Origin of the sequence: Pseudomonas sp. PWP3-1b2, from assembly GCF_049896045.1 — a bacterium.
Taxonomy (GTDB): Bacteria; Pseudomonadota; Gammaproteobacteria; order Pseudomonadales; family Pseudomonadaceae; genus Aquipseudomonas; species Aquipseudomonas antarctica_B.
In genome coordinates, this window is sequence record NZ_JAFCTN010000010.1 from 102,687 (window position 1) to 144,726 (window position 42,040).

Sequence of the window (42,040 nt, forward strand, 5' to 3'; positions counted from 1 at the left end):
TGCCATTGTGGTCGACGCGGATGGTGTACTGAACGAAGACGGCCTTCGCTACGAAGACGAATTCGTGAAGCACAAGATCCTCGATGCAATCGGTGACCTCTACCTGCTGGGCAATAGCCTGATAGGCGAGTTCAAAGGCTTCAAGTCGGGCCACGCCCTTAACAACCAGCTGCTGCGCAAGTTAATTGCCCAGACAGATGCTTGGGAAGTCGTGACCTTCGAAGATGCCAGCACCGCACCGATCTCTTACATGCGTCCCGTCGCGGCGGTGTAAGTAACAACTCTCTTTTCGTTAGTTTTAAAAGGCTGCCCTCGGGTGGCCTTTTTTTATGTCATGTGTGGCGAGCTCGCTCGCCATAAAAGCCCACAGGCTCGGCTCACAATGTTCCCGCGTCGACGATACGATTGCGACCACTGTGCTTGGCCTCATACAGCGCCTGATCCGCACTGAGCAACAACGTCTCCAGCGACATACGGCTGCGCTTATCCCATGTGCTCATGCCAATACTCACCGTAATCGGCCGCTCGGCATTGGCCGTGCGCGGCAAGTGCTCGACGCTGCTGCGGATATGCTCGGCGATCACCCAGGCGCCGCTGGCATCGGTATGCGGCAACACGACCGCAAACTCCTCGCCGCCGTAACGTGCCGCAAGGTCGGCCGGGCGGCGGATGTTGCCACTGATGACCTGCGCAACCATGCGCAAGGCCTCGTCGCCGCCCTGATGGCCATGGAGGTCGTTAAACGCCTTGAAGTGGTCTACGTCGATCATCAGCAGGGTCAGCGACTCGCTCGATCGCTGTGCGCGGTCCCATTCCAGGCGCAGGCGCTGGTCCAGCGTGCGCCGGTTTGCCAAGCCGGTGAGGGCGTCGGTGGCTGCCAGTTCTGACAGCACCTGCTCGACGCGATGACGCCGGCGCAGTTCCCTGCGCAGCATCCAGGTCAGCCACAGCAGGCCAATGCAGAGCACGCCGGTGGCGCTGATGGTCAGCAGCGCGGCGCGTTTCCAGGGCGCGAGCACATCATCGCTGGACAACGCCACCACCACGATCAGCGGCAACGCACCCACATTGGTAAAGGTATACAGACGATCTTTGCCGGTAAGTGCCGAAACAGCCCGGAAGCTGCCACTGCCTTCGATCAGCATACGTTTGAAGTTAGGGCGGTCGCTCAAGTCCTTGTCAATCATGTCCCGCTCCAGCAGTGGCTGCTGGGCCAAAAGAATGCCGTGGTTGTTGAGCAGATTGACCGAGCTGCCGTTACCAATCGTCAAGCGGCTAAACAGTTGGTCGAAGTACGCCAGGCGCATGGTCGCCACCGCAACGCCGGCAAATTCGCCGCTGGGGCCTGACACCCGCCGACTGAATGCGATGCGCCAGACCTGATCGCAATTACAGTGGATCCGGAATGGGCGGCTGATAAACAAACCTGATTGCTCAGCGGTTTTGTGTGCCAGGAAATAGTCACGATTGTCGAAATTACGCGGTGTTGGCTTGAGTGTTGAAGAGTCGGCAACCACTGAGCCCTGAGCGTCCAGGAGCAGGACCTCACCCTTGAATGGCGCGGCGATGGACTGCTCAAACTGCACCAGATGCTGTATGTCCGCCGACACCCCGGCCAGGTCCTGACGCTGTCTGGCAGCGATCAGTCCTTGCAGGGCAAGGTCATAGAGTTCGACGTTACGCAACACATCCGCGTTGATCAATTGGGTGATATTGCTCGTCGAGCGTTGAGCCGCCTGCAAGGTGCTGGCGTGCTCGCGGATCAACAGCGCCGCCACGATGACCACGATCAGGGTGACGGTGAAACCGCTGCCCAGAATCAATAACAGCTCCGGGCGAGCAGGCAGGATTTGATGACGGCGTTGACTCATCGCGCAGACTTCAGCAAGGAAGGTACTGGCAGTTTAGTTCTACTCGATAAAAATTAAATCATCGCCGTAAAAGAAATCAGGGCGTTAGAACCAGCCCTTCAAGGTCTTTGGAAATCTGTCTGATAGGGCGAACACCATCCCTGTGGCGAGCGGGCTTGTCCCGCGTTGGGCCGCGAAGCGGCCCCAAAACCAGCGGCCGAGGAGTATCTGACTCACCGCATTCTTCCTTTTTAGGGTCGCTTCGCAACCCAACGCGGGCGGTGCGACGATTCGACAAGCCCGCTCGCCACGGGATACTTATCGCCTGTTCTGCTTAAAGACCTTAGAACACGTCTATCGGATAGTCGACGATCACCCGGTATTCATCCACGTCCCGGTCCACTGCCGAGTAGCCATTGCTGCCACGGTTGGTCGCCCATTGCAGGCGCACGGCCAGGTCCTTGGCCTTGCCGCCTTGCACCACGTATTTCAGGTCGATATCGCGTTCCCAGTGCTTGGCGTCTTTGCCGTCGGCGCTGTACCAGGCGCTGTAGCCCCGGCTGTTGGGGTCGACTTTGGTCAGATCGGTCTTACCGCTGATGTAGGACACGGCGGAGGTCAGGCCAGGCATGCCCAGCCCGGCGAAGTCATAGGCGTACTTGAGCTTCCACGAGCGCTCGTTGGGGCCGTTGAAGTCCGAATATTGTTGAGAGTTATCCAGGTACACGCTGTCGCCCTGGGTGATGTAGTCGAACGGCGTATTGCCGTTGACCCGCTGGTAGGCGGCGGTGACGCTGTGATTGCCCACGCCCACGGTGAAATGCAGGCTGTAGGTGTTGTTGTCGATGTCTCCCAACAGCGATTGCCCGGTGTTTTGCGTGTGGTAGTAGTGCAAGCCGGGGTTGAGGCTGACCAAGTCATTGAGCGCGTAGGTGTAGTCCAGGTCGTAGTAGTACTGGTGCCATACGTCTTTCAATTCGGAGGCGTACAGGTTACTGGTCAAGCCCGGAACGCCGCTGAACGACACACCGGCCCAATTCAGGTGCTGGCTGTCGGTATTGTCCGGCAACGCGCCGTAGCTGGTGCCGATGCGGCGGTGACCGCTCTGGTTGTAAAGCTTGGTGAAACTGGCTTGACCGCCTTCGATCATCCAGCCGTCGAAGCTGTGGTTGACCAGGCTTACGCCACGGAACGTCTGCGGCAGCATGCGGGTCATGCCGCCGGCGATTACCGGGTTGTTGAGGAACATGTCGCCGGCTTTGAGCTCCGTGTCAAAAGCACGCATTTTCAAGGTGCCGCCAGCCGTGGAAAACGAACCTGGCGCTTTGCCGTTGCCGCTGCCGTAGGGAAGGATGCTGGAGCCATCAGTGCCGCCACCGCCATCAAGCTTGAGGCCGAGCATGGCATTGACGTCCAGACCGAAACCGACGGTGCCTTGGGTGTAGCCGGATTCAAACGTGCCGAGAAAGCCTTGGCCCCACTCCTTGCTGTCATCGGTGTGAATGTCGCGCCGGTCGCGGTTCATGTAGTAGTTGCGGGTGTTGATTTTGAAGCTGGAGCCTGCGACGAAACCGTCGGCCGGGGTGGTGTCTGCCGCGTGGGCGAGAGGTACGATCGTTGCTGCAATCGCGAGGAATAGCGGGGTGAACGTCAGCGAGTTCTTCACCGGTGGAGCTCCTTTGGTCTATCGGAAACGGCCAGTGTCGTGGGGGTGTGCCTGGCCTTTTTTACGGCAAAAAAAAGCCGCTGAAGTCAGCGGCTTTAAGACAGATTCCCAGTGTAGAGCCCTGGAAATAGTCGAGGGGAATTGGGGTGAGCGGGGTGACTGTCTTTGCCGTCGCGCTCATCGGTGCGTCAACGTAACGCAGGTGAGCGGTGCGGTATAGAGTGTAACAAGATAATGACTGTTGCCCAAATCGCAACAGTTGGGGTGGTTTGAAATTAGTGTGGGAGCTGGCTTGCCTGCGATGGCATCAACTCGGTGTGCCTGATGTACCTAGGTGCCTGCATCGCAGCGGTGCGACGATTCGACAAGCCAGCTCCCACAGAAGAGCAGACTTGTGCAGCTACTGAAGTTGTACTCGGTCAAAACTGTGGGAGCGGGCTTGCTCGCGAAGGCGGTGTGTCAGCCAATTCATCCATCAACTGATACACCGCATTCGCGAGCAAGCCCGCTCCCACAGGTGGATTTCCATTTTGTCTGGGAAAACGCAATCTGCTCTAGAAAAAAACAGCGCCTTTGATTCAACCGCTCAGGTCGGCTACCAGGTCGCCGTGCTTTAGATTTTGATCTGAGGCGCCCGTCAACCACGCTGGCCGCACACCGAGCCTAAGCGAAGTGCCGAGTGGTGGGGCGAAGACCTTTTGGTTACTTTTGGCTGGGCCGGCTTCCGGGCGTTTGCCAAAAGTGACCCGCTGTAAGAGCGGAACCATAAGCAGCCATCACCGCAGCAACGGATATACACCCAGCCCCTAGGTTTACATGCCCCACACCCCAGGTAGAATGGCGCCTCTGCCCCATCACCCGAGCACATTTCATGGCGTTGCCGACCCTGCGCATCATCGGTTTCATCATCGGCATCTTCCTGATCACCCTGGCGATCGCCATGGTCGTTCCCATGGCCACCCTGGTGATCTTCGAACGCACCAGCGATCTCCCCTCGTTCCTGTGGGCCAGCCTGATCACCTTCCTGGCAGGCCTGGCCCTGGTCATCCCCGGCCGCCCCGAGCACGTCCACCTGCGCCCGCGGGACATGTACCTTCTTACAGTGACCAGCTGGGTCGTCGTGTGCATCTTCGCCGCGCTGCCCTTTTTACTGACCCAACACATCAGCTACACCGACTCCTTCTTTGAAAGCATGTCCGGCATCACCGCCACCGGTTCAACCGTTTTGAGCGGCCTGGACAGCATGTCCCCGGGCATCCTGATGTGGCGCTCGCTGCTGCACTGGCTCGGCGGCATCGGCTTTATCGGCATGGCGGTCGCCATTTTGCCGCTGCTGCGCATCGGTGGCATGCGCCTGTTCCAGACCGAATCCTCGGACCGCTCGGAAAAAGTCATGCCCCGCTCGCATATGGTGGCGCGGCTGATCGTGGCGGCGTATGTGGGCATTACCATCCTCGGCAGCCTCGCATTCTGGTGGGCCGGGATGGGCTTGTTCGATGCGATCAACCACGCGATGTCGGCGATTTCCACCGGCGGGTTTTCCACCTCCGACGAATCCCTGGCTCACTGGAAACAACCCGCCGTGCACTGGGTTGCGGTGGTGGTGATGATCCTCGGCAGCCTGCCGTTTACCCTGTACGTGGCCACGTTACGCGGCAACCGTCGGGCGCTGATCAAGGACCAGCAGGTGCAAGGCTTGCTCGGCTTGCTGCTCGTGACCTGGCTGGTACTCGGCACCTGGTATTGGTGGACGACCAATCTGCATTGGCTGGATGCGTTGCGCCATGTGGCGGTAAACGTGACCTCGGTGGTCACCACCACCGGCTTTGCGCTTGGGGACTACAGCATCTGGGGCAATTTCTCGCTGATGCTGTTCTTCTACCTAGGCTTTGTCGGCGGCTGCTCAGGCTCTACCGCGGGCGGGATCAAGATTTTCCGGTTCCAGGTTGCCTATATCCTGCTCAAGGCCAACTTGAACCAGTTGATTCACCCGCGCGCGGTGATCAAGCAGAAGTACAACGGCCACCGTCTTGATGAAGAAATCGTCCGTTCGATTCTGACCTTCTCGTTTTTCTTCGCGATCACCATTTGCGCCATCGCCCTGGCCCTGTCGTTGCTTGGCCTGGACTGGATGACTGCATTGACCGGCGCCGCCAGCACGGTGTCCGGCGTAGGCCCCGGCCTGGGCGAAACCATCGGGCCGGCCGGTAACTTCGCCAGCCTGCCGGATGCAGCCAAGTGGATATTGTCGTTCGGCATGCTGCTGGGTCGGCTGGAAATCATTACAGTATTTGTGCTGTGCATCCCGGCGTTTTGGCGTCACTGACCGTCGGCGCTTGCAGCAACCGCGTCCGGTATTCGCCGGGCGTGGCATCGAACCAGCGGCGGAACGCGCGGAAGAAATTACTAGGGTCAGCAAAGCCCAACAGGTAGGCAATTTCCAGCAGGGTCATGCTTGGCTGCGCGAGGTATTGCTCGGCCAGTTCGCGGCGGGTGTCGTCGAGCAAGGTCTGAAAACTGGTGCCCTCCTCCTGCAACCGCCGCTGCAAGGTGCGCTGGGACAAATGCAGGGTCTGGGCCACCACTTCGCGCTTGGGCTCACCCTGGGGCAGCAAGCGACACAACACCTGGCGTGCCTTGTGGGTCACACGACTTTCAGAAAACCGTGCCAGGTACTCACCGGCAAATCGATCATGCAGCAGCGCCATGGCCTCGTTGGCGGTGGGCAGGGGCTCGTCCATGTCAGCCTGTTCGAAAATCAACGCGTCATAGGGCGCGTTGAATTCAAGCGGCGCATGAAACGCCTGTATATAGGGCGCCAGGTCGGCCGGCTGGTCGCCTTGCAGCACCACCTTGCGCGGATGCAACGTCCGCCCGGTCAGCCAGCAACAAAACGCCAGGGCACTGGCCAGCGAGGCTTCGGCGCTTTGTCGCGTGGGAGGCAAGTGGTCACCGTGCACGGTCAGCATCAGCGCATAACCTTCGGGGAAGAGCCTGAAACTCAGGTCGGCGCTTTCGGCGATGATTCGCTGGTAGCGCACCAAGCGCGTAAAGCCCTCGGCCAATGTGTTGCTGGACATCAGCGCGTAACCGGCCACGTGAAACGACGCCGGGCGCACCACTTTGCCCATGTTCAAGCCAATCGCCGGGTTGCCCGACAGTTCCACTGCCCGCTGCCACAGGCGCGTTATGGAGTCTTGCGCAAAGCGCGCGTCGGGATCACTGAGGGCGGTGTAGTCCAGGCCCAGCTGCTTGAACAGCGCACGACAATCCAGGCCGTCCATTTCCAACGCCTTGACGATGCCCATGGCCCAGCTTGCAGAAGTTGTTCGTTCGCTCATGGCGTCTTCTTAAAAAAGCAGGCTCAAATGCAGCCAGCAAGCCAAGGATACTAAAGTGGCATCTATTGTCACTGGCTGTTCCCACTGATCACTCTAGACTCAAATAAGCTCCCCGCCGAACATCTGTTGGGCGGCACACTTATCAAAGGGTTGGCCACTGTGGAAAACGTTAAACAATTCAACAGCTTTGCCGAATTCTATCCGTACTACCTGAGTGAACATGCGAATAGCACCTGCCGCCGTCTGCATTTTATCGGCACCACGCTGGTGATCGGCATCTTGGCCTACGCCATCGGCCGAGGCTCGTTGGGCCTGCTGATTGGCGTGCCACTCGCCGGCTACAGCTTTGCCTGGATCGGCCACTTCTTTTTCGAAAAGAACCGCCCCGCCACCTTTCAGCATCCGTTCTACAGCTTGTTAGGCGATTTCGTGATGTACCGCGACATGATTTTGGGCAAGGTGCCGTTCTGAGGTGTGACCTCATGTCACTTGCGTAACATCAATGAAAGTTCGTACATCCGTCCACATTAAAGTCTATTTGTCATTTGCAGTGCTGTATCCTGCCAAGGCTTTTAAGAGCGCGGAATCACCTGCGATTGAAAACAGACCTTGCGAGGAGCGACGACGATGCACGAGATACCTAATCTCCCCTTCCCAAGCCTGCACGAAGCTGAGCAGCCAACACCGCAGCAGGCGAGCCCACAGCAGCCTGAGGCCAAAGAAGCAAAACCAGTCGACGGCAACAGCCAGGACTGACGTTGTACCAGACCGTGTGGAAAGCGCAGCTGTGAAGCGCTTTCCACACTGCCTGAATCACGAGATCGCCGTTATGACCGATACCCTCCCCGATTCCCCCGACGCCGCCGTACTCGACGCTGCCTTGCAGATGGTCGACGTCTGGAACCGTCTCAGTGCCGAAAAACAAGCGCTGTTGCTCAAGCGTTTTGGCACCCAGGAAAACGCCCTGGCCGCGCTGGTGACGACCAAAATGCTGGCGCCCTCCAAGCATTGATGGCTGTTTGACCTGACGTTTTTGCGTTTTGCCGCCCTACAGAGGCCAAAGCACCGGTATCATTAGCAGCCTATCTTTACCTGCTGCGACAGTGGACCTTTCCCATGCCAGATACCCAGCGCCCCATGGCGGTCACGCTGCAAGTTGTTTCCATCGTGCTGTTTACGTTCATTGGCTACCTGAATATCGGCATTCCCCTCGCCGTATTGCCGGGCTACGTGCACAGTCAGTTGGGCTATGGCGCAGTGATCGCCGGGCTGGTGATCAGTGTGCAATACCTGGCTACATTACTGAGCCGCCCTTACGCCGGACGCATGATCGACACGTTGGGCAGCAAGCGCGCCGTGTTGATCGGCCTGGTGGGCTGCGGCCTGAGCGGCGTGTTCATGCTGCTCGCCGCGTGGTTCTCGAGCCTGCCGGCACTCAGCCTCGCCAGCCTGTTTATAGGTCGCCTGGTACTGGGCAGCGCGGAAAGCCTGGTCGGCTCCGGCGCTATCGGCTGGGGCATCGGCCGGGTCGGTGCGGCGAACACCGCCAAAGTCATCTCCTGGAACGGCATCGCCAGTTATGGCGCGCTGGCGGTCGGCGCGCCACTGGGCGTGGTGCTCGTCAGTCAGTTCGGGCTGTGGAGCATGGGGTTCAGCATCATTCTGCTGGCCGCGCTGGGCGTTGCCCTGGCCTGGCGCAAGGAAGCCACGCCCATCGTCGCCGGTGTGCGCTTACCCTTCATGAACGTGTTGGGCCGGGTGCTGCCTCACGGCTGTGCGCTGGCACTGGGCTCGATTGGTTTTGGCACCATCGCCACCTTCATCACCCTGTACTACACCACCCAGCATTGGGATAACGCGGTGTGGGCATTGAGCCTGTTCGGTGCCAGCTTTATTGGTGCGCGGTTGCTGTTCGGCAATTTGATCAACCGAATTGGTGGCTTTCGCGTGGCGATTGCCTGCCTGTCGGTAGAAATTCTTGGCCTGTTGCTGCTGTGGCTGGCGCCCGATGCCCATCTGGCATTGGCTGGCGCAGCGTTGAGCGGCTTTGGCTTTTCCCTGGTGTTTCCGGCGCTCGGCGTGGAGGCGGTCAACCTGGTGCCAGCGTCCAGCCGGGGCTCGGCGGTGGGGGCCTATTCGCTGTTTATCGACTTGTCGCTGGGCATCACCGGCCCGCTGGCCGGGGCCGTGGCGGCAGGCTTTGGCTTCGCGTCGATCTTCCTGTTCGCCGCCCTCGCGGCCTTCGGCGGCCTGTTGCTGAGTGTGTATTTGTACCGGCAAGCGCCCAAGGCTCGCGAGGCTCGCGGCGCCTAAAAGTCGACCTTGCCGCGCCCGGCCTTGATGCTGCCGCGCTTGGTCTTGGATTCGAGGCGACGCTTTTTCGAGCCCAATGTGGGCTTGGTCGGGCGGCGCTTCTTTTCGACTTTGGTGGCGCTGAGAATCAACTCCACCAAGCGCTCCAGCGCATCCGCGCGGTTCTGCTCCTGAGTCCGGTATTGCTGGGCCTTGAGCACCAGCACGCCTTCGCTGGTGATTCGGCTGTCGCGCAGCGCCAGCAGGCGCTCCTTGTAAAAGTCCGGCAGCGACGACCCCGGAATATCAAACCGCAGGTGCACCGCGCTCGACACCTTGTTGACGTTCTGACCGCCGGCGCCCTGGGCGCGAATGGCGGTCAGCTCGATCTCGGCATCGGGCAGTTGCACGTTGTTGGAAATAACCAGCATTACTCAGAAACCTTAGGCAACGGACAAGCCCAACTCGGACAACAACATCGACGCCTGGGCTTTGGAAATCACGGCGCCTTTGAACAGTTTGGCATCATTGAGACGAAACCCGCTCAAATCTGCACCGCGCAAATCGGCACCGGCGAAATTGGCGCCATTGAGCCGGGCGTGGGCGAGGCTGCAGTCGATCAGTTCCGCCTTGCGAAAGTCGGTGTCCGACAAGTCGCTGTCGGAGAAATCCAGGTTATTCAGCACGGTTCGGGCAAACGACAGGCCGGACAAAAACGCTCTGTTGAGCCGGGTTTCGCTGAAACTCAGGCCCAGGGATGCGCAATGGGTGAAGTTGGCGCCGGTGAGCTTGCAGTGCTCAAAGCTGGCCTGGGGCAGTTTGCTGCGCTGCCAGCGAGTGTTATTGAAGTCACAGCTGCTGAACTGCGCCTCCAGCAGGTTCGCCGCCTCGAAAATGGCGTGACCAGCCCGGCAGTTTTTCCACTGCGTGCCTTCCAGACGTGAACCCAGGAACGAGGTCTGGACCAGAATGCAGCGCTCGAATACCCAGTGGTCCAGCACCATCCGCGACAAATCGGCCCCGCTCAGGTCGACGCCCACCAGGCGCAACGGCCCGCTGTGCTGAGCGATCAGGTCTTCCAACGCCTCGCGCTGCAAGCTGCCGCCGTCAATATCGGTATGTTGCATGGGGCCTCCCGCCAGGTATCAGGTTAAAACGAGGCGCGAGTCTAACCCGTCAGCGCCCACAAAAAACCCGGCAAAACGCCGGGTTTTTGTTTACCGGAAGGGTCTTACTCCAAAACCGTCTGCGCTGAGTGAGCAGCAGCTTCAGCCCTGCGCTTGTTCTTGATCCAGTAGCACAGCCCCATAAACGCCACCCACACCGGGATCGCGTACACCGAGACCTGAATCCCCGGAATCATCAGCATGATCACCAGGATAAACACCACAAACGCCAGGCAGATGTAGTTGCCGTAGGGGTACCACAGCGCCTTGAACAGCGGCACCTGGCCGGTACGGTCCATGTGCTGGCGGAACTTGAAGTGGGAGAAACTGATCATCGCCCAATTGATCACCAGCGTGGCCACCACCAGCGACATCAGCAGTTCCAGTGCATGTTGCGGGATCAGGTAGTTCATCAGCACCGCCACCAGCGTGACCGCCGCCGAGGCGAGGATTGAACGCACCGGCACGCCGCGCTTGTCGATCTTCGCCAACGCCTTGGGCGCGTCACCCTGCTCGGCCATGCCCAGTAACATGCGGCTGTTGCAATAGGTGCCGCTGTTGTACACCGACAGCGCCGCGGTCAGCACCACGAAGTTGAGAATGTGCGCGGCGGTGTTGCTGCCCAGCATCGAGAAGACTTGCACGAACGGGCTGCCGCTGTAGGCATCGCCGGATGCATTAAGGGTCGCCAGCAGGCTGTCCCACGGCGTCAATGACAACAACACGACCAGTGCGCCGATGTAGAAAATCAGGATGCGGTAGATCACCTGGTTGATCGCTTTCGGGATCACGGTGCGTGGCTGGTCAGCCTCGGCCGCGGTAAAACCGAGCATTTCCAGGCCGCCGAAGGAGAACATGATGATTGCCATGGCCATCACCAACCCGCCGACGCCATGGGGGAAGAACCCGCCGTGCTCCCACAGGTTACTGACCGAGGCTTGCGGGCCGCCGCTGCCGCTGACCAGCATGTAGCTGCCCAGGGCGATCATGCCGACAATGGCCACCACCTTGATGATCGCGAACCAGAACTCGGCCTCACCGAAGACTTTGACGTTGGCCAGATTGATCAGGTTGATCAGCACGAAGAACGCCGCCGCCGAGACCCAGGTCGGGATCTGCGGCCACCAGTAGTGCACGTATTTGCCGACAGCCGTCAGCTCCGACATGCCCACCAGAATGTACAGAATCCAGCAGTTCCAGCCCGACAGGAAGCCGGCGAAACCGCCCCAGTACTTGTGGGCAAAGTGGCTGAAGGAACCGGCAACCGGCTCTTCGACGATCATTTCGCCCAGCTGGCGCATGATCATGAAGGCGATAAAGCCGCAAATGGCATAGCCCAGAATCATCGACGGGCCGGCAGATTTGAGCACCCCGGCCGAACCCAGGAACAGGCCGGTGCCGATGGCGCCCCCGAGGGCGATCAACTGGATATGCCGATTTTTCAGGCCGCGTTTCAGCTCGCCTGAAGAGGAATGGGGTCCACTCATGAAAAGGGTCTCACGCAAGATTTGAGGAGGTTGAATGCAGGTTGCTGCCGTGAATCTCGACTCAGGCAGCGCGGCTCAAACCCCAGCGCAGGCACCAGGAATACAGCGTCTTTCTAACGGTCATGCGTCACCTGTTTGTTTTTATCTGTGACGAAATCGAACCCGTCTGGCTCGTGGCCAGGCGGAATGATCAGGGCTTGGTACACCCCGGGTCTTGGCCTTTTGCGTGGGTACGCAAGGGGGGTCACAGTAAAACGCGGCGCATTGTACACCGCTCAACCGCTTCGGCACGCCCCGTGAAGGTGCACGCGACAATCTGTCAGGCATTCCTTACAGCGTAGGACCACCCAACAAGGTGAAGCCGTTATCGTCAATTAATCGTTACAACCTGGAAAACAAGCGTTACAGCCGAACTGAATTTGTAAGAAACCGGAAAAATGTCAGTAGGAAATTTCTGACAATTTGCCGTTTCCAGCCCTTTGTTTTCTTTGAATAAAAAAGCGTTACGAAAAAACAGAACAAAAAATCCAAATGAAACCGTGTCAATAAATATTTTGCATTCCGAAACACACTCTCCTAGGTTCTTCACTTGCCCAGCGAAGCCCGCTGGCAAGCCGTTCTCAAACAACGTCCTCTAGGAGATACACCATGCAAGTACTGGAAAACGACCTGGAAACTGAACTGCAACTCGACGATTGGTTTGAAGCGCCGACCCATGAGGCCGCCGTTGAAATGATGCAAGCCGACGCCGTTGTGCCGTTTGGCACCGCGATGTGGCCGTTCTAAAACCGGCAGGCATTTGGCAGGTGCCGTGCACGGCACCTGCTCCCTTACCCAAGGCACAGAAGGACACCCGTCATGGACAAGGCCCGCGCTGTCGAACACTTCCTCTACTACCTCGCTCATCACCCGGCCCTCAATGGCCTGAACCGCCCCACCGTGCTGCTGGGCCACACCGAGCGCTACGACGCCATCGCCCAGGCAATCACTCACAGCAGCGCCGCGCGCTTCAACTTCCAGGTGCAGCGCCTGGACCTGACACCCAGCGAAACCATGGCGCCTGCCATCGAGGCCTGCGACCTGTACCTGTTTCTCTACGATTCCTCGACATTGCCCAACCCACGCGCCGAAGGCCCGGACTTTATCCGCGCCCTGCAAGGCGTGATGGCGGAGCACTGGAAAAAATCCCTGCTGTTCAAGGATTACGGCGACTACTTCTACGACACCTTCAGCGTTGAGCCGCAGCGCATCGCCGACCTCAACGCCACGCTGATCCGACGCATGTCCCAGGCCAACGTGCTGAGCTTTACCGACAAGCACGGCTCACGCCTTGAAGCGCCGATGAGCAGCATCAAGAAGTGGACAAACATCAATGGCGTCGGCAACCACGACCTGGCGCCCGGCGAAATCGCCACTCACAGCGAGGCCATCAATGGCCAGGTGCGTTTTGTCGGCACCTTTCTCAGCACCATCCCGTTTGCGCGCAAATACGGCGTGCTGCAATCGCCGCTGGAATTGTGGATCGAGAACTCGACCATCTGCGGCGTGGCCAGTGACGTACCGGGGCTGGCGGATGATTTCAACAAGTACTTGAATGCCAACCCGTCCAACCGGCGTGTGGAGGAATTGGGCATTGGGACCAATGAAGGGGTCAAGGATTTGTATGCGCGCAATGCCGGCTTCGAAGAGCGCCATTGTGGCTTGCACCTGGGTTTGGGTGGCGGGCAGAAAGGCAGCCATCACCTGGATTTGATCTTTGCCAGCGGGGTGTTGGCGCTGGATGACAAGCCGGTGTTTGATGGTCGGTTTGCCTTTTAATCACAGATTTCATCAACTCTGCAGACCAATGTGGGAGCTGGCTTGCCTGCGATGCAGACACCCTGGTCTACCCGACAGACCGCACTGATGCCATCGCAGGCAAGCCAGCTCCCACACTAGCCAGTGTCTACAGTTGGATTGGGTTACCAAACTCCAGAGCAAAAAAAACGCCAACCCTGAGGTTGGCGTTTTTTTATGCAACCGCTAAATCACTGCGGCTTCTTGCGACCAAAACCAGGACGCTGGCCCGAACCGGCCGGGGCGCCACGGCGCTTGCCCGATGGCTCGTCCGCGACCAGTTTAGGGCCAGGGCGCTTATTCCCTGACGGCTTGGCTGGGCGCTTGGTGCTGGCGTTGTCGGCTGGGCGATCCGCTTCACCACGGTTGCTACGACCACCGGCCGGAGCAGGACGCGGCGTGCGCGGAGCACGGTCGCCCTCCTGACGCGATGGCGCCGTTGGGCGGCGCTCACCTTCGATCTGCGGCTCGCGGGAAATACGACCGCCGGTGGCCGGTGCATTCAGCGCCGGGCGCACGGTGCGCGCAACACGTTCAGTGCGGGCCACAGGGCGCGACGATTTACGCTGCATACGCTCAAGCTTGTCTTTGCTCTTGGCGTTCATCTGCGGCATCGCGACAGGCGTGAGGCCGACTTCGGCACTCAGGATGTCGACTTCGTACTGGCTCATTTCGCGCCAGCGGCCCATCGGCAGGTCGGAGTTCAGGAACACCGGGCCGAAACGCACGCGCTTCAGGCGGCTGACCACCAGGCCCTGGGATTCCCACAGGCGACGCACTTCACGGTTACGGCCTTCCATCACCACGCAGTGGTACCAGTGGTTGAAACCTTCGCCGCCTGGCGCCTGCTTGATGTCGGTGAACTTGGCCGGGCCGTCTTCCAGCACCACGCCCGCCTTCAGGCGCTCGATCATCTCGTCATCGACTTCACCTCGAACACGCACAGCGTATTCACGGTCCATCTCGTAGGACGGGTGCATCAGGCGGTTGGCCAGTTCACCGTCGGTGGTGAACATCAGCAAGCCGGTGGTGTTGATGTCCAGACGACCGATGTTGATCCAGCGGCCTTCTTTGGGCTTGGGCATCTTGTCGAACACGGTTGGACGACCTTCCGGGTCGTCACGGGTGCAGATCTCGCCGTCGGGCTTGTTGTACATGATCACGCGGCGCACCGATTCGGCGGCCTCTTCACGCTTGATGACCTTGCCATCAATGGTGATTGCGTCATGCAGGTCGACGCGCTGGCCAAGGGTGGCTTCTACGCCGTTGACCTTGATGCGCTTCTGGGTGATCCAGGCTTCGACGTCGCGGCGTGAGCCCACGCCGATACGCGCCAGCACCTTTTGCAGCTTTTCGCCTGCAGGGCCGATTTCCTGGCTATCGTTCTGGTCTTTGTCGTTCATCTTAAGCACCTCCCGGTGGGTCGATTCAGGCGTGGCCTGAATGGTGTTGAAAGCGGGGCTTGCGGCGAATACGTCGCCGAAGGGTCGCGAATCATACGCGTATGACGCGCATTGCGCATCAGAGACTAGCTCAATAGTGGGCAGTCACTTGCTTTTCCGCCGACCGGTGGCGCCCAGGGCCAGCAAGCGCAGCTCGGCTTCGGCCAATACGGTGCGCTTGTCGACCTTGTCGAGTTTCTTCCAGGCACGGATTTCGCGCTTGCTACGGCCGCAGCCCACGCAGATGTCGTCGGTGAACTTGCAGATGCTGATGCAGGGGTCTTTGGTGGAGCTCATGGGAATCCTCTGAAGTCAGCCCCGCGCGCAGCGGGGCCGATCAAAATGCAGACGCCCAAGGCCGGCTATGTGACCTGTATCAGGGCAGACGCTTGACGGTGAATACCTTACCCGTCTTCGACAGTTTGCCTTGCCAGTCTTCTGCATTGCACTTCAACTTAACCCAGACCGGAATGCTTGTGCCGTCGTCATCCTTGAATTGCGTGGGTTTGCAGCCTGGTGGTAACGCGTTCTTATAACCGACCCACAACGCGTCAAAGGAACCAGGACGATAATAGACAGGGCGCTCGACGCCATTTTTGATGCTCAGACCGATAGCGCCAGCGGGCGCGCCACCCTCGACAATATTAACGCTGTCGTCCCTCTCGCCTTTGTCGTCAATGTAAGGATTATAAGTCGCTGCCACCGCATAAGCGGAAGAGAACACTGCCGAGCAGATCAAAACCATCGCGCCCAGCGAAGCCATGAAGTGTTTACGCGTGTTTTTCATGAGGGGTCATCCATATCAAAAGAGAAGGGATTGCGACCACCACGAATGAAACGGCACAGGCGCAATGGCGTTCAGCGATTAAACGCCGAGTGCTACGGCCAAACAACTGTCAGATCTAACAGGTAGCGCGCCTGCCACGGAGCCCGTTGACAGCTCTTATCGGCGGGTAAATCACGGCTCAAACGAGCGACGCTCGTTTTCAATGGCTTCAGCCAGCGCTTGTGCTTCAGCCTCTTCGTCACTCAATTCGGGTTGCCCCAGTGCAGCGACAGCGGCCAGAAGTTTCTCACGCGCCTCGGCAACGCCAAGGCTGTCTTCCTCAGGCTCAGGCTCAGGTGCCGGATCCGCTTCACTGTCGACTTCAGGCTCCGTTTCAGCACTGGCCTGGGTTTCAGGCTCGGCAGCACCATCACGCAACAAGTCGTCAAAGTCAGTCTTGATGCCCTGCTCCATGTCATCCAGTTCAAGCAACAAGGTATGGAAGCTGGTTTCGTCCTTCGGCTCTTCCGGCTCGGCCGTGGCGTCTGCCAGTTCCTGCAGGCTGGCCGGGACCGGCGCGTCGTCGAAATCCAGCACCGGCTCGGCTTCCATCTCACGCAGTTCGGCAAGCGGCGGCAAATCGTCGAGGTTTTTCAGGTTGAAGTGGTCGAGGAACACCTTGGTGGTGGCAAACATCGCCGGTTTGCCGGGCACGTCGCGGTAACCGACGATGCGGATCCACTCGCGCTCCAGCAACGTCTTGACGATATGGCTGTTCACCGCCACACCCCGCACGTCCTCGATTTCACCCCGAGTAATTGGCTGGCGGTAGGCGATCAGCGCCATGGTCTCCAGCATCGCCCGTGAATAACGTTGCGGGCGTTCTTCCCACAAGCGGCCTACCCAAGGGGAAAACTTCTCACGGATCTGCAGGCGGTAACCCGACGCCACCTCGCGCAACTCAAAGGCACGGCCGTCGCACGACTTGCGCAAAATCTCCAGCGCCTTCTTGAACACCGGCGGCTCGGGGCGCTCGGCTTCTTCAAAGAGTTCGAAGAGGCGTTCCAACGATTGCGGTTTACCCGAGGCCAGAAGAAAGGCCTCCAGCAGCGGGGCCAGTTCGCGGGGTTCAGTCAAATTCATCGATTCAGCTCTTTATTCGGCTCGCGCCCGCACGTGGATAGCCGCAAAAGGCTCATTCTGGACCAGCTCGACCAAGGATTCCTTGACCAACTCGAGGATCGCCATAAAGGTCACCACTACCCCCAGGCGCCCTTCTTCTTTGGTAAACAGCTCTACAAACGGCACAAACCCGCCGCCCTTGAGGCGATCCAGCACATCACTCATGCGCTCGCGGGTGGACAAGGCTTCGCGGCTGACCTGGTGGCTCTCAAACATGTCGCCACGGCGCAGCACTTCAGCCATGGACATCAGCAGTTCTTCCAGGCTGACATCCGGTAACAGCTTGCGCGCCCGGGCTTCCGGGGCGTCGAGTTTGGGCACGACCACGTCGCGCCCCACACGGCTCAAGCCGTCGATGCCTTCGGCGGCGGCCTTGAAGCGCTCGTATTCTTGCAGGCGGCGAATCAGTTCGGCGCGCGGGTCATCTTCTTCGGCTTCGACGGTCTCGGAGCGCGGCAGCAACATGCGCGACTTGATCTCGGCGAGCATGGCGGCCATCACCAGATACTCGGCGGCCAGTTCCAGGCGCACCGACTGCATCAACTCGACATAGCCCATGTACTGGCGAGTGATTTCCGCCACAGGAATGTCGAGGATGTTGATGTTCTGTTTGCGGATCAGGTAGAGCAGCAAGTCCAGCGGGCCTTCGAAGGCTTCAAGGAAGACTTCCAGGGCGTCCGGCGGGATGTACAAATCCAGCGGCATTTCCAGCACCGCCTGGCCGTAGACCATGGCAAATGGCAGTTCCTGCTGGGCGCCCGCCTGGCTGTCGACGGTTTCCACGACCGACATTCAGGCCTCGACCATAAACGGCGTCGGGTCGCCGCAGCCCACTCGCACCACTTCCGGCTCGCCGTCGGCCAGGTTAATCACGGTGGAGGCTTTGCCGCCGCCGAAACCGCCGTCGATGATCAGGTCCACCTGCTTTTCCAGCAGTTGGCGCATCTCGTACGGGTCTTCCAGCGGCTCGGTGTCGCCAGGCATGATCAACGACACGCTCATCAGCGGTTCACCCAGCTCGGCCAGCAAAGCCAGGGCAATCGGGTGCTCCGGCACGCGCAGGCCGATGGTGCGTTTCTTCGGGTGCAGCAACAGGCGCGGCACTTCGCGGGTGGCGTTGAGAATAAACGTGTAAGGCCCCGGCGTGTGCGCCTTGAGCAGGCGGAACGTGCCGGTGTCGACCTTGGCGAACAGGCCAAGCTGCGACAGGTCGCTGCAAATCAGCGCAAAGTTGTGGTTCTTGTCCAGGTCACGCAAACGTCTGACCCGCTCAACCGCGCCCTTGTCGCCGATCTGGCAACCGATGGCGTAGGACGAATCCGTCGGGTAAATCACCACGCCGCCGGCGCGAATGATCTCCACGGCCTGTTTAATCAGGCGCGCTTGCGGGTTTTCCGGATGAATCTGGAAGAATTGACTCACGTGTTCTACCTGTTCAGACGGTGGCAGTAATGGGGTCATGCTTGAATCGCCCCCACAAAAGCGGCAAATCTTCCGGGACCGCGCGGTATTCGCCGATCTCGGACCAGCCGCCTGGGCCATGAAAATCACTGCCGGCAGTCACCAGCAGACCAAATTCGCGCGCAAGAATCGCCAGGCTACCCACCTGTTCAGCAGGTTGGTGGCCGTTGACCACCTCGATTGCGTGGCCGCCCGCTCCAATATAGTCGCTGATCAGCTTGCGACGCTTGCTGCGGGTGAAATCGTAATGCCAAGGGTGCGCCAGGCTGACCCAGGCCCCGGAGGCCCGCAGCGTCGCGACGGTTTCCTCAAGGGTCGGCCAATGTAGCTTTACATCGCCCAACTTGCCGGCGCCCAGCCATTTGCGAAACGCTTCGGCGCGGTCCTTAACAAAACCTTCACGTACCATCCAGTCGGCAAAATGCGGCCGGGCCGGTGCGTTGCCACTGTCGCCCAACTCCTGCTGGACGGCGCGGGCGCCTTCGAGGGCATTGGGCATGCCTTTGAGGGCGAGTTTGCGGCTTATTTCTTCGGACCGCAGCCAGCGGCCATCGTGCAACTGAGCAATAGCCGCCACCAGCGGCGGGGCATTTTGGTCGAAACCGTAGCCAAGCACATGAATGGTGGCGCCGCCCCAGGTGCAGGACAATTCCACGCCGTTGACCAACTGCATGCCCAGCGCCTGCGCGGCTGTGCGGGCCTCATCGAGGCCTTCGAGGGTGTCGTGGTCGGTCAACGCCAGGACTTGCACGCCTTTTTCAAACGCACGCGAGACCAGTACCGCGGGCGCCAGGGCGCCGTCGGAGGCTGTGCTGTGGCAGTGCAAATCAACATTCACGGAAGTGTGTAACCTCAAGTCAGCTGGCGCTTTCGCTACCAAGGATGTTTGTTATTATGCCGCCACATCCAGCTTCTGGCTCTTACTGTGAAACAATTCATCGACTTCATCCCGCTGTTGCTGTTTTTCATCGTTTATAAACTCGACCCACGTGTCATCGATCTGGCCGGCCATGAGCTGACCGTCGGGGGCATCTACAGCGCCACAGCCGTGCTGATCATCAGCTCTGTCGTGGTCTACGGCGCGATCTTCATCTCCCAGCGCAAACTCGAAAAAAGCCAATGGCTGACCCTCATCGCGTGCCTGGTCTTCGGCAGCCTGACCCTGGCCTTCCACAGCGAAACCTTCCTTAAATGGAAGGCTCCGGTGGTGAACTGGCTGTTCGCCCTGGCGTTTATCGGCAGCCACTTCATTGGTGACCGCGTGCTCATCAAGCGCATCATGGGCCATGCGCTGACCCTGCCGGAGCCAGTGTGGACGCGCTTGAACATCGCCTGGATCATTTTTTTCCTGTTCTGCGGCGCCGCCAACCTGTTCGTGGCCTTTACCTTCCAGGACTACTGGGTCGACTTCAAAGTCTTCGGCAGCCTGGGCATGACCGTGTTGTTCCTCGTCGCACAGGGTATTTACCTGTCGCGCCACCTGCATGACACCGACCCCACTACGCCGAAAACCGAGGACTGACATGCTCTACGCCATTGTTGCTACCGACGTTGCCAACTCGCTGGAAAAACGCCTCTCCGTGCGCCCCGCTCACCTTGAGCGCTTGAACGTGCTGCAAGCCGAAGGACGACTGGTGCTGGCCGGCCCCAACCCGGCGGTCGACAGCAACGACCCGGGCGACGCCGGTTTTACCGGCAGCCTGATCGTCGCCGAGTTTGCCTCCCTGGCCGATGCCCAGGCCTGGGCCAAGGCAGATCCGTTTATCGCAGCGGGCGTCTACGCGGATGTCTCCATCAAGCCGTTCAAGAAAGTCCTGCCTTGACCCCGGCGTGCGCCGAACCTATTGCGTTCGGCGTACTCCTAATGGCTCATTATTCCCGGTAACCTGCCGACAACGTTCTGAATATTCGTGTGGAATGAGGAGTTCCGATGCGCTTACGTCAGTTGTGTCTGTTGGCAGTGTTAACGATCGGGGCCACGGCCCACGCGGAAGAACCCTCGAACACCGGCAGCCCCACGCCTCTGTCCTTGAGTACCGCCGGCCAGATCAGCGAGTTGCAGCAACGCTTGAAAGAAAGCGAGCGCCTGCGTGAAGAACTGAGCAAGCAACTGCAAAGCGCAGACGCTACGCGTGAAAGCGCTCAACTGAGTCGTTTGCGCCAAGAGAACCAACGCCTGGCCCAGCAACTCAAAGAAGCACAGAGCGGCACCTTGACCCGCTGGCTGACCGAGCAACAACAGTGGTTTGTCACGGGTGGCGCTGTAGCACTGATCGCACTGCTGTGCGGGATCTTCGCCAGTGGTGGGCACCGTCGCCGTCGACAATGGCTAAATTGAGTGAGTCATGAGCGAGCTGTTACTGATAGATGATGACCAGGAGCTCTGTGAGCTGCTGACCAGTTGGTTGAGCCAGGAAGGTTTCCAGGTGCGCGCCTGCCACGATGGCTTGAGCGCGCGCAAAGCCTTGGCCGACAGCGCCCCTGCGGCGGTGGTGCTCGACGTGATGCTGCCCGATGGCAGTGGCCTTGAGCTGCTCAAGCAATTGCGCAACGACCACCCGGATTTGCCGGTGCTGATGCTGTCGGCACGGGGCGAGCCGCTGGACCGCATTCTCGGCCTGGAGCTCGGCGCTGACGATTACCTGGCCAAGCCGTGCGACCCGCGTGAACTCACTGCCCGTTTGCGCGCCGTACTGCGCCGCAGCCACCCGGCGGCGGTGTCGACGCAGATGGAACTGGGGGATTTGTGCTTCAGCCCGGTGCGCGGAGTGGTCAGCATTGATGAGCAGGAATTTACGCTCACTGTTTCTGAAAGCCGCTTGCTTGAAGCGTTGTTGCGCCAGCCTGGTGAGCCGCTGGATAAGCAGGAGTTGGCGCAGATTGCCTTGGGCCGCAAGTTGACGCTTTATGATCGCAGCCTGGATATGCACGTGAGCAACCTGCGCAAGAAGATCGGCCCGCACCCGGATGGTCGACCACGGATTGTGGCGTTGCGTAGTCGTGGGTATTACTACAGCCTTTGAGTGGCGGGGTACGGGTTTGCGGGGTACATATCCGTTAGGTTAACGGGGCGTCTCAGATCAAGATCTAAGGCACGGCGGCCTGGTAGCCGGCCTGAGTGGTTGAATCAAAGGCGCTGTTTTTGCCAAGGCGGATCGCGTTCTTCCTGATGTATGGAGATCAACTGTGGGAGCTGGCTTGCCTGCGATACAGACACCTCGGTACATCAGGCAAAACCAGTAGATGCCATCGCAGGCAAGCCAGCTCCCACACTGGACTGTGCTTTTGCTTTTGATCTGCTTTTGACTTTGATCTCAGGCGCCCCGTTAACCACGATGGCCGCAGCAAAGGATATGCCCCCAATCCCCCCGCCCCCAAAAGTTTTGTCAGCACCCACCAACCCCCTCTTTACCCAAGCTTTACCCTCCCCTGACCGCCGCTGACCTTGATCCCCCTAATCTACTCACATCCGGACTCACCGGAATAGAGACAGGAGAATCACCATGCGCAAGACCCTTATCGCTTTGATGTTCGCCGCTGCCCTGCCCACCGTTGCCATGGCGGCAATGCCCGATGGCCCAGGCCCGATGGGCGGCCCTGAAGGCCACATGATGGGTGGCCCAGGCCACGACGGTGAACACGGTCCGCGTGGCAAAGGCGGCCCCTTCAGCCAACTGGACCTGAGCAAGGAACAGCGCCAGCAAATCGGCAAACTGATGGGTGACCAATGGCACGCTCGCAAAGACCTGGTCAAAAAGTACCTGGACAAACTGCCAGCCGCCGACCAGAAAGCCATGCAGGATGAAATCGCTGCCGGCAAACAGAAAACCCAGGCCGACATCCGTGCCGTGCTGAAACCCGATCAACAGAAGAAATTCGATGAGATCGTGAAGAAACAGGCCGAGCGCCGCGCCGAGTGGAAGGAATTCCAGGCCTGGAAAGCCCAACAACCGCAAAAAGCGCAATAATGACCTAGCGTTCCCCCAGCCCAGTGGCCACCGCCGCTGGGCTTTTCCTGTTTGAGGGTTTTCTGTGCGTTCATTGTTCTGGCGGATCCTGGCCAGTTTCTGGCTGGCCATCGCCCTGGTTGCCGGGTTATCGATCTTGCTTGGGCACATGCTCAACCAGGACGCCTGGATTCTCAGCCGCCACCCCGGCCTCAACAACCTGGCGCAGGAGTGGACGCAACTCTACGACGCCCAGGGCGAGGACGCCGCCCAGGAATTACTGCAGCAGCGCAAACGTCAGTACCACATTGACGTGCAAGTGCTGAACGAAAGCGGCGACCCGGTGGTACGCGGCACCTTCCCGCGTCGCGCCGCCGCCTTTGAAGCCCGACAAAATGACAGCCAGGACGCTCACCTGCCCTGGCGGCGCCTGACCGCCGAGTACACCAGTGAAAAAACCGGCGACACCTACCTGCTGATCTACCGCATCCCCCACCCGGAACTGGATGCCTGGCATCGCAGCAGCTTGGCGTGGCCATTGAGTGCGCTGGCGATTGCCTTGGTGGTGCTGACGCTGTTCAGCCTGCTGGTGACGCTGTCCATCACGCGCCCGCTCAGCCGCCTGCGCGGCGCGGTGCATGACCTCGGCCAAACCACGTATCAGCAAAACAGCCTGGCGCAGTTGGCCAACCGCCGCGATGAGTTTGGCGTGCTGGCCACTGATTTCAACCGCATGGGCGCACGCCTGCAAAGCCTGATTGGCAGCCAGCGCCAGTTACTGCGCGATGTGTCCCACGAACTGCGTTCGCCGCTGGCCCGCCTGCGTATTGCCCTGGCCCTGGCCGAACGCGCCAACCCCGAAGAACGTGAAAAGCTCTGGCCACGCCTGACCCGCGAGTGCGACCGCCTCGAAGCGCTGATCAGCGAAATCCTGGTACTTGCTCGCGTGGACGCCGACAACGCCAGCGCCGAGGAAGTGGAGCTGAACCCGCTGCTGAAAACCCTGCAAAAAGACGCCCAGCTCAGCGCTCCCGAGCAACTTGTACAGTTGACGGCGGAACCCGAGCTGCACCTCAAGGGCTGGCCGACCATGATTGAGCGCGCTGTGGATAACTTGCTGCGCAACGCACAGCGCTTTAATCCACAGGGCCAACCGATCCAATTGCAGGCCCAGCGCCACGGCGAACGCATTCTGATCAGCGTGCGCGATCACGGCCCCGGTGTGGAAGCCGAACACTTGAGCCAGTTGGGCGAACCGTTCTACCGCGCCCCCGGCCAGGTGTCCCAGGGCCACGGCCTGGGTTTGGCCATCGCCCGGCGTGCGGCGGAACGCCATGGCGGCAGCCTGATTCTGGCCAATCACCCGGACGGCGGTTTTATTGCCAGCATCGACCTGCCGTTGGAACCGGGAGTTGTCACACCGGTGTGATGATCTTTTATAGTGGCCCTTCTCTTACGGAGGGCCTTTGATGACTGACCTGCTGACACCCATCCAAGCCGCACTCGATTTACCCCACACACCACTCAACGTCACTGAGGCCGGCGCCCTGCCCTCGACCTTTGCCGTGACCGAACTGGCCAGCGCCAGCATTGGCGCCGCCGGTCAGGCACTGGCCCAGTTGATCCTGCAACAGACCGGGCGCCTGCCGGTGGTCAGCGTTGATCGGCGCCTCGCCTCGTTCTGGTTCTCCTCGTCGATTCGCCCCGTCGGCTGGCAAGTGCCACCGCTGTGGGACCCGGTCGCGGGCGACTACGCCAGCACCGACGGCTGGATTCGTTTGCACACCAACGCGCCCCATCACCGAGCCGCCGCCGAGCGGGTGTTGGGAGAGGTCGCCGACCGCAACGAAATGGCGGGCAAGGTTGCCCAGTGGCATGCAGCAGAGCTGGAGCAGGCGATTGTCGATGAAGGCGGTTGCGCGGCGCAGATGCGTTCCTGGCAAGCCTGGCAAACCCATCCCCAAGGTCTGGCGGTAAATGCCGAAGCGCTGGTGCAGCGTCAGACGTATGAGAGGTGTGTGGACAAACCCTGGCTTGGTTCAGTCGCGCGCCCGCTGGCCGGCATCAAGGTGCTGGACCTGACCCGTGTGCTGGCTGGCCCCGTGGCCAGCCGTTTTCTCGCCGGGCTGGGCGCCAACGTATTGCGCATCGACTCGCCCGACTGGAACGAGCCAGGTGTGTTACCGGAAATGACCTTGGGCAAACGCTGCGCCCGCCTCGACCTGAAAACCGCCGAAGGCCGGCAGATGTTCGAAAGCCTGCTCAAAGACGCCGATATCCTGTTCCACGGTTACCGCGCGGATGCACTGGAGCAATTGGGCTACACCTCGGCCGAACTGCAAACCCTGGCTCCCGGCCTCATCGACGTTAGCCTGAACGCCTACGGCTGGAGCGGCCCGTGGCGCAATCGCCGCGGCTTCGACAGCCTGGTGCAGATGAGCAGCGGGATTGCCGACGCGGGCATGGCCTGGAAACGCTCGGATAAACCCGTGCCGCTGCCCTTGCAGGCACTGGACCACGCGACCGGGTACCTGATGGCGGCGGCGGCGATTCAGGCATTGAGCGCGCGGTTGAAAAGCGCACGCGGTGGTTCGGCAAGGTTGTCGCTGGCGCGTACCGCGAAGTTGCTGGTGGAAGCCGGGCAAGTGTCGCAGCAGCCAGCGTTGCGGGCGGAAGAACCCGCAGATCAAGGGTTGCTGGTGGAGCAAACACCGTGGGGCCAGGCGCATCGGTTGCTGGCACCGTTGACGATCAGCGGGACGCCCTTGCAGTGGGATTTGCCGGCTGGGGAATTGGGGTCACATCGGGCTCAGTGGTGACCTGACCGCCGCCATCGCAGGCAAGCCAGCTCCCACATTTGAAATGGGTTCACACATCAACATTGAGCAGCTGGCTTGCCTGCGAAGAGCATAGGTATCTACACAACTTTTAGAGGCTGGCGAATCTCTCTGTGGCGAGCGGGCTTGTCCCGCGTTGGGCTGCGTAGCAGCCCCAGAACCAGCCACTACGAAATAGTCTGATACACCGTATTCTTCTTTACTGGGGCTGCTTCGCAACCCAACGCGGGCGGTGCGACGATTCGACAAGCCCGCTCGCCACGAAAGCCCTACCTACTGGGGTTTAAGCGTCTAGCTTGAGTTGTGTAGATACCTATGCTGCGATCGCCGCCCAATCGCAAGGTGGCTCACACACCCATCTCACAACGACAAACCCCCGCTGTACAGCCCATACGCCGCCAGCCCCGCCCCCGCAACCACGCCACTGAAAATGCCTTTTTCGATAGGCGTAAACAAGGGCAAGCCCTGCTCGCGTTTGGCCAGGGCGAACAGAATGACGCCCGGCGCGTACAGCAGCGCCGACAACAACAGGTATTTAAGGCCCCCGGCGTAGAGCAGCCACACCGCATACCCCAGCGCGATCAGGCCCACCAGCAAATCCTTGATGCGCTGGCGTGCGGCGCCTTCGTAGGTTTCGCCGCGCCCGCTGAGCAGCACGGCGTAGGCCGCAGACCACAAGTAGGGCACGAGGATCATCGACGATGCGAGGTAAATCAACGTGGTGTAGGTGCTGTGGGAAAACAGCGTGATCACCAGAAAAAGCTGGATCATCACATTGGTCATCCACAGCGCGTTGACCGGCACCTGGTTGGCGTTTTCCTTTTTCAGAAACGCCGGCATGGTGTTGCCGTGGGCAGTGGCATAAAGAATTTCGGCGCACAACAGCGCCCACGACAGCAAGGCGCCGAGCAGCGACACCGCCAGGCCAATGCTGATCAGCAGCGCGCCCCACGGCCCGACAATATGCTCCAGCACGCCCGCCAGTGACGGGTTTTGCAGCTTGGCCAGTTCCGGCTGGCTCATGATGCCCAGCGACAACACATTCACCAGCACCAACAGCGCCAGCACGCCGAGAAACCCGATCACGGTGGCGCGGCCCACGTCCGAGCGTTTCTCGGCCCGCGCCGAGTAGACGCTGGCGCCCTCAATGCCGATAAACACAAACACGGTGACCAGCATCATGTTGCGTACCTGATCCACCACGCTGCCAATGCTCGGGTTGCCCAGCCCCCACATATCGCGGGTGAAGATATCGGCCTTGAACGCCACGGCGGCGATCACGATAAACATCAGCAGCGGCACGATCTTCGCGACGGTGGTGATCTGGTTGATGAACGCAGCCTCCTTGATCCCGCGCAGCACCAAAAAATGCACGGCCCACAGCAACAGCGAGGCACAGGCAATCGCGATGGGCGTATTACCTTGGCCGAACACCGGAAAAAAGTAACCGAGGGTGCTGAATAGCAACACGAAGTAACCGACATTGCCCATCCACGCACTGATCCAGTACCCCCAGGCGGATGAAAACCCCATGTAGTCGCCGAAACCGGCTTTCGCGTAGGCGTACACCCCGGAATCCAGTTCCGGTTTGCGGTTGGCCAGGGTCTGGAACACAAACGCGAGGGTGAGCATGCCCACGGCAGTGATCGCCCAGCCGATCAACACCGCGCCCACCTCAGCGCGCGCGGCCATATTTTGCGGCAGGGAGAAAATCCCGCCGCCAATCATTGAGCCGACCACCAGGGCAATCAAGGCACCCAATCGAAGTTTCTGGGCGGGTTGAGACATGCACACTCCTGGATATAAATCGACTCGGCTGACAACTGCGCACTCAACTAATTATCCAGCCAAGTGTAGCGTTTATGAGTGATGGCAAATAAAAGGGGCGCACTCATAACTTAATCATATGTCAATTAATAGCGTTTATGATCATTTGAAATTTAAACTTAGATAGCACTTTGCCACTTACCCATCGGATGGAAAAGATCCTGGAAAAAGGTTGCACATTCGGCAAATAGGGCTAGTTTCAAACGTCCACACCCCTGACTAATTAATTAACTACAAAGGGCACAAGGCTTCGGAAAGCGCCTGTGCCACGAATTGTATCGCCTGCAGCTTTCCAATCTAAGTCATTAATTCACAATGGAATGTGCCAATGAAGTGATCTGAGTCAGCTGTTTGATTAGCGCACGGAATTATTCTGTGGTCTCTCTTCTCCTGCATTGGAGTCACGTCATGTCTGAAACTCCCGGAAAACTTCGATTAGGCGCACTGGTCGCGCTTGTCGTCGGCTCAATGATTGGCGGCGGGATTTTCTCTCTGCCGCAAAACATGGCCGCCAGCGCCGATGTGGGCGCGGTATTGATCGGCTGGGTGATCACCGCCGTCGGCATGCTCACCCTGGCGTTTGTGTTCCAGACCCTCGCCAACCGCAAGCCCGACCTCGACGGCGGGGTGTACGCCTACGCCAAGGCCGGTTTCGGCGACTACATGGGGTTTTCATCGGCCTGGGGTTACTGGATCAGTGCCTGGCTGGGTAACGTCGGTTACTTCGTGTTGCTGTTCAGCACCCTGGGTTACTTCTTTCCGATCTTCGGTGAAGGCAACACACCCGCTGCGGTGATCGGCGCGTCGGTGTTGCTGTGGGCCGTGCATTTTTTGGTGCTGCGCGGGATCAAAGAGGCCGCGTTTATCAACCTGGTGACCACCGTTGCCAAGGTGGTGCCGCTGGTGCTGTTCGTATTGATCGCGGTGTTCGCATTCAAACTGGACATCTTCACCGCCGACATCTGGGGCGTGAAAAACCCCGACCTGGGCAGTGTGATGAACCAGGTGCGCAACATGATGCTGGTCACCGTGTGGGTGTTTATCGGCATCGAAGGCGCGAGCATTTTCTCGTCCCGTGCGGAAAAACGCTCCGACGTCGGCAAGGCCACCGTGATTGGGTTTATCACTGTGCTGCTGTTCCTGATGCTGGTGAACGTGCTGTCACTGGGGATCATGACCCAGCCGGAACTGGCCAAACTGCAGAACCCGTCGATGGCCGCCGTGCTGGAGCATGTGGTCGGTCATTGGGGCGCGGTGCTGATCAGCGTCGGCCTGATTATTTCGCTGCTGGGGGCGCTGCTGTCGTGGGTGCTGCTGTGTGCGGAGATCATGTTCGCCGCCGCCAGGGACCACACCATGCCGGCGTTTCTGCGCAAGGAAAACGCCAACCACGTGCCGGTCAACGCCCTGTGGCTGACCAACGCGATGGTGCAGATTTTCCTGGTGATCACGCTGTTTTCCGCCAGCACCTACCTGTCGCTCATCTACCTCGCCACCTCGATGATTCTGGTGCCTTACCTGTGGTCGGCGGCCTACGCGCTGCTGCTGGCGGTGCGCGGCGAGACCTACGAAAACGCCATCGCCGAACGCAAGAAAGACCTGTTCATCGGCGCCATCGCCCTGATCTACGCGGTCTGGCTGCTCTACGCCGGCGGCACCAAATACCTGCTGCTCTCCGCCCTGCTCTACGCCCCCGGCGCGATTCTGTTCGCCAAGGCCAAGCATGAACTGGGCAAACCGATTTTCACCAACGTCGAGAAACTGATTTTCGCCGCAGTGGTTGTGGGCGCCCTGGTGGCGGCCTATGGGCTCTACGACGGTTTCCTGACCTTGTAACTGATGTTCCTTGGAGGATCTGTAATGACCACCGAAAAAGTGAAGTACGGCGTACATTCCGAAGCCGGCAAACTGCGCAAAGTCATGGTGTGCTCCCCAGGCTTGGCCCACCAGCGGCTGACCCCCAACAACTGCGATGAACTGCTGTTCGATGATGTGCTGTGGGTGGCCCAGGCCAAGCGCGATCATTTCGACTTTGTGACCAAGATGCGCGAGCGCGACATCGATGTGCTGGAAATGCACAACCTGCTGACGGACATCGTCGCCATCCCCGAAGCGCTGGACTGGATCCTGGCGCGCAAGATCACCTCCAACACCGTTGGCCTGGGCCTGGTCGATGAAGTCGGCTCCTGGCTGCGCAGCCTGGAGCCGCGCAAGATTGCCGAGTTCCTGATCGGCGGCGTGTCGGCCGATGACCTGCCGAGCAGCTTCGGTGGCAAGACCATCGAGATGTTCCGCGACTTCCTCGGCCACGCCAGCTTCATCCTGCCACCGCTGCCCAATACCCAGTTCACCCGTGACACCACCTGCTGGATCTACGGCGGCGTGACGCTCAACCCGATGTACTGGCCGGCGCGACGCCAGGAAACCCTGCTGGCGAGCGCCATCTATAAATTCCACCCAGAGTTCACCAACGCAGACTTCCAGATCTGGTACGGCGACCCGGACCAGGAACACGGTGCTGCCACCTTGGAAGGCGGCGACGTGATGCCGATCGGCAACGGCGTGGTGTTGATCGGCATGGGCGAACGCTCGTCCCACCAGGCGATCGGTCAACTGGCGCGCAACCTGTTCAAGAACAAGGCCGTGGAACGGGTGATCGTTGCCGGCCTGCCGAAGTCCCGCGCGGCGATGCACCTGGACACCGTGTTCAGCTTCTGCGACCGCGACCTGGTGACCATCTTCCCCGAAGTGGTCAACCAGATTGTCCCCTTCACCCTGCGCCCTGACGAAAGCAAGCCGCACGGTATCGACATCCAGCGCGAAAAAACCAACTTCCTCGAAACCGTGGCCGCAGCCCTCAACCTCAAGGCCTTGCGCGTGGTGGAAACCGGCGGCAACAGCTTCGCCGCCGAGCGCGAGCAGTGGGATGACGGCAACAACGTAGTGGCCGTGGAACCCGGCGTGGTGATCGGTTACGACCGCAATACCTACACCAACACCTTGCTGCGCAAGGCCGGTGTGGAAGTCATCACCATCAGCGCCGGTGAACTCGGCCGGGGGCGTGGCGGCGGCCACTGCATGACCTGCCCGATCATCCGCGACCCTATCGACTATTAAGGAGATTCCATCATGGCTTTCAATATGCGCAACCGCAGCCTGCTGTCGCTGATGCACCACACGACTCGCGAGCTCAACTACCTGCTGGACCTGTCCCGCGACCTCAAACGCGCCAAATACACCGGCACTGAGCGCCCGCACCTGAAGGGCAAAAACATCGCGCTGATCTTCGAAAAAACCTCGACCCGCACCCGTTGCGCGTTCGAAGTGGCGGCCCATGACCAGGGCGCCCACGTCACCTACATTGACCCGGTGTCGTCGCAGATCGGCCACAAAGAGAGCATGAAAGACACGGCCCGCGTGCTTGGCCGCATGTTCGACGCCATCGAGTACCGTGGCTTCGAACAGGAAATCGTCGAAGAGCTGGCCAAGTTCGCCGGCGTGCCGGTGTTCAACGGCCTGACCGCCGAATTCCACCCGACGCAAATGATCGCCGACACCCTGACCATGCGCGAACACAGCGACAAGCCGCTGCATGACATCAGTTACGCCTACCTGGGCGATGCGCGCTACAACATGGGCAACTCGCTGCTGATGATCGGCGCCAAACTCGGCATGGATGTGCGCATCGGCGCGCCGAAAGCGCTGTGGCCGAGCGAGGATTTCATCAAGCAATGCCAGGCGTTTGCCGAAGAAAGCGGCGCGCGCATCACCATCACTGAAGACCCGAAAGAAGCGGTGAAAGGCGTGGACTTCATTCACACCGATATCTGGGTGTCGATGGGCGAGCCGGTGGAAGCGTGGGACGAGCGTATCGAGCAACTGCTGCCGTACCAGGTCAACGCCACGATGATGAAAGCCTCGGGTAACCCTCGGGTGAAATTCATGCACTGCCTGCCGGCGTTCCACAACAGTGAGACCAAGGTCGGCAAGGACATCGCCGCGCGCTATCCGAACTTGGCCGATGGCGTGGAAGTGACGGAAGAAGTGTTTGAGTCGCCGGCGAATATTGCCTTTGAGCAAGCGGAAAATCGCATGCACACCATCAAGGCGATTCTGGTGTCGGCGCTGGCGGATATCTAACCCCTCGCCCTGGCAATGCGATCAATGTGGGAGCCGGGCTTGCCCGCGATGCAGGCACCTCGGTCTATCAAGCGGACCGCGGTGATGCTATCGCAGGCAAGCCAGCTCCCACATTGGCCGAGTTGATTATGAGTATTTCAGAAGGACACTCTGTATGCGTATCGTCGTTGCACTGGGCGGTAACGCCCTGCTCCGCCGTGGTGAACCCATGACGGCGGACAACCAACGCGCCAACATCCGGATCGCCACCGAACAGATCGCCAAAATCTACCCCGGCAACGAGTTGGTGATCGCCCACGGCAATGGCCCGCAAGTCGGCCTGTTGTCGCTGCAGGCGGCGGCCTACACCCAGGTTTCGCCTTACCCGCTGGACGTGCTCGGCGCTGAAACCGAGGGCATGATCGGCTACATCATCGAACAGGAACTGGGCAACCTGCTGGACTTCGAAGTGCCGTTCGCCACTCTGCTCACCCAAGTGGAAGTAGACGCCAACGACCCAGCCTTCCAGAACCCGACCAAGCCCATCGGCCCGGTGTATTCCAGAGCAGAAGCGGAGAAACTCGCCGCTGAAAAAGGCTGGGCCATCGCGCCGGATGGCGACAAATACCGCCGCGTGGTCGCCAGCCCGCGCCCCAAACGCATCTTTGAAATACGCCCGATCACCTGGCTGCTGGAAAAAGGCAGCATCGTGATCTGCGCCGGTGGCGGCGGCATTCCAACGATGTACGGTGACGACGGCAAGCTCAAAGGCATCGAGGCGGTGATCGATAAAGACCTGTGCTCATCCCTGCTCGCCGGGCAATTGCACGCCGATTTGCTGGTGATCGCCACCGACGTTAACGCGGCGTTTATCGATTTCGGCAAGCCAACCCAAAAAGCCATCGCCCAGGCCCACCCCGACGATATGGAAAACCTCGGCTTCGCCGCCGGTTCCATGGGGCCCAAGGTGCAAGCGGCCTGCGAGTTCGCCCGTCAGACTGGCAAAACCGCAGTCATCGGTTCACTCTCGGACATCGAAGCCATCGTCCAGGGCAATGCTGGCACACGCATCAGCACGGCAACACCTGGCATCACCTACCTGTGAAGTAGAGGAGAAACGCCTATGGCCACTTTTGAACCCGGTCACCTGCATGTCGAACGTCACGCGCTGAATGACCAGGATTACAGCTACAACCTGTGCATCGACTATGAGGTCAGCCAGGACCCCAAGGAAGGCAAGGGGATGCTGTTCAAGCTGCACGGTTCGGTACAGGGCAAGGACATTAAAGAAGAGTTTTATTTGCCCAAGGATCAGGCGTTCGACTTCGCCCGGCATGCGATGAACATTGCGCAGAAATACGGGATGCCGAAGGTTGCCGTGCTCAATGGTTCGATGCACAAGCAGTACGACTTGATGTTCGAAGATGTGCGGCATCAGTTGGATGTGAAATCGGGCGACCCGGTCAAGCCCGAACACCTGGAATAGCCTTCTCTAAGGCAAAACAGGATAACTGTGGGAGCTGGCTTGCCTGCGATAGCGGTGTATCAGTAACAGAAATGTTGCCTGACCCACCGCTATCGCAGGCAAGCCAGCTCCCACATTTTGATCTCCATCGGCTCCAAGGCATACTTGCCGCCTCCAGCTCCCCAGAATTGCTAGCACCCCATGCGTATCCACGTCAGCTTCATCGACCGCGTCGGCATTACCCAGGAAGTCCTGGCCTTGCTCGGTGGGCGCAATCTCAACCTGGATGCGGTGGAGATGGTGCCGCCCAACGTGTATATCGACGCGCCGACCCTCAGCGCCGACGTGCTCGAAGAGCTGCGCGACGCCCTGTTCAGCGTGCAGGGCGTGCAGGCCGTTACCGTGGTGGACATCCTCCCCGGCCAACGCCGCCACTTGCAACTCGACGCCCTGCTGGCCGCCATGACCGACCCGGTGCTGGCCCTGGACAGTGCGGGCAAGATTCTGCTGGCCAACCCGGCGCTGATCGCCCTGTACGGTCGCGAACCGGCCGGGGAAAGCATCAGCGAGCTGTTCAATGACCCGAAGCTGCTCGACACGTTGCTGGAGCACGGCTTTCGCCTGGCCCTGCGCGAGATCAGCGTCAACGGCCAAACCTTGCTGCTGGACGCCACGCCGATCACCGACGCCGGCGCCCTGCTCACCCTCTACCAACCCAATCGCATCGGCGAGCAACTCTCGGCGCTGCACCATGACCACGCCGAAGGCTTTGATGCGCTGCTCGGCGAGTCGCCGGTGATTCGCACCCTCAAGGCGCGGGCACAACGGGTGGCGGCGCTGGATGCACCGTTGTTGATCCAGGGCGAAACCGGCACCGGCAAAGAGTTGGTCGCGCGTGCCTGCCATGCCATCAGCGCGCGCCACAGTGCGCCGTTCCTGGCGTTGAACTGTGCGGCGTTGCCGGAGAACCTGGCCGAGAGTGAATTGTTCGGGTATGCCCCCGGCGCGTTTACTGGCGCGCAAAGGGGCGGCAAGCCGGGGCTGATGGAGCTGGCGAACCAGGGCACGGTATTTCTCGATGAGATTGGCGAGATGTCGCCGTATCTGCAGGCCAAGCTGCTGCGCTTTTTGAATGACGGCAGTTTCCGCCGCGTCGGCGGCGACCGTGAAGTGAAGGTCAATGTGCGCATCCTCAGCGCCACTCACCGCGACCTGGAAAAGATGGTGAGTGAGGGCACCTTCCGCGAAGACCTGTTCTACCGCCTTAACGTACTCAATGTTGAAGTGCCGCCTCTGCGTGAGCGCGGTCAGGACATCCTGTTGCTCGCCCGCTATTTCATGCAGCAGGCTTGTGCACAGATTCAGCGCCCGGTCTGCCGCCTGGCGCCCGGCACCTACCCGGCGCTGTTGGGCAACCGCTGGCCGGGCAATGTGCGCCAGTTGCAAAATGTGATCTTCCGCGCGGCGGCCATCTGCGAAAGCACGCTGGTGGACATTGGTGACCTGGACATCGCCGGAACCTCAGTGGCGCGCCAGAACGACGGCGAAGTCGACAGCCTGGAACAGGCGGTGGAAGACTTCGAACGCGGCTTGCTGGAGAAGCTCTACGCCAGTTACCCCTCAACCCGTCAGTTGGCGAGCCGCCTGCAAACCTCCCACACGGCCATCGCCCATCGCCTGCGAAAGTACGGCATCCCCGGCAAGCCCTGACTAAAACGGTTTTCCAACTGTGGGAGCTGGCTTGCCTGCGATGGCGGCTTACCTGATGCACCGCTATCGCAGGCAAGCCAGCTCCCACAGTTGATTGCATTGCCAATAGGGTCCAGGAACGACACCCACTGTACTGAAAGCGCTACAGCGTAACGATATCGCTACAACTGTCTCTTTAGCGCGCAGTGCAAGGCTTTGATCCGCATAGGCTTTTTTTCATGCGCTCGAGTGTAGCGAAATCGCTACAGGCCAATCTTTCAAATCCACGACTGAAATTTACAACTTATTGATTCTTAAGGAATTAATAAGATTGGCCGCGATATTGCTACGTAACTCCTCATTATTCCAATCCCGTCCACCAGACGAATCTGGCCCCGAGGAGTTTCCATGAGCGAGTTGCGTTTTACTGAAGACCACGAATGGCTGCGCGCCGAAGCTGACGGCAGCGTGACCGTAGGTATCACCGCTTTCGCGCAGAACGCGCTGGGTGATGTGGTTTTCGTGCAACTGCCGGAGTTGCAGGTCTACGACAAGGGCGCTGAAGCGTCCACCGTGGAATCGGTCAAAGCCGCCAGCGGCGTGTACATGCCATTGGACGGTGAAGTACTGGAAGTGAACGACAAACTCGATGGCAGCCCGGAACTGGTCAACGAAGACCCGATGGGCGAAGGCTGGTTCTTCCGCTTTAAACCGGCTGATGCCGGAGCGGTCGCTAAACTGTTGGATCAGGATGCGTACGACCGTCTGATCAAAGCCAACGCTGAAGCTTGAGGAGCGCGCCATGAGTATCAACCTGAGCACCGCCAACGAATTCATCGCCCGCCACATCGGCCCGCGTCCGGAAGACGAGCAGCACATGCTCGCCAGCCTGGGTTTTGACTCCCTGGAAGCCCTGAGCGCCAGCGTCATCCCGCAAAGCATCAAGGGCACCAGCGTGCTCGGCCTGGAAGACGGCTTGAGCGAAGCCCAGGCCCTGGCCAGAATCAAGGCCATCGCCGGCAAAAACCAACTGTTCAAGACCTACATCGGCCAGGGCTACTACAACTGCCACACGCCGTCGCCGATCCTGCGCAACCTGCTGGAAAACCCGGCCTGGTACACCGCTTACACCCCGTACCAGCCAGAAATATCCCAGGGCCGCCTGGAATCGTTGCTGAATTTCCAGACCCTGATCAGCGACCTCACCGGCCTGCCGATCGCCAACGCCTCGCTGCTCGATGAAGCCACCGCTGCCGCCGAAGCCATGACCTTCTGCAAGCGCTTGAGCAAGAATAAAGGCAGCAATGCGTTCTTCGCCTCGGTGCACAGCCACCCGCAAACCCTCGACGTGCTGCGCACCCGTGCCGAGCCGTTGGGCATTGACGTGGTGGTGGGCGATGAGCGCGAGCTGACTGACGTCAGCCCGTTCTTCGGCGCTCTGCTGCAATACCCGGCCAGCAACGGTGACGTGTTTGACTACCGCGAACTGACCGAGCGATTCCACGCCGCCAACGCTCTGGTAGCCGTGGCCGCCGACCTGCTGGCCCTGACGCTGCTGACCCCGCCGGGCGAGTTCGGCGCCGACGTGGCCATCGGCAGCGCGCAACGCTTCGGCGTGCCGCTGGGTTTTGGCGGCCCGCACGCGGCCTACTTCTCCACCAAGGACGCATTCAAGCGCGATATGCCGGGCCGTCTGGTCGGTGTGTCCGTGGACCGTTTCGGCAAGCCGGCCCTGCGCCTGGCCATGCAGACCCGCGAGCAACATATCCGTCGCGAGAAGGCCACCAGCAACATCTGCACCGCCCAAGTATTGCTGGCCAACATCGCCAGCATGTACGCCGTGTACCACGGCCCCAAAGGCCTGACCCAGATCGCCCAGCGTGTGCACCAGCTGACCGCGATCCTGGCCAAAGGCTTGACCGCCCTGGGCCTCAAGGTCGAGCAGCAACACTTCTTCGACACTATTACCGTCAACACCGGCGTCCACACCGCCGCCCTGCACGACAAGGCCCGCGCCCAGCGCATCAACCTGCGTGTGGTCGATGCTGAGCGTCTTGGCCTGTCGGTCGACGAAACCACCACCCAGGCCGATATCGAAGCCTTGTGGGCAATTTTCGCCGACGGCAAGGCGCTGCCAGCCTTCACCGAGACCGAAACCACCCTGCCAGCCGCGCTGCTGCGCCAGTCGCCGATCCTCAGCCACCCGGTGTTCAACCGTTATCACTCGGAAACCGAGCTGATGCGCTACCTGCGCAAGCTGGCCGACAAGGACCTGGCGCTGGACCGCACCATGATTCCGCTGGGTTCGTGCACCATGAAACTCAACGCCGCCAGCGAAATGATCCCGGTGACCTGGGCCGAATTCGGTGCCCTGCACCCGTTCGCTCCCGCCGAGCAAAGCGCCGGTTACCTGGAGCTGACTTCGGACCTGGAAGCCATGCTCTGCGCGGCCACCGGTTACGACGCGATCTCGCTGCAGCCGAACGCCGGTTCACAGGGCGAGTACGCAGGCCTTCTGGCCATTCGTGCCTACCACCAGAGCCGTGGCGATGAGCGCCGCGACATCTGCCTGATCCCGTCTTCCGCCCACGGTACCAACCCGGCGACCGCCAACATGGCTGGTATGCGTGTGGTGGTCACCGCCTGCGACGCGCGTGGCAATGTCGACATCGACGACCTGCGCGCCAAGGCCATCGAGCACCGCGAGCACCTGGCCGCGCTGATGATCACCTACCCGTCCACCCACGGTGTGTTCGAAGAAGGCATCCGCGAAATCTGCGGGGTCATTCACGACAACGGCGGCCAGGTGTACATCGACGGCGCCAACATGAATGCGATGGTCGGCCTGTGCGCACCGGGCAAGTTCGGTGGCGACGTGTCCCACCTGAACCTGCACAAAACCTTCTGCATCCCCCACGGCGGTGGCGGGCCGGGCGTTGGCCCGATTGGCGTTAAATCCCACCTCGCGCCATTCCTGCCAGGCCACGCGGCCATGGAACGCAAGGAAGGCGCGGTGTGCGCGGCGCCATTTGGCAGCGCGAGCATTTTGCCGATCACCTGGATGTACATCAGCATGATGGGCGGCGCAGGCCTCAAACGCGCGTCGCAGCTGGCGATCCTGAATGCCAACTACATTTCCCGTCGCCTGGAAGAGCACTACCCCGTGCTCTACACCGGCAGCAACGGTTTGGTGGCCCACGAATGCATCCTCGATCTGCGCCCGCTCAAAGACAGCAGCGGTATCAGCGTGGATGACGTGGCCAAGCGCCTGATCGACTTCGGCTTCCATGCACCGACCATGTCGTTCCCGGTGGCGGGCACGCTGATGATCGAGCCGACCGAAAGTGAATCCAAAGAAGAGCTGGACCGCTTCTGCGACGCGATGATCGCCATCCGCGAAGAGATTCGCGCGGTGGAAAACGGCACGCTGGACAAGGACGACAACCCACTGAAAAACGCACCGCACACCGCCGCCGAACTGGTGGGCGAATGGACTCATCCGTACAGCCGCGAGCAAGCGGTGTATCCCGTGGCGTCATTGATCGAAGGCAAATACTGGCCGCCGGTTGGCCGGGTCGACAACGTGTTTGGCGATCGCAACCTGGTGTGTGCGTGCCCGTCGATCGAGAGCTACGCGTAAACCTGACTGAACAGGGTCAAGTGTGGGAGCTGGCTTGCCTGCGATGGCATCACCTGGGTCTGACTGATAGACCCAGGTGTCTGCATCGCAGGCAAGCCAGCTCCCACATGGATCTCTTCCACAGTCAGGCCGAGTACACCCAGAAAATAATAAGAAACCGGAGAACCACCATGTCCCTTAGCGTGTTCGACCTGTTCAAGATTGGCATCGGCCCCTCCAGTTCCCACACCGTCGGCCCGATGCGCGCCGCTGCCCGGTTTGTCGAAGGGTTGCGACGTGACGACCTGCTGAGCGCCACCGCCTGCGTCAAGGTGGAACTCTATGGTTCACTCGGCGCCACCGGCAAAGGCCATGGCAGTGACAAGGCCGTGCTCCTCGGCCTGGAAGGCGAACACCCGGACACCGTGAACACTGAAACCGTAGCCGCCCGCCTGGCGCAAGTGCGCAAAGACGGCCGCCTGAATTTGTTCGGTGAACACAGCATTGCGTTCAACGAGAAAGAACACCTGGCGATGATTCGCAAACCCCTCGCCTACCATCCCAACGGCATGATTTTTCGGGCCTTCGACGCCGCCAACATTCAGATCCGCAGCCGCGAGTACTACTCGGTCGGCGGTGGTTTTGTGGTGGATGAAGACGCCGCCGGCGCCGACCGCATCGTCGAAGACGCAACGCCGCTGACCTTTCCGTTCAAACACGCCAAAGACTTGCTCGGGCACTGCACCACCTACGGGCTGTCGATCAGCCAGGTGATGCTGACCAATGAAAGCGCCTGGCGGCCGGAAGCGGAGACCCGCGCCGGCTTGTTGAAAATCTGGCAAGTCATGCAGGACTGCGTGGACGCGGGCTGTCGCAATGAAGGGATTTTGCCTGGCGGCTTGAAGGTCAAGCGCCGCGCGGCTGCGCTGCATCGGCAGTTGTGCAAGCACCCGGAGTCGGCGCTGCGTGATCCACTGTCGGTGCTCGATTGGGTCAACCTTTACGCGCTGGCGGTCAACGAAGAAAACGCCAACGGCGGGCGCGTGGTCACGGCGCCCACCAACGGTGCGGCCGGAATTGTGCCGGCGGTGCTGCATTACTACATGCGCTTCATTCCCGGCGCGAACGAAGACGGCGTGGTGCGCTTTCTGCTCACCGCCGCCGCCATCGGCATTCTGTACAAGGAAAACGCGTCGATCTCCGGGGCTGAAGTCGGCTGTCAGGGTGAAGTCGGCGTGGCCTGTTCGATGGCTGCCGGTGCATTGTGTGAGGTGTTGGGCGGCACGGTTTCCCAAGTGGAAAACGCCGCCGAGATCGGCATGGAGCACAACCTTGGCCTGACGTGCGACCCCATTGGCGGGCTGGTGCAGGTGCCGTGCATCGAGCGCAATGCCATGGGTTCGGTGAAGGCAATCAATGCCGTGCGCATGGCCTTGCGCGGCGATGGGCAACACTTTGTATCCCTCGACAAGGTCATCCGCACCATGCGCCAGACCGGCGCCGACATGAAAAGCAAATACAAGGAAACCGCCCGTGGCGGTTTGGCGGTCAACATTATCGAGTGCTGACGCCCAAAGGCGCGTCCGCACGTTTTTCAGGAGCTGAATATGTCCACCGAAACCCTGTTGAAAACCCCTCTGCACGCACTGCACCTTGAGCTCGGCGCGCGCATGGTGCCCTTCGCTGGCTACGACATGCCGGTGCAATACCCACTCGGCGTGATGAAGGAACACCAGCACACCCGTGATCAGGCCGGGTTGTTCGACGTGTCCCACATGGGCCAGATCCGCCTGACCGGCGCAAATGCTGCCAAAGCCCTGGAAACCCTGGTGCCCGTCGACATCATCGACCTGCCGGTGGGCATGCAGCGCTACGCCATGTTCACAGACGACCAGGGCGGCATTCTTGACGACCTGATGGTGGCCAACCTGGGCAATGACGAGCTGTTCCTGGTGGTCAACGCTGCCTGCAAGGATCAGGACCTGGCGCACCTGCGCGCGCACATTGGCGAGGCGTGCACCATCGAGCCACTGTTCGAAGAGCGCGCCCTGCTGGCTCTGCAAGGCCCGGCGGCCGTGAAAGTGCTGGCGCGCCTGGCACCAGAAGTCACCAAAATGACCTTCATGCAGTTCGCCACCCTGCGCCTGCTCGGCGTGGACTGCTACGTGAGCCGCTCGGGCTACACCGGCGAAGACGGTTTTGAAATTTCCGTGCCCGCGGCCAATGCCGAAAGCCTGGCGCGCAGCCTGCTTGCCGAAACCGAAGTACAAGCGATCGGCCTCGGCGCCCGCGACTCGCTGCGCCTGGAAGCTGGCCTGTGCCTGTACGGCCACGACATGAACACCGAGACCACCCCGATTGAAGCCAGCCTGCTCTGGGCCATCTCCAAGGCCCGCCGTGCCGATGGCGCGCGTGCCGGTGGCTTCCCGGGTGCAGACCGCATCTTCACGCAACAACAAGCCGGTGTGAGCCGCAAGCGTGTCGGCCTGTTGCCGCAAGAGCGGACTCCGGTGCGTGAAGGCGCAGAAATCGTCGACGAACACGGCACCGTGATCGGCAGCGTATGCAGCGGCGGTTTCGGTCCAACCTTGGGCGGCCCGTTGGCCATGGGTTACCTGGACAGTGCATTCATCGCACTGGACACCGAAGTGTCTGCGTTGGTACGTGGGAAAAAAGTGCCACTACGCGTAAGTAAAATGCCATTTGTGCCGCAACGTTACTACCGTGGCTGATTGACTGTTCCTATAAGTAACGCGGTTGCGTCAGCGTGCACTACTCTGTAACGCAACCGCCATAAAACAGTGCACTACGATAGCTATTACAGTAGGAACTTACCTGTAACAAGTGATCAACTCTATCAACTATATGGGATCCGCTGAGCGGGGTAAAAGTGCCATCAAGCCGAACAAACGCTGGGTTTTTTCAGGGCTTGTTTTTTCTCCGGTAGTTGGCGTAGAGTTTGATCACTGTGTTTGCATGGGTCGCTTGGAACCTGGACCTGGGCAGTAGCTGAAGTAGTTGTGCTACACCCCGTTCGACGTCTCTTACTTTCCTGCAACTCAGCCCAGTACTCTTTCATATGAAAGAGGCTGTCATTAATTTTAAGCGTCAAAGGAAAGAAGAAATGTCGAATCGTCAGAGCGGTACCGTCAAGTGGTTTAACGACGAGAAAGGGTTTGGTTTTATCACTCCAGAAAGCGGGCCGGATCTGTTCGTGCATTTCCGCGCTATTCAGGGCAACGGCTTTAAGAGCCTGAAAGAAGGCCAGAAAGTAACCTTCATTGCTGTGCAAGGCCAGAAAGGCATGCAGGCTGACGAAGTACAAGCAGAAGGTTGATCCTTGCTGCGACAAAAAGCCCCTGATGGTGACATCAGGGGCTTTTTTATGCGCGTTTGTTCGTAGAATGGCGTTTTCCATCCAGAGAACCCTGCCATGCCCAAACCCTTGCTGAATCCCCAGGGCGACTTCCCCGCCGTTGGCTTGGGGCGTCGTCTGGCAGCGATGTTTTATGACTTTTTGCTGTGCACTGCGCTGTTGATCGTCACTGCGTTTATCTACAAGTTGGTGTGGATTGCGTTTGTGGGCGAGGCCAAAATGCGCACGCTGACCGAATCCGGGGCACTGGACGGTGACCCGCTGCTGTCGACGATTTTGGTTTTTGTGTTGTTTGGGTTTTTTGCCAAGTTCTGGACGTACTCGGGGCAGACCCTGGGTATGCAGGTGTGGGGGGTTCGCGTGCAGAACGCGGATGGGTCGCGGATTAGCCTGTGGCAGGCGTTGTTGCGGTTTGTGGTATCGATTGCTTCGTGGCTGTGTTTGGGGCTTGGGTTTATTTGGTCGCTGGTGGATAAGCAGAAGCGTGGGTGGCATGACATTTATTCGGATACACGGTTGGTGCGGGTGCCGAAGAAGGTTGGGTGATTGGGGTTGGGTTGGGGTTGGGGGCATATCCGTTGCTGCGGTAACGGCGGCTTATGGTTCCGCTCTTACAGCGGCTCACTTTTGGAAAGACCCAAAAGTAAGCAAAAGGTCTTCGCCCCACCACTC

Annotated in this window: 40 protein-coding genes; 26 read left to right on the forward strand and 14 right to left on the reverse strand. The window is 60.0% G+C overall.

Annotated features, from left to right (window positions below; translation table 11 throughout):
- On the forward strand, window positions 1-274 hold a 274-nt coding region (locus ACP7A2_RS09455; RefSeq protein WP_426133987.1), incomplete at its 5' end, for a UDP-3-O-acyl-N-acetylglucosamine deacetylase.
- A gap of 103 nt (window positions 275-377) precedes the next feature.
- Here ACP7A2_RS09455 and ACP7A2_RS09460 read toward each other — a convergent pair.
- Window positions 378-1,871, reverse strand: coding sequence for a diguanylate cyclase (locus ACP7A2_RS09460; protein ID WP_426133988.1), 1,494 nt, complete (start codon window positions 1,869-1,871; stop codon window positions 378-380).
- Window positions 1,872-2,193: 322 nt separating this feature from the next.
- Window positions 2,194-3,516, reverse strand: coding sequence for an OprD family porin (locus ACP7A2_RS09465; protein ID WP_426133989.1), 1,323 nt, complete (start codon window positions 3,514-3,516; stop codon window positions 2,194-2,196).
- 871 nt (window positions 3,517-4,387) lie between these two features.
- Between ACP7A2_RS09465 and ACP7A2_RS09470 the strand changes: the two genes are divergently transcribed.
- Window positions 4,388-5,842 carry a TrkH family potassium uptake protein gene (locus tag ACP7A2_RS09470; RefSeq protein WP_426133990.1) on the forward strand — a complete coding sequence of 485 codons (1,455 nt, stop codon included), beginning with the start codon at window positions 4,388-4,390 and terminating at the stop codon, window positions 5,840-5,842.
- Here the strand turns inward: ACP7A2_RS09470 and ACP7A2_RS09475 are convergent.
- Complete coding sequence (locus ACP7A2_RS09475) at window positions 5,799-6,857, reverse strand: AraC family transcriptional regulator (RefSeq protein WP_426133991.1); 1,059 nt, start codon at window positions 6,855-6,857, stop codon at window positions 5,799-5,801. The genes ACP7A2_RS09470 and ACP7A2_RS09475 overlap by 44 nt on opposite strands.
- A gap of 159 nt (window positions 6,858-7,016) precedes the next feature.
- Here ACP7A2_RS09475 and ACP7A2_RS09480 point away from each other — a divergent pair, with 159 nt between their 5' ends.
- The 3 genes from ACP7A2_RS09480 (at window position 7,017) to ACP7A2_RS09490 (ending at window position 9,170) form a co-directional block, all read left to right on the forward strand.
- The gene (locus tag ACP7A2_RS09480) at window positions 7,017-7,328 is read left to right on the forward strand and encodes a DUF962 domain-containing protein (RefSeq protein ID WP_348062363.1); all 312 of its coding nucleotides are present in this window, start codon (window positions 7,017-7,019) and stop codon (window positions 7,326-7,328) included.
- Between the two features lie 358 nt (window positions 7,329-7,686).
- The gene (locus ACP7A2_RS09485) at window positions 7,687-7,869 is read left to right on the forward strand and encodes a hypothetical protein (RefSeq protein WP_426133992.1); all 183 of its coding nucleotides are present in this window, start codon (window positions 7,687-7,689) and stop codon (window positions 7,867-7,869) included.
- Window positions 7,870-7,973: 104 nt separating this feature from the next.
- Entirely contained in the window at window positions 7,974-9,170 is a 1,197-nt protein-coding gene (locus tag ACP7A2_RS09490; RefSeq protein ID WP_426133993.1) for an MFS transporter, read from the forward strand.
- Here ACP7A2_RS09490 and arfB read toward each other — a convergent pair.
- The 3 genes from arfB to ACP7A2_RS09505 form a co-directional block, all read right to left on the reverse strand.
- Window positions 9,167-9,580 (reverse strand): alternative ribosome rescue aminoacyl-tRNA hydrolase ArfB, encoded by a 414-nt coding sequence (arfB, locus tag ACP7A2_RS09495; protein ID WP_348060955.1) that lies wholly within the window; start codon window positions 9,578-9,580, stop codon window positions 9,167-9,169. The genes ACP7A2_RS09490 and arfB overlap by 4 nt on opposite strands.
- A gap of 12 nt (window positions 9,581-9,592) precedes the next feature.
- Window positions 9,593-10,276 carry a pentapeptide repeat-containing protein gene (locus ACP7A2_RS09500; protein ID WP_426133994.1) on the reverse strand — a complete coding sequence of 228 codons (684 nt, stop codon included), beginning with the start codon at window positions 10,274-10,276 and terminating at the stop codon, window positions 9,593-9,595.
- A gap of 104 nt (window positions 10,277-10,380) precedes the next feature.
- Window positions 10,381-11,802, reverse strand: a complete 1,422-nt coding sequence (locus ACP7A2_RS09505; RefSeq protein ID WP_426133995.1) for an amino acid permease — start codon at window positions 11,800-11,802, stop codon at window positions 10,381-10,383.
- 648 nt (window positions 11,803-12,450) lie between these two features.
- Here ACP7A2_RS09505 and ACP7A2_RS09510 point away from each other — a divergent pair.
- Both ACP7A2_RS09510 and ACP7A2_RS09515 read left to right on the forward strand, forming a co-directional pair.
- The gene (locus tag ACP7A2_RS09510) at window positions 12,451-12,588 is read left to right on the forward strand and encodes a hypothetical protein (protein ID WP_034100099.1); all 138 of its coding nucleotides are present in this window, start codon (window positions 12,451-12,453) and stop codon (window positions 12,586-12,588) included.
- A 72-nt stretch (window positions 12,589-12,660) separates the two neighbouring features.
- A complete protein-coding gene (locus ACP7A2_RS09515) occupies window positions 12,661-13,620 on the forward strand; it encodes a leucyl aminopeptidase (RefSeq protein ID WP_426133996.1) in 960 nt (319 codons plus the stop codon).
- A gap of 209 nt (window positions 13,621-13,829) precedes the next feature.
- On the opposite strand, the gene rluB is transcribed toward ACP7A2_RS09515, so the two are convergent.
- The 7 genes from rluB to ACP7A2_RS09550 all read right to left on the reverse strand — a co-directional run bounded on the left by rluB (window position 13,830) and on the right by ACP7A2_RS09550 (window position 19,327).
- Complete coding sequence (gene rluB / locus ACP7A2_RS09520) at window positions 13,830-15,041, reverse strand: 23S rRNA pseudouridine(2605) synthase RluB (RefSeq protein ID WP_426133997.1); 1,212 nt, start codon at window positions 15,039-15,041, stop codon at window positions 13,830-13,832.
- Between the two features lie 144 nt (window positions 15,042-15,185).
- Complete coding sequence (locus ACP7A2_RS09525; protein WP_083357036.1) at window positions 15,186-15,377, reverse strand: DUF1289 domain-containing protein; 192 nt, start codon at window positions 15,375-15,377, stop codon at window positions 15,186-15,188.
- A gap of 79 nt (window positions 15,378-15,456) precedes the next feature.
- On the reverse strand, window positions 15,457-15,867 hold the full coding sequence (locus ACP7A2_RS09530; RefSeq protein ID WP_426133998.1) for a hypothetical protein: 411 nt from the start codon (window positions 15,865-15,867) through the stop codon (window positions 15,457-15,459).
- A gap of 171 nt (window positions 15,868-16,038) precedes the next feature.
- Complete coding sequence (gene scpB, locus ACP7A2_RS09535; protein WP_426133999.1) at window positions 16,039-16,989, reverse strand: SMC-Scp complex subunit ScpB; 951 nt, start codon at window positions 16,987-16,989, stop codon at window positions 16,039-16,041.
- A 12-nt stretch (window positions 16,990-17,001) separates the two neighbouring features.
- Entirely contained in the window at window positions 17,002-17,700 is a 699-nt protein-coding gene (locus ACP7A2_RS09540) for a segregation and condensation protein A (protein ID WP_175403020.1), read from the reverse strand.
- Between the two features lie 120 nt (window positions 17,701-17,820).
- Window positions 17,821-18,450, reverse strand: a complete 630-nt coding sequence (locus ACP7A2_RS09545; protein ID WP_348060979.1) for an L-threonylcarbamoyladenylate synthase — start codon at window positions 18,448-18,450, stop codon at window positions 17,821-17,823.
- A gap of 13 nt (window positions 18,451-18,463) precedes the next feature.
- Window positions 18,464-19,327 carry a PHP domain-containing protein gene (locus ACP7A2_RS09550; protein ID WP_426134000.1) on the reverse strand — a complete coding sequence of 288 codons (864 nt, stop codon included), beginning with the start codon at window positions 19,325-19,327 and terminating at the stop codon, window positions 18,464-18,466.
- 87 nt (window positions 19,328-19,414) lie between these two features.
- Here ACP7A2_RS09550 and ACP7A2_RS09555 point away from each other — a divergent pair, with 87 nt between their 5' ends.
- The 7 genes from ACP7A2_RS09555 (at window position 19,415) to ACP7A2_RS09585 (ending at window position 25,255) form a co-directional block, all read left to right on the forward strand.
- Window positions 19,415-20,011, forward strand: coding sequence for a septation protein A (locus ACP7A2_RS09555; protein WP_426134001.1), 597 nt, complete (start codon window positions 19,415-19,417; stop codon window positions 20,009-20,011).
- Between the two features lies 1 nt (window position 20,012).
- The gene (locus ACP7A2_RS09560) at window positions 20,013-20,312 is read left to right on the forward strand and encodes a YciI family protein (protein ID WP_426134002.1); all 300 of its coding nucleotides are present in this window, start codon (window positions 20,013-20,015) and stop codon (window positions 20,310-20,312) included.
- Between the two features lie 107 nt (window positions 20,313-20,419).
- Window positions 20,420-20,827: a translation initiation factor 2 gene (locus ACP7A2_RS09565; protein WP_426134003.1), complete on the forward strand. Its 408-nt coding sequence runs from the start codon at window positions 20,420-20,422 to the stop codon at window positions 20,825-20,827.
- Window positions 20,828-20,834: 7 nt separating this feature from the next.
- On the forward strand, window positions 20,835-21,512 hold the full coding sequence (locus ACP7A2_RS09570; RefSeq protein WP_426134004.1) for a response regulator transcription factor: 678 nt from the start codon (window positions 20,835-20,837) through the stop codon (window positions 21,510-21,512).
- 480 nt (window positions 21,513-21,992) lie between these two features.
- Entirely contained in the window at window positions 21,993-22,457 is a 465-nt protein-coding gene (locus ACP7A2_RS09575) for a Spy/CpxP family protein refolding chaperone (RefSeq protein WP_426134005.1), read from the forward strand.
- Between the two features lie 64 nt (window positions 22,458-22,521).
- Window positions 22,522-23,865 carry a sensor histidine kinase gene (locus ACP7A2_RS09580; RefSeq protein ID WP_426134006.1) on the forward strand — a complete coding sequence of 448 codons (1,344 nt, stop codon included), beginning with the start codon at window positions 22,522-22,524 and terminating at the stop codon, window positions 23,863-23,865.
- Between the two features lie 40 nt (window positions 23,866-23,905).
- The gene (locus tag ACP7A2_RS09585; protein WP_426134007.1) at window positions 23,906-25,255 is read left to right on the forward strand and encodes a CoA transferase; all 1,350 of its coding nucleotides are present in this window, start codon (window positions 23,906-23,908) and stop codon (window positions 25,253-25,255) included.
- Window positions 25,256-25,633: 378 nt separating this feature from the next.
- Here ACP7A2_RS09585 and arcD (ACP7A2_RS09590) read toward each other — a convergent pair whose 3' ends face one another.
- Complete coding sequence (arcD, locus tag ACP7A2_RS09590) at window positions 25,634-27,061, reverse strand: arginine-ornithine antiporter (RefSeq protein ID WP_426134008.1); 1,428 nt, start codon at window positions 27,059-27,061, stop codon at window positions 25,634-25,636.
- Between the two features lie 447 nt (window positions 27,062-27,508).
- Here arcD (ACP7A2_RS09590) and arcD (ACP7A2_RS09595) point away from each other — a divergent pair, with 447 nt between their 5' ends.
- The 12 genes from arcD (ACP7A2_RS09595) to ACP7A2_RS09650 all read left to right on the forward strand — a co-directional run bounded on the left by arcD (ACP7A2_RS09595) (window position 27,509) and on the right by ACP7A2_RS09650 (window position 41,914).
- Complete coding sequence (gene arcD / locus ACP7A2_RS09595) at window positions 27,509-28,936, forward strand: arginine-ornithine antiporter (RefSeq protein WP_426134009.1); 1,428 nt, start codon at window positions 27,509-27,511, stop codon at window positions 28,934-28,936.
- A 24-nt stretch (window positions 28,937-28,960) separates the two neighbouring features.
- Window positions 28,961-30,217, forward strand: coding sequence for an arginine deiminase (gene arcA, locus ACP7A2_RS09600; RefSeq protein ID WP_426134010.1), 1,257 nt, complete (start codon window positions 28,961-28,963; stop codon window positions 30,215-30,217).
- A 12-nt stretch (window positions 30,218-30,229) separates the two neighbouring features.
- Window positions 30,230-31,240, forward strand: a complete 1,011-nt coding sequence (locus ACP7A2_RS09605) for an ornithine carbamoyltransferase (RefSeq protein WP_426134011.1) — start codon at window positions 30,230-30,232, stop codon at window positions 31,238-31,240.
- 154 nt (window positions 31,241-31,394) lie between these two features.
- On the forward strand, window positions 31,395-32,324 hold the full coding sequence (gene arcC, locus ACP7A2_RS09610) for a carbamate kinase (RefSeq protein ID WP_426134012.1): 930 nt from the start codon (window positions 31,395-31,397) through the stop codon (window positions 32,322-32,324).
- Window positions 32,325-32,342: 18 nt separating this feature from the next.
- Entirely contained in the window at window positions 32,343-32,705 is a 363-nt protein-coding gene (locus tag ACP7A2_RS09615) for a DUF5064 family protein (RefSeq protein WP_426134013.1), read from the forward strand.
- Window positions 32,706-32,885: 180 nt separating this feature from the next.
- Window positions 32,886-34,394 (forward strand): sigma-54-dependent transcriptional regulator, encoded by a 1,509-nt coding sequence (locus ACP7A2_RS09620; RefSeq protein WP_426134014.1) that lies wholly within the window; start codon window positions 32,886-32,888, stop codon window positions 34,392-34,394.
- Between the two features lie 387 nt (window positions 34,395-34,781).
- Window positions 34,782-35,165 carry a glycine cleavage system protein GcvH gene (gene gcvH, locus ACP7A2_RS09625; protein WP_426134015.1) on the forward strand — a complete coding sequence of 128 codons (384 nt, stop codon included), beginning with the start codon at window positions 34,782-34,784 and terminating at the stop codon, window positions 35,163-35,165.
- Window positions 35,166-35,175: 10 nt separating this feature from the next.
- Window positions 35,176-38,013, forward strand: a complete 2,838-nt coding sequence (gcvP, locus tag ACP7A2_RS09630; protein ID WP_426134016.1) for an aminomethyl-transferring glycine dehydrogenase — start codon at window positions 35,176-35,178, stop codon at window positions 38,011-38,013.
- Window positions 38,014-38,183: 170 nt separating this feature from the next.
- Window positions 38,184-39,560 (forward strand): L-serine ammonia-lyase, encoded by a 1,377-nt coding sequence (locus tag ACP7A2_RS09635; protein ID WP_426134017.1) that lies wholly within the window; start codon window positions 38,184-38,186, stop codon window positions 39,558-39,560.
- Window positions 39,561-39,599: 39 nt separating this feature from the next.
- A complete protein-coding gene (gene gcvT / locus ACP7A2_RS09640) occupies window positions 39,600-40,724 on the forward strand; it encodes a glycine cleavage system aminomethyltransferase GcvT (protein WP_426134018.1) in 1,125 nt (374 codons plus the stop codon).
- Between the two features lie 392 nt (window positions 40,725-41,116).
- The gene (locus tag ACP7A2_RS09645; RefSeq protein ID WP_017475696.1) at window positions 41,117-41,329 is read left to right on the forward strand and encodes a cold-shock protein; all 213 of its coding nucleotides are present in this window, start codon (window positions 41,117-41,119) and stop codon (window positions 41,327-41,329) included.
- A 96-nt stretch (window positions 41,330-41,425) separates the two neighbouring features.
- On the forward strand, window positions 41,426-41,914 hold the full coding sequence (locus tag ACP7A2_RS09650; RefSeq protein ID WP_426134019.1) for an RDD family protein: 489 nt from the start codon (window positions 41,426-41,428) through the stop codon (window positions 41,912-41,914).
- Window positions 41,915-42,040: the final 126 nt, after the last annotated feature.

Coding starts and splice junctions, on each gene's coding strand:
- ACP7A2_RS09460 (WP_426133988.1), bottom strand. CDS start 1,871: ATGAGTCAACGCCGTCATCAAATCCTGCCTGCTCGCCCGGAGCTGTTA.
- ACP7A2_RS09470 (WP_426133990.1), top strand. CDS start 4,388: ATGGCGTTGCCGACCCTGCGCATCATCGGTTTCATCATCGGCATCTTC.
- ACP7A2_RS09475 (WP_426133991.1), bottom strand. CDS start 6,857: ATGAGCGAACGAACAACTTCTGCAAGCTGGGCCATGGGCATCGTCAAG.
- ACP7A2_RS09485 (WP_426133992.1), top strand. CDS start 7,687: ATGACCGATACCCTCCCCGATTCCCCCGACGCCGCCGTACTCGACGCT.
- ACP7A2_RS09490 (WP_426133993.1), top strand. CDS start 7,974: ATGCCAGATACCCAGCGCCCCATGGCGGTCACGCTGCAAGTTGTTTCC.
- arfB (WP_348060955.1), bottom strand. CDS start 9,580: ATGCTGGTTATTTCCAACAACGTGCAACTGCCCGATGCCGAGATCGAG.
- ACP7A2_RS09500 (WP_426133994.1), bottom strand. CDS start 10,276: ATGCAACATACCGATATTGACGGCGGCAGCTTGCAGCGCGAGGCGTTG.
- ACP7A2_RS09505 (WP_426133995.1), bottom strand. CDS start 11,802: ATGAGTGGACCCCATTCCTCTTCAGGCGAGCTGAAACGCGGCCTGAAA.
- ACP7A2_RS09510 (WP_034100099.1), top strand. CDS start 12,451: ATGCAAGTACTGGAAAACGACCTGGAAACTGAACTGCAACTCGACGAT.
- ACP7A2_RS09515 (WP_426133996.1), top strand. CDS start 12,661: ATGGACAAGGCCCGCGCTGTCGAACACTTCCTCTACTACCTCGCTCAT.
- rluB (WP_426133997.1), bottom strand. CDS start 15,041: ATGAACGACAAAGACCAGAACGATAGCCAGGAAATCGGCCCTGCAGGC.
- ACP7A2_RS09525 (WP_083357036.1), bottom strand. CDS start 15,377: ATGAGCTCCACCAAAGACCCCTGCATCAGCATCTGCAAGTTCACCGAC.
- ACP7A2_RS09530 (WP_426133998.1), bottom strand. CDS start 15,867: ATGAAAAACACGCGTAAACACTTCATGGCTTCGCTGGGCGCGATGGTT.
- scpB (WP_426133999.1), bottom strand. CDS start 16,989: ATGAATTTGACTGAACCCCGCGAACTGGCCCCGCTGCTGGAGGCCTTT.
- ACP7A2_RS09560 (WP_426134002.1), top strand. CDS start 20,013: ATGCTCTACGCCATTGTTGCTACCGACGTTGCCAACTCGCTGGAAAAA.
- ACP7A2_RS09565 (WP_426134003.1), top strand. CDS start 20,420: ATGCGCTTACGTCAGTTGTGTCTGTTGGCAGTGTTAACGATCGGGGCC.
- ACP7A2_RS09570 (WP_426134004.1), top strand. CDS start 20,835: ATGAGCGAGCTGTTACTGATAGATGATGACCAGGAGCTCTGTGAGCTG.
- ACP7A2_RS09575 (WP_426134005.1), top strand. CDS start 21,993: ATGCGCAAGACCCTTATCGCTTTGATGTTCGCCGCTGCCCTGCCCACC.
- ACP7A2_RS09585 (WP_426134007.1), top strand. CDS start 23,906: ATGACTGACCTGCTGACACCCATCCAAGCCGCACTCGATTTACCCCAC.
- arcD (WP_426134008.1), bottom strand. CDS start 27,061: ATGTCTCAACCCGCCCAGAAACTTCGATTGGGTGCCTTGATTGCCCTG.
- arcD (WP_426134009.1), top strand. CDS start 27,509: ATGTCTGAAACTCCCGGAAAACTTCGATTAGGCGCACTGGTCGCGCTT.
- arcA (WP_426134010.1), top strand. CDS start 28,961: ATGACCACCGAAAAAGTGAAGTACGGCGTACATTCCGAAGCCGGCAAA.
- ACP7A2_RS09605 (WP_426134011.1), top strand. CDS start 30,230: ATGGCTTTCAATATGCGCAACCGCAGCCTGCTGTCGCTGATGCACCAC.
- arcC (WP_426134012.1), top strand. CDS start 31,395: ATGCGTATCGTCGTTGCACTGGGCGGTAACGCCCTGCTCCGCCGTGGT.
- ACP7A2_RS09615 (WP_426134013.1), top strand. CDS start 32,343: ATGGCCACTTTTGAACCCGGTCACCTGCATGTCGAACGTCACGCGCTG.
- ACP7A2_RS09620 (WP_426134014.1), top strand. CDS start 32,886: ATGCGTATCCACGTCAGCTTCATCGACCGCGTCGGCATTACCCAGGAA.
- gcvH (WP_426134015.1), top strand. CDS start 34,782: ATGAGCGAGTTGCGTTTTACTGAAGACCACGAATGGCTGCGCGCCGAA.
- gcvP (WP_426134016.1), top strand. CDS start 35,176: ATGAGTATCAACCTGAGCACCGCCAACGAATTCATCGCCCGCCACATC.
- ACP7A2_RS09635 (WP_426134017.1), top strand. CDS start 38,184: ATGTCCCTTAGCGTGTTCGACCTGTTCAAGATTGGCATCGGCCCCTCC.
- gcvT (WP_426134018.1), top strand. CDS start 39,600: ATGTCCACCGAAACCCTGTTGAAAACCCCTCTGCACGCACTGCACCTT.
- ACP7A2_RS09645 (WP_017475696.1), top strand. CDS start 41,117: ATGTCGAATCGTCAGAGCGGTACCGTCAAGTGGTTTAACGACGAGAAA.
- ACP7A2_RS09650 (WP_426134019.1), top strand. CDS start 41,426: ATGCCCAAACCCTTGCTGAATCCCCAGGGCGACTTCCCCGCCGTTGGC.